This window comes from Streptomyces flavochromogenes, from assembly GCF_000717595.1.
Classification (GTDB): domain Bacteria; phylum Actinomycetota; class Actinomycetes; order Streptomycetales; family Streptomycetaceae; genus Streptomyces; species Streptomyces flavochromogenes.
This window is the reverse complement of the sequence record NZ_JNZO01000003.1, coordinates 57,003-113,090: the sequence shown is the minus strand read 5'-3', so window position 1 is coordinate 113,090 and position 56,088 is coordinate 57,003. Positions and strand designations below refer to the sequence as shown.

The window sequence follows — 56,088 nt, the reverse complement described above, 5'->3', positions numbered from 1 at the left end:
CCGACCCGCTCACGCATGCCGAGCAGGCCGTGGCCGCCGTTGGGCACGGGGTCGGGGGCGGGGACGGACGTGCCGTCGTCGAGGACGGTGATCTCGACCGTACGGCCCACCCGGACGACGCTCACCTCCGCCTTGGCGTCCGGACCCGCGTGCTTGCGCACATTGGTCAGCGCCTCCTGCACGATCCGGTACGCGGCCAGGTCGACGGTCGCGGGGAGCGGCCGCTCCCCGTCGGTGCGGGCCAGGGCGACCGGCAGCCCGGCGTTGCGGAAGCTGTCGAGCAGCCCGTCGAGGACGGCGAGGCCGGGGGCCGGTTCGGTGGGGGCCTCGGGGTCGCCGGACTGCCGCAGCAGTCCGACGGTGGCGCGCAGCTCGTCGAGCGCGGACCGGCTCGCGTCCCGGACGTGCGCGAGGGCCTCCTTGGCCTGGTCGGGGCGCTTGTCCATGACGTGCGCGGCGACACCGGCCTGGACGTTCACCAGGGCGATGTGGTGGGCGACGACGTCGTGGAGGTCGCGGGCGATCCGCAGCCGCTCCTCCGCGACCCGGCGGCCCGCCTCCTCCTCGCGGGTGCGCTCGGCCCGCTCGGCGCGCTCCCGGATGGCGTCGACGAAGGCCCGGCGGCTGCGGACGGCGTCTCCCGCGGCCGCAGCCATGCCGGTCCAGGCGAAGAGGCCGAGGTTCTCCTGGGCGTACCAGGGGGTGGGGCCGAAGGCCATGGCCGCGGCCGTCAGCACCGCCATGGTGACGAGACCGACCCGCCAGGTGGTGGGCCGGTCGGTGCGGGCGGCGACCGTGTAGAGCGCGATGACGGCGCTCATGGAGACGGTCGCGGGCCGGGTGTCGTGGACCAGCTCCAGGAGGCTGACCGCCACCGTGAAGCAGAGCACGTGGAAGGGGCGGCGCCGGCGCAGCACCAGGGCGCCGGCCGCCAGCACCATGAGCAGCACGCTCGCCACGCTGGGCACGCGCTCGCCGAAGGTCGGCCCGGTCGGGCTGCCGTGCGGGTCGGTGAAGGACCCGGCGATCATCGAGACGAGCGCGCCGAACGCGAGTGTCGCGTCGAAGGCGAGGGGATGCGTGCGGAACCAGTCGCGGAGACGGGCGAAGAGCGTGCCGGTGGCGGGTCCGGTGGGGGTCACGGGCAACAACGGTACGGGGCGTGAGGGGGCGGCCGGTCCCGCTCCGGCGCGGCCCCGGCGGGAAACGCGCGGTCCCGCCACCCCTAGGGGTGGCGGGACCGTCGTTCAGGGTCGTCGGCCGGCAGGGTCGTCAGCCGGGGATGAGACCGTCGTCGGAGAGCATCTGCCGGACCTCGTCCAGGCCCGCGTCCGGAGCGGGGAGGATCAGCTCCGAGGGTTCCAGCGCGTCGTCCGGCAGGGGCGTGCCGAGCCGCCGGACCTCGTCCAGGAGGGCGTTCAGCGTGCGCCGAAAACCTTCCTGGTCCCCCGACTCCATCTCGTCGAGCAGCTCGTCGTCGAGCTTGTTCAGCTCGACGAGGTGGCTGTCGGCCAGCGCCAACTGGCCCTCCCCCATGATCCGTACGATCATGACGCGTCCTGTCTGTTCGCGGGCTGTCGCCTACGTGACGTCGGCGACATGTCGTCGCCGACGCGTGCCGTCGCCTACTTCTCGAAGCGCGGGTGGGACTGCGGCTGCTGCGGGGCGTCCTGCGGCGCGGCCGCGCCACCGCCCTCGATCGCCTGCTGCTGCGCCGACGGGCCGCCGGCCAGCTCCGCCTTCATCCGCTGGAGCTCCAGCTCGACGTCCGTACCGCCCGAGAGCCGGTCGAGCTCCGCCTGGATGTCGTCCTTCGCGAGCCCGGACTGGTCGTCCAGGGCGCCCGAGGCGAGCAGCTCGTCGATCGCGCCGGCGCGCGCCTGGAGCTGGGCGGTCTTGTCCTCGGCCCGCTGGATCGCGAGACCGACGTCGCTCATCTCCTCCGAGATGCCGGAGAAGGACTCGGCGATCCGGGGCTGCGCCTGGGCCGCCGTGTAGGTCGCCTTGATGGTCTCCTTCTTGGTGCGGAAGGCGTCCACCTTGGCCTGAAGACGCTGGGCGGCGAGGGTGAGCTTCTCCTCCTCGCCCTGCAGCGTCTGGTGCTGCACCTCCAGGTCGCTGACCTGCTGCTGGAGGGCGGCGCGGCGGGACAGCGCCTCGCGCGCCAGGTCCTCGCGGCCGAGTGCCAGCGCCTTGCGGCCCTGGTCCTCCAGCTTGGCCGACTGGCCCTGCAGCTGGTTCAGCTGCAGTTCGAGCCGCTTGCGGGAGGTGGCGACGTCGGCGACACCCCGTCGCACCTTCTGCAGCAGCTCCAGTTGCTTCTGGTAGGAGTAATCGAGCGTCTCGCGCGGATCCTCGGCCCGGTCAAGGGCCTTGTTCGCCTTCGCGCGGAAGATCATCCCCATACGCTTCATGACACCGCTCATGGGCTTCGCGCGCCCCCTTCTGACGGACTTCGGCTCCAGCTTTTCGACAGGATCCACAGTACGGGCCCTGTCTCCATTACCGCACTGTTCGGAGCCGGATGCGCTCCTCCCCAAGGACGACTACGCCCGGCCTCCCCTCCCGCGCAGGGAGTAGATGGATCTAGGGGAAACCGCGCCTGTCCTGCGTACGTACCGCCGTAGACGCACTCTGTTAGCGGATCGTTCCCGCCCGGCATGGGGTTCATGCCCGCCACCCCGTACCCTTGGGTTTTGTGTTCCGTAGCCGTTCGAAGGACGAGAAGGCCCCCACCGACAAGGTGACGGCGGACCTTTCCAAGCAGCCCCGCGACCCCGAGGCCCCCAAGGGCCGCCCGACCCCGAAGCGGAGTGAGGCGCAGACCCAGCGCCGTCGCGCCGCGACGGTGCCGACCGACCGCAAGGAGGCCGCCAAGCGCCAGCGCGAGGCACGCCGCTCGGACCTCGCCCGTCAGCGCGAGGCGCTGGCCAGTGGCGACGAGCGTTTCCTGCCGGCCCGCGACAAGGGTCCGGTCCGCCGCTTCGTGCGCGACTTCGTCGACTCGCGGTTCGCGATCGCCGAGTTCTTCCTGCCGATGGCCGTGGTGATCCTCGTGCTGTCGCTGTTCGGCAACGCCAACCGGTCGCTGCAGAACATCTCGCTGCTGCTCTGGCTCGGTGTGATCATCCTGATCGTCATCGACTCGGTCGGCATCTGGATCCGGCTCCGGAAGCAGCTCAACGAGCGCTTCCCGAACGAGCCGAAGCGCGGCGCCATCGCCTACGGTCTGATGCGTACGCTCCAGATGCGCCGACTGCGACTGCCGAAGCCGCAGGTCAAGCGCGGAGAGCGGCCCTGAGCGCCGAGAGTTCGGAGCCCGTCGAGCGCGCCTTCGGCGCCGCGACGTCGGAGTCGGGCGGTCCCGTGCTGCCCGTCGTCGTGCACTGGCCCGCCGGTTCCGGCGGGCTGCGCGACACCATCCGTCAGGAGATAGTCGCCCGCCAGCTCGACGAGCAGATATCCGGCCGCTACCCCGTGGGACAGCGACTCCGGATCCTCGACGCCGGCATGGGCCAGGGCACGCAGGCACTGCGCCTCGCCCGCGCGGGCCACACGGTGACCGGCCTCGAAGCCGATCCCGATCTACTGAAGGCCGCCCGCGAGTCGCTGGCGACCGAGCCCGCCGGGATCCGTGAGCGGGTCCGGCTGATCGAGGGCGACGGTCGCGAGACCGGGGTGCACTTCCTTCCCGGCAGCTTCGACGTGGTCCTCTGCCACGGCGTCCTCATGTACGCGGACGAGCCCGACGCGCTGCTCGCGGGCCTGGCCCGGATGCTCGCCCCCGGGGGACTCCTCTCGCTGGTCGTACGGAACGCGGGGGCCCTCTCCATGCGGCCGGGACTCGCCGGGGACTGGTCCGGCGCGCTCACCGGCTTCGACTCGGACGTCTACACCGACGACAACGGCGTGAAGGTGCGGGCCGACCGCCTGGAAGCGCTGACCTCGACGCTCGCCGGGATCGCGGCGCCGCTGCACGCCTGGTACGGGGTACGGGTCTTCACCGACAGCATCCCGGCCGAGGCGGGCCTTCCGGCCGCCGAGGAGCTGGAGCGGCTGCTCGCCGCCGAGGACCGGGCGGGGCGGACGGAGCCGTACCGGCGGGTGGCGGCGCTGCTGCATCTGTGCGGTGTGCGGGGCTGACGGGCTGACGCGGCGTCGCTGTCCACGTCCGCCTCTGGGGGCGCGCGTGTCGGCCTCTGCTTTCGCTTGCGCTCTCGCTTCCGCGCCGGGCGGCGCGCACCCCTGATCGGGTGCGCTCGCCGGGCCCGGGGCGGGGCCGAACCGGATACTCCGGACATGGACGCAGCCCGTGCCCGCACCCTCCGTCTCCTTCTGCCCCTGACCGCCGCCGCGCTCGTCGGCGGCTGCTCCAGCGGCGGAAGCACGCCCGCTCCGGAGCGCTCCACGCAGGCCGCGGCGCCGCTCGCCGCCAACGACCTCGAGGACGACTACAAGGCCGTCATCAAGAACGTCCTGCCCTCCGTCGTGCAGATCGACGCGACCGAAAGCCTCGGATCCGGGGTCGTCTACGGCGACAAGGGCCACATCGTCACCAACGCGCATGTGGTGGGACGGGAGAAGTCCTTCACGGTGACCGCCGCGACGGGTGGGCAGCCGGTCACCGCACAGCTCGTCTCCTCCTACCCCGAGCAGGACCTCGCGGTGATCAAGCTGGAGTCGCTGCCGCAGGGTCTCAAGCCGGCCAGGTTCGGCGATTCGACGTCCGTCGACATGGGGCAGATCGTGCTCGCGATGGGCTCGCCGCTGGGCCTGTCCGGCAGCGTGACCCAGGGCATCGTCTCGGCGACGGGCCGCACGGTCAGCGAGGGAGAGACGGGCGGCGGCACGGGCGCGACCATCGCGAACATGGTCCAGACGTCGGCCGCGATCAACCCCGGCAACAGCGGGGGCGCGCTGGTGAACCTGGACGGCGAGGTGATCGGCATCCCGACGCTCGCGGCGATCGACCCGGAGATGGGCGGCGGTTCGGCGGCCGGCATCGGGTTCGCGATCCCGGCGTCGACGGTGCGGACGATCGCGGACCAGATCGTCGAGGACGGCAAGGTCACCGACTCGGGCCGGGCGGCGCTGAACATCACCGGCCGCACGGTCCTGAACGACGCCTACGAGCCGGCGGGCGTGGCGGTGGTCGAGGCGCCGGCGGACGGGGCGGCGGGCCAGGCGGGGCTGAAGCCGGGGGATGTGATCACGCGGCTTGGCGACACGCACATCACGACGATCACGTCTCTGTCGGAGGCGTTGGCTTCGCTGCGGCCGGGGGACAGGGTGACGGTGAGCTACGTCCGGGGGACGACGACGGAGAAGGCGGAGGTCACGCTGGGCGAGATCTAGGCCCGCGACGACGCCGCCGCGGCCCGCGCACCCCTTTCCGCGCGGGCACGCGCCCGCCCCGTTCCCGTACGGGCGCAGACGCGCGCCACGGAGGGGGTGCGGGGGCCGGGCCCCCGCACCCCCTCGTGCCGGGGTTCTAGCCCTCCGCGTTCAGGGGCATCGGGCCGTAGATCTTCGTCCCGTCCTCCGAGAGGGTCACCTGGTCCGCGCCGCCGCCGAGGAGGTCGCGCCAGTTTTCGCCGATCCAGCTTTCCGCGTCGCCCTGGGTGGTGAACTCCTCAGGCGTCACCACCGGCTCGACCTCCGTGCCGTCGGACTTCTCGAACCGCCACGTCCATGCCATGTCCGCCTCCTGGCGCTCACCGGATGATCGGTTTCCTGCCCGCAGAGTAGCCGGGCGCGCACGGCTCGCGGTGGCGCGGGAGGATCTGAGGGTGGAACTGACTCTGCTCGGCACCGGCGCCCCGCTCGGACTGCCCCGTCCCGACTGCTCCTGCGCCGTGTGCGCGCTCTCCCGTGGGCCACGGGTGCGCGCCGCGACGGCGCTGCTCGTGGACGGGGCCCTGCTGCTCGATCTGACCCCGGGGGCCGCTCTCGCCGCCGCGCGGTCCGGGCATTCGCTGGTGGGCGTGCGGCAGGTGCTGCTGACCCATCCGCACGACGGGCCCGCGGTGGAGGTGCCCGCGGGGCTGCCCACCGCCGGGCGGGTGCCGGACGGACGGGAGTTGACGCTGATCTCCGGGCACCGGGTGCGGGCGGTGCCGATGGACTCCCCCGGTACGGGGTACGAGGTGACCTCGGCCGACGGCGAGACGCTGCTCTACCTGCCGCCGGGCGGGTCCCCGGCCGGACTTCCGGACGATCACCGGGTGCCGTACGACATGCTGGTCGCCGATGTGACGGGCCGGCCGGACGCGCTGGCCCGGCTGCGGTCCACCGGGGCCGTCGGGCCCGCGACCGATGTCGTCGCCGTCCACCTGGACCACGACGCGCCGACCGGCTCCGAGCTGGACCGGCGGCTCGCGGCGGCGGGCGCGCGGGCGGTGCCGGACGGGACGACGCTGTACGTGGGCGAGTACCACGAGGTGCCGGACGTGCCCCGGCGGACCCTGGTGACCGGCGGCGCCCGGTCGGGGAAGTCCGTGGAGGCCGAGCGGCGTCTGGAGACCTTCCCCGAGGTGCTGTACGTGGCGACCGGCGGGATCCGGGAGGGCGATCCGGAGTGGGCGGAGCGGGTGGGCCTGCACCGGGAGCGGCGTCCGGGGTCCTGGCGTACCGCCGAGACCTGTGACCTCGTACCGCTGCTCGAAGAGGACGGTCCCGCGCTCCTCGTCGACTGTCTGTCGTTGTGGCTGACCGATGCCATGGACCGGGTGGGTGCCTGGGACGACAGGACGTGGGCCGCCGGCGGACAGAGCGCGCTGCGCGAGCGGACCGCCGAGCTGGTGGCGGCGGTGCGGGCGACCCGTCGTACGGTCGTCGCCGTGACGAACGAGGTCGGCTCGGGCGTGGTGCCGGCGACGGCGGCGGGGCGCCGCTTCCGTGACGAGCTGGGCCGGCTGAACGCGGCCTTCGCGGACGAGTGCGAGGAGGTCCTCCTCGTGGTCGCCGGTCAGGCGCTCGTGCTGCGCGGGTAGGGTGCGAGCACCGATGGCCCTCGCTGATTCACAAGGCGGAAATCCGTGAACCTGGACGACTTCTCCGATCTGATCGAGCGCCCCGACGGGGGGATCCGGCGTGACGCCGAGGAGCGCCGTGAGCGGCTGGCCGTGCCGCCGGGGGCGCTCGGTCGGCTCGACGAGCTCGGTGAGTGGCTGTCGGCCGCGCAGGCCTCGGTCAAGGTGCGGGCGATCGAGCAGCCGAAGGTGGTGCTCTTCGCGGGCGACCACGGGGTGGCCTCGCTCGACGTGTCGGGGCGCCCGGCGGGCACCGCGCACGAGCTGGTGCGCGCGGTCCTGGACGGGGCGAGCCCGATCGCGGTGCTTGCCCGGTCGACGGATGTGCCGGTCCGGGTCGTGGACGCGGGTCTGGACTGCGACCCGGAGCTGCTGCCCGCCGAGGTGGTACGCCACCGGGTGCGGCGCGGCAGCGGCCGGATCGACGTCGAGAACGCGCTGACGGTCGAGGAGACCGAGGCGGCGGTCCGGCTCGGGATCGCGATCGCCGACGAGGAGGCGGACTCGGGCACGGATCTGGTGGTGCTCGGGGATCTGAGCGTCGGCGGGACGACGCCGGCCGCCACGCTGATCGCGGCGCTCTGCGGGACGGACGCCTCCGTGGTGACGGGCCGGGGCGGCGCCGGGATCGACGATCTGGCATGGATGCGCAAGTGCGCGGCGATCCGGGACTCGCTGCGGCGGGCCCGGCCGGTCCTGGGTGATCAGCTGGAGCTGCTGGCGGCGGTCGGCGGGGCGGATCTCGCGGCGATGACCGGCTTCCTGCTGCAGGCGTCGGTCCGGCGGATGCCGGTGATCCTGGACGGTGTGGTGGGCGCGGCGTGCGCGCTGGTGGCGCAGCGGGCGGCGTTCCGGGCTCCGGACTGGTGGCTCGCGGGTCAGGTGAGCGGGGAGCCGGCGCAGGCGAAGGCGCTGGACAGGATGGCGCTCAACCCTCTGCTCGACCACGGCGTCCATGTGGGTGAGGGAACCGGGGCATTGCTCGCACTCCCCCTCGTCAAGGCCGCGGCGGCCTTCGCCGCGGAGCTGCCCGAGCGTCCGGATCCGACCATTCCGGACGACGAGGGCGCTGCGGAGGCCTGAGGCCGGGGGGTCGGAACGATCGACTCCGAGGCGGTCACGCGCGACGCGCGCGTGGCCGTCTCCGGCGTCTCCGTACAGCAAGCACTGCCCCATATGATCGCTTTTCATGGGAGAAGTCCGCTTGCCTGCCGAAGCAGCACCCCGGGGCACGACCGCCCGTTCACGGCGCAGCGCCGCGTTCGCCGTCTGGTACCTGCGCGTCGTCACGTTCATCAATTTCCTGAGTGCCGTCTGGGTCTCCTTCGGGCAGGACCTGCGCCGCCACAACGAGGACAACTACTTCACCCCGTACATGCTCACGGCGGGCTTCGCCTCGGGGGTCTTCACCCTCTTCCTCGCGATCACCATGCGGCGGCGCAAGCGGGCCGCGTGGATCCTCAACATGGTGCTCGGCGGACTCTTCCTGCTGCTCTTCGCGCTGGTGATGTTCTTCCCGGAGATCCGGCAGCACGCCCAGAACTGGATCTCGCTGGTCCTCACCGCCGCGTTCGTGCTCGCGCTGCTGCTGGGCCGCAAGGAGTTCTACGCGAAGGGCGACCGCTCCAACCCGTGGCTCGCCGCGATCGTCGCGGTCGGCGGACTGCTCGTCACCTCGCTGCTCGCGGCCGTCCTGGTCACCGTCACCAACACCTCCACCACCCACTCCACCTTCCTGGAGCGCTGGCGGTACGGCGTGATGCGGCTGATCACCCTGGCCTCGGACGACTCGCGGTTCGCCGGGATCACCACCCCCGGCTGGGTCGACGTCACCATCAACGTCCTGTCCACGCTGCTGCTGTTCGCGGTGCTCTTCGCCGCCTTCCGCTCCCGCCGGGCCACCGACCCGCTGACCGAGGAGGACGAGGAGCGGCTGCGGGCCCTGCTCGACAAGCAGGGGGACCGCGACTCGCTCGGCTACTTCGCGCTGCGCCGCGAGAAGAGCGTCGTGTGGTCGCCGAGCGAGAAGGCCGCCGTCACCTACCGGGTGGTCGGCGGGGTCTCACTCGCCTCGGGCGACCCGATCGGCGACCCCGAGGCCTGGCCCGGCGCCATCGAACCGTGGCTGGCCGAGGCGCGCGAGCACGGCTGGATCCCGGCGGTGATGGGCGCGAGCGAGGAGGCCGGGGTCATCTACGCCCGGCACGGTCTGGACGCTTTGGAGCTGGGCGACGAGGCGATCGTGGAGACCGACGAGTTCACCCTGGACGGGCGGGCCATGCGGACGGTCCGGCAGGCCTTCAACCGGGTCAAGCGGGCCGGGTACGAGGTCCGGATCCGGCGCCACGAGGACATCCCGGCCGAGGAGATGGCCGAGTTGCTGCGGAAGGCCGACGACTGGCGGGACGGGGCCACCGAGCGCGGCTTCTCGATGGCGCTCGGCCGGCTCGGCGACCCGCGGGACGGGCGGTGCGTGATGCTGGAGTGCACCGATGGGGACGGTGAGCTGCGGGCGGTACTGTCCTTCGTCCCGTGGGGGCCGAAGGGACTTTCGCTGGATCTGATGCGCCGTGACCGCGATTCGGAGAACGGCCTGATGGAGTTCATGGTCATCGAACTCCTCCAGCGCGCGAAGGAGATCGGGATCACTCAGGTCTCGCTGAACTTCGCGATGTTCCGCTCCGTCTTCGAACGTGGCTCGAAGCTCGGGGCGGGACCCGTGCTGCGCATGTGGCGTTCACTGCTCAGCTTCTTCTCCCGCTGGTGGCAGATCGAGTCGTTGTACCGAGCCAACGCCAAGTACCGACCGATCTGGGAGCCCCGATTCATGCTCTTCGAGAAGAGTGCGGACCTGCTGCGCATCGGCCTCGCGGCCGGTCGCGCGGAGGGGTTCCTGGAAGCACCGGGGCTGCCGAAGTGGATGCACCGACGGCATCTGGAGAGCGGCCGTTGAGCCGCGCCCTCCGGGAGTTCGCCCGCCGCGAGTGGGGCCCGCTGTTCCTCACCGTACGGACGGCGCTGCTCACGAAGAAGTGGCGGGCGGTCCCGATGACGCTCGCCGCCGTCTGTCTCACCTCCCTCTTCCAGCTGGTGCAGAACCAGGACTGGGGCTATCAGCCGGTCCAGAACATCGGCTCCGTACGGGCCGAGGACCCGTTCTGGCTGGCGCTGCTCCGGACCCCGCTCTCGCTGTTCGTGCCGGCGCTCGACCTTCCCGTGTGGGGCGCCCTCGCGCAGGTCCTGCTGGTCTTCGGGATCGCCGAGATCTGCCTGGGGCGGTGGCGCACCCTCGCCGTCGCCTATCTGGCGACCCTCTGCGGGACGCTGTACGCGCGCGTGGGCATCGCGCTCGGCCCGGAGAACCCGCTCGGGCTGCCCGCCACCGACGCGCAGGTCGTCGACACCGGGCCGTCGGCGGCCGTGGTCGGCCTGGCCGTCTACGTCTGCTGGCGGTACGGGGCCCGGTGGACGGGCACGCTCGTGGTCGTGGCGATGGTCGTCGAGGTGATCATCAAGCCGAACCTGGCGGGCAGGGAACATCTGGCGGCCATCGCCGGCGTCCTCGTCCTGATGGGGATCCAGGCCTGGCGCGAGCGCGGTCAGGAGGGAGTGGAGCCCCGCCCGGGAACCCGTTCCTGGAAGCCTCCGATCAAGTCCTGAGCCCGGCGCCGGACCCTGGTCCAGCGCTTGTCGTGGCGGTACGTACGGATCCGGGAGCGGGCCCGGGCCCGGTGGCGGCGCCCGTAGAACCGGCGGGCCCACCAGGAGCCGGGGCGGGCGAGCCGGGCGGCGCCCACGATCGCCACGAACGGGATCAGGGTCCCGATCACCGCCATCCTGAACTTCCCCTTCACCAGGGTGATCAGGATGAGGAGGAAGTTCAGCGCGAGGGTCAGGATGAAGGTGAACCGGTCCTGGCGTTCGTCGGCGGTCATGTCGTCGACGCCCAGCGGCGAGAAGCCGCTCAGGGTGAGCCCGACCAGGGCGGCGGTGAGGACGACCACCTCGACGCTCTTGCGGCCCTCGTCGGACCAGTAGACGTCGTCGAGATGGAGGATCAGCGCGAACTCGTCCAGGACGAGCCCCGCGCCGACCCCGAAGACCACGGCGAAGACGGCGGCGCCGATCCCGTGCCGGTCGCTGCCCACCGCGCCGAAACCGCCGATGACGGTGAGGACCACGCCCGGTACGACGTGATGGATGTGGAGCCCGCCGGACGAGACGTTCCCGAAGGGCCCCTTGCCCGCCCGGATGAGACGGACGATGGTCCTCGTGACCAGGAACGTCACGATGAACGAGGTCAGCGCGAGAAGCATCGGGAGCTTGCCCGGCTCGACGATGTTGCGGGAGAACCAGTGACCCATGCCACCCCGTTCCGATTTGCGCGATATGCGCAATCTACCGTCTGGAGGCGGCGATTACCCTGCCCGGATGGACGGCCTGCGTTTCGCCTTCGGCACCCTCACCGTGTTTCCCGCCCGCATCACCCGCTGGGACCGGGACGCGGCGCGCGCCGGCATGCTCTGCGCCCCGCTGGCCGGTCTGGTCGTCGGACTCTTCGCCGCCGGGCTCGGCGGCGCGTTCCTCGCACTCGGCTCGGGCCCGCTGCTCGCCGCCGTCGCCTCCACCGCCGTACCCGCCGTCCTCACCCGCGGCCTCCACCTCGACGGCCTCGCCGACACCGCCGACGGCCTCGGCAGCGCCAAGCCGGCCGAGGACGCGCTGCGCATCATGAAGCAGTCGGACGTCGGCCCGTTCGGCGTCATCGTGCTGCTCCTCGTCCTGCTCGCCCAGGTCGCCGCACTCTTCGAGCTGTACGGGGAGAGCTGGGCGCACGGCGCGGTCGGCGCCGCCCTGGCCGCGACCGTCGCCCGCCTCGCCCTCACCCACGCCTCCCGCCAGGGCGTCCCCGCGGCACGCCCCGAGGGCCTCGGCGCGATCGTCGCCGCGACCGTCCCGGTCCGGTCCGCGACCCTCTCGACCGCGGTCGTCCTCGTCCTCTGTGCCGCCTCCGGCCTGCTGTTCTCCTCGTACGACGCGGTCCACAACGTCCTTGCGGCGGGTGCGGCCCTGGGCGCGGCGGCGGCACTCCTGCGCCGGTGCGTACGACGGTTCGGCGGCGTGACGGGAGACGTCTTCGGGGCGGTGGAGGAGACGGCGGCGACGACGGCACTCGTGGCACTCGCCCTGGGGTGACGGTGCGGCGCCCCCGCGCGCCCGGCAGGCTCAGCGGACGGGCTCCGGGAGGTGCGGGAGGGTGCCCCAGGGGTGCGCGCCCGTGCCGGGGACGGCGCAGTGCACCGGGGTGACCGGGCGGACGCCGTGCGGAGCCGCGTACACGAGGTGGCAGTAGTGGGCGGCGACCGGCAGGTCGAGCGTCCGGTACGTGTCCCAGGGGCCCTCGAAGGTGACGAGGAGGTCGGCGAACTCCTCGTAGCCCGGGTCCGGATGGGCGCCGTGGTTGAGCACCAGGGTCGCCGCCCCGGCGGACCGGGCCGCGACCGCGACCCGGCGGTAGTGGGCGAGGGCGTCGGGCGCGGTGGACACCTGGTCGAGGAAGGCGCCGTCGGTGCCGTACCAGTCGCGGTGGCGGAGCAGGTCGGTGACGACCTCGGCGTGCGGGCGGCGCCCGTAGGCGGTGTCCACGTAGCCGAGGATCCGCACCCCGGCCGCCCGGAGCCGGCCGGCCGCCTCCGCGAACGCCGCGTCGGGGGCCTCTCCCGCGCCGCTCGCCGGGTTGACGACGACGCCGTACAGGGACGGCGCCGCCTCGACGAGGGCCGACCAGGCCTCGGGCCGGTCGGCCGGATGCTCGTAGAACGGCACCAGGAGGAAACGATTCACGGGCCGCGAGCCCGGCCTGATCGGCACGACACCCCCTAGACGCGGTGAGCGGTCGGTCGTGCCAGCAGGACACAGGTGAGGACGGCGAGCACGGCCGCCGCTCCCCCGGCCGCGACCGGGCCGGCCGCGGGTTCCAGCGTCTGCGCCGCCGCAGCGAGCAGACAGACGGCGGCCGCGCTGAGCACCGCCCCGAAGGCCTGGAGCAACAGCCCCAGCCACAGCACGGTCCCGATCAGGAGCAGGGTGACGAGCCGCGGCAGCGTCGGCCAGGGCGCCCCGGGCCAGGCCAGGGTCACGGCGACGGTGAGCGTGACGAGGACGCCGAGGTAACCGCCGAGGCAGAGCACGAGGGTGCCGGTCACCGCGCGGCGGAACTCGCGCGCGGTGGCCAGGGTCCGCAGCCGGGTCAGGCTCTCGCCCCGGAAGCGGTGCAGCAGCCACTCGGCGGGCCCCATGGAGAGGGTGAGCGCGATGACGGCGCCCGCACCGCTCACCAGGGTGTCGCCGATGCCCGCGTGGAGCACGAGCAGACCACTGCCGAGGCCGAAGAGGCCGTACGGGAGCGAGGCCGCGCGCGGGGGTCCGCCGCGTCCCGCCGCGCCCCGCCGGGCGCCCGGCCGGAGGACGAGCCCGGCGAAGGCGACGCTCGCGGTGAGCGCGGCGAGGAGGAGGCCGGCGCGCAGGAGGTCGGGCAGGTCCCAGCGGAAGGCGGGGACGGCTCCGGCGAGCGGTGCCAGGGCGCAGAGCAGGGCCCGTTCGCGGCCGAGGACCAGGAGCACGGTCGCGGCGGCGAGGTAGACCGACTGCCCGGCGGCGAACAGGGCCGCCGGGGTCTCGCCGGGAGCGGCCGCCGCGAGGGCGACGACCGTACCGGCGAGGGCGCCCGCCGGGGCCCCGAGGAGCAGGGCGCGGGCGGCTGCGGGCCGGTCGCCGAGGCCCAGCCAGGTGTACGCGCGGTGGGCGAGGGCCTGGTTCCAGACCCAGCCGGTGACGGCGCCCGCGAGCAGCGGAACCGTTCCTCCCGGGAGCCCGAACCGGCCCTGCTCCCCGGCGAGCAGGGGCGCGGCGAGGACATAGGCGAGGCCGGGCAGGGCGAAGACGAGCCCGCGCAGGAGACAGCCCGCGAGCCCCCGGTGCCAGGAACCTCCGGGCGGTGCCTCCGGGGCGGGGTGGCGTCGCTCCACGCGCGCGTAGAGGTCCTCGGCGAGCGCGAAGGAGTCGGCGCGGCCGTAGGCGAGCCGGATGTGGTCGTCGGTCATGCCGTCGGACTCCAGGACGGCGGCGATCTCGTCGGGGTGCACGGCGACGGCGACGAGCTCCCCGAGCCGTTCGGCGAGTGCGTCGAGCGGATCGTCGGCGAGTTCGCCTCCGGCGGGGTGCGGCGGGGTGCCGGGGGCGGCCGGACCGGGCACGGCCGGGACGCCGGGGACGGCGGCCGGGACGACGGAGCCCGGCCCGGCGGCCGTGGCCCCCGTTCGGGGGCCCTCGTTCGGCGGCCGGCCCGGGGCGTTCTCCCGGCGGGGGCGCGGGATCGCCGGCAGCGGGGTTTCGGTGGTCGGTGGTTTCAGCCACAGGGAGCCGCTCATGCCGGGGTGCCTCCCGCTACCAGGGTCGGGGTGATCCGGCGCGGGGCCGGGAGTCGGGCCGGCCAGGGCTTGGGCCGGACCTGGGGGCGTGGCGCGGGGCGTACCCGGTCGCCCGCCAGTTCGCGGTAGATCTGGCGGAATCCGTCCACCGAGCGGTGCAGGGTGAACCGGTCGATGACCCTCTGCCGGGCTCGTCGGCCGAGTTCGGCGCGGCGCGCCCCGTCGCCGAGGAGGGCGGTGACGGCGGCGGCCATCACGGCCGGTTCGCGGGGCGGGACGACGATGCCGGTGTCGCCGACGGCCTCCCGTACCCCGCCGACGTCGGTGGAGACGGTGGCGCGGCCGCAGGACATGGCCTCGATGAGGGAGAACGGGAAGCCCTCGCTGATGGAGGAGAGCATCACCACGCTCCCGGCCGCGTAGGCGCTGGGCACGTCGGAGATCCGGCCCTCGAAGGTGATCCCGTCGGTGACGCCGAGTTCGGCGGCGAGCTTCTCCAGGCGGGTGAGGTAGTCCTCGTTCCCGGCGGGGACCGGGCCGAACAACCGGAGCCGCAGCGCAGGCAGTTCGGCACGGCAGATGGCGTACGCCCTGATCAGGGTTTCGAGGTCCTTGATGGGGTCGACGCGGCCGCACCAGCTCAGCGTGGGAGTCTCGGGTTCGGGCCCCGCTTCGGGGAAGAGGGCCGGGTCGACACCGTTGTAGACGGTGCGGATGCGGTCGGCGGGGGCGCCGCCGCGCTCCTCCCAGCGCCGGTTGTACTGGTTGCAGGGGGTGATGAGGTCGGCCTTGCGGTAGCCGAGGGTGTTGAGCTCGCGGTAGAAGCCGAGCATGAGGGCCTTGACGGGCCAGCGTTGCGCCTCGGTGCGGTAGCCGAGATAGCGCTCGCGGAGGTAGATGCCGTGTTCGGTGAGCAGGAAGGGCACCCCTTCGAAGTGCTGGGCGGCGAGCGCCGGAAGGGTGGCGAGGCCGCTGGAGACGGCGTGGGCGACGCCGTCGGTGGCTATCCGGGCGGCGAGCGGCCGCAGGGCGTGTTCGAGCAGGTCGGTGGCGGTGAGCGCGTCGTGGACGGTGGGCCGGGCCGCGAGCGTCGGCAGATGCGGCATGGTCCAGATCCACATCAGGGAGCGCAGGGCGGCCTCGGAGCGCAGGGCGTCGGTGAGCCGGCCCCGCCGGGCGAGTTCGGCGAGTTCGTACAGGCTGGTGCCGAAGTCGTAGCCCGCCTCCGGGTCGAGGAGGGCGAGGAGCAGGCGCTCGTACGTGTCGAGGAAGCGGCGGCGCTCACGCCCCCGCAGGGGCCGGCGCGCTCCGGTGAACAGACCGGGCGCGGTCGGCCCCTGCGGGAGTCCCCAGAGGGGGTAGGCGGTGTGCCGGGTGACGTTGGACGGCAGCTCCCAGGTGACGGGTTCGCGGCCGCTGCCGGTGAGGGCGAGGATCTCGAAGTCGACCTCGGGCATGCCGCGGACGAGCTGGTCGCACCAGGTGCTGACGCCGCCGTGGACATGCGGGTAGGTGCCTTCGGTGAGCATGGTGACATGACGGCCACTGCTCGGCATGTGCGGTTCCCCCCAGAACGTGCTGGTCAGGCGGTCGGGAGCGTGAGTGTGACGCTGGTCTGGAGCAGTTCGGGCGTGGTCCAGGCGGAGCGGGTCCCTGCGTACGGCGTGCCGAAGGCGGCGGTGCCGAGGACGAGGCGCTTGCGGGTGCCCTCGGGGGCGGTGACGGGCACGGTGAGGCCGGCGGGGGCCTTGACGGTGACCGCGGTGCCGATGCGGTAGGCGGTGACCTTTCCGGCGGCGAGGGCCTGGTCCCAGGCGGCGCGGCGGGTCAGTTCGGTGCCGACGTCCCGCTGGGCGGGGTTGACCAGGGGCGCGCTGGGGGCGAACAGGCCCCGGTAGTCGGCGAGTACCCGGTCGAGGACGGGGTAGAGCAGGCGCTCCTCGGCGAGGTTCGACTGGTGCACGTAGTGCGGCCGGGGGTCGTTGCCGAGGACGTGGGAGAGGGCGGTACGGGCCTCCTGCGGCACGATGTGGTCGGCGTAGCCGGTGGCCGTGGGGAGCGGGGCGGGCAGGCAGGTGGAGGCCGGGTTGGACTCGCAGATGCCGCTGCCGCCGTCGGCGCGGGAGGTGTAGATCCAGTTGTACTCGTCGGCCATCTCGGCGGCGGTGCCCACGTTGTAGTACACGTTCATGGGGTGGCGGGGCACCGTCTTCGCGGCGCCGGACGCGGTGCCGATCGAGCGCTGCTGCGGCTCGCGGGAGTTGTCGCTGCCGGTCCACTTGACGCCGTTGTCGGCGAGGGCGCCGGCCATGTTCGGGTTGTCGACGGGCTGCTGGGGCAGGGTCCTGAGGCCGGAGTGCTCGCCGGTGACGAGTTCGGAGCGGTCGACGGAGATGCCCTTGCGGACCGCCCAGTTGTGGTTGTCGCGGATCTGGGCGGACAGCTCGGCGCGGCTGACCCAGAGGGTCTTGCCCTGGGTGTCCTTGGCGCACTGCCAGGGGACGACGGCGTTGTCCTGGACGCAGCCGAGGAAGGGATGGGTGTACGTGTGGTTGATCCACCGGTACTGGGCGCGGTCGGCGACGAGCCGGTCGGTGAGCGGGTCGGAGCCGGCGTGCTCGGTCTTCCACTGCTCGCCCTGGCCTCCGTTGTAGACCATGTCGAGGGTGAAGCCGGAGGACTTCTGCCAGGCGGCGGCGTACTGGGCGTCGGCGACCGTCATCCGGATCGGATCGGCGCCCTCGCCGTCGTCGCCGACGCAGTCGAAGTCGCCGGGCGTGCAGTCGAGTCCGGTGTCCCAGCGGGCGTCGGGGGCGAAGACGTCGTCGACGTGCACGGAGAGGTAGTTGCGGCTCTGGCCGAGGTGGACGCCCTGGGTGAGCCACTCGACGATGCCGCGGGCGAGGGCCCGGAACTGCCGCTGGTACTGGTTGTAGGCGAAGGTGACGACCAGTTCGCGGCGTCCGTCGGCGGTGTACTCGCCGACGAGGCTGGCCCGGCCGCCACCGTCGGCGGGGACGTCCACGTAGCTCGTGTAGCCGGCCCGGGGGCGGCCCGCGTAGCCGTAACTCTCGGCGATCGACGGGTCGTTGTCCTCGAAGGTGAGCGCCCCGGCCAGGTACTGGAAGGGGCCCGCCTTCCCGGCGGCGGTGATCCCGGCGGTGGTCCCGTCGAGGACGCCGGACCAGCCGCCCTCGTTGGTGTAGTCGAGGCCGACGCCGGGGTGGGACCAGGTGTAGGCGTCGACCTGCGGGATCCCGAAGGTCCGTTCGTACGTCTGGAGGGCGGTGTGCTCGGCCGAGTCGGGGCCGAAGGCGCTCTCGTGGGGCAGGACGACGCCCTGGTACTTGGCGCGGGGGCGGCCGTCGAGCGTGTCGCTGAGGAAGGCCGTGTCGAGAACCGGCCGGTTCGGGTCGTTCAGGTCGATCCTGCGGTACGGGACGCCGGAGCCCTTCAGCTCGGCGGTGATCGCGCCGACCGCGCTGCCGCCGTCGTCCACGACCAGGACGGTGAGGTCGACCCGGGGCGCGGGGGCCGCGAGGGCCTGCGCGGACGGGACGACGGTGGCGAGCAGCGTGGCGGCGGCGAGGGCCGCGACGCGGGCGGTACGGGGCGCGGTGCGGGCGCCGCCACGGGTGCGGGGCGCGCTTCCGGGCGTACGGATTCGGCCGGAGTCCATCAGGTGGTGTCCCCCCTCGGCAGGTCCCCGCGCACCGGGGACCGGGGCGGCGGACCTGTGGAGATGTTGCAGATGGTGCGAAGACGAGTGGGTCGTCCTTGCGTGACTGAGGCGAGTGTGAACGAGCGCTCCGAGCCTGAACGGTAAACATGAAAGAGACACCACGGATGAGTGAATCAGCGCCGCCGTGAGCGAACCGGGTGAGCGAGCGTAGGCTCGTTCTCGGCGCTCTCCGGGCCGAAATACGATGCGGCGGGCACGGTCGGCCCATCCCTCGACCGCCACAGAACTCAATGGAAGCGAGATTTCACCACCGTGACTGCTCTCACTCTCAGCACTGCCGGCGCGGCGACGCTCCGCGCCGACGCCCTCGTCATCGGCGTCGTGAAGTCCGGGAAGACGCTCGTCGTCGCCCCGGGCGCCGAGGCCGTCGACAAGGCCTTCGACGGTCGGCTCGCCGCCGTCCTGGAGACGCTGGGCGCCTCGGGTGCCGAGGGTGAGGCGACCAAGCTGCCCGCCCCCGCCGGCCTCAAGGCCCCCGTCGTCCTGGCCGTCGGCCTGGGCTCCGCCCCCGAGGACGGCGCGTCCTACGGCGCCGAGACCCTCCGCCGGGCCGCCGGTGTCGCCGCCCGCACCCTGACCGGCTCGAAGAAGGCCGCGTTCGCGCTGCCGATCGACGACGCCGAGGACGCCGCCGCCATCGCGGAGGGCGCCCTGCTCGGTGCGTACGCCTTCACGACGTACCAGGAGAACGGCAAGGACGCGAAGAAGCCGCTGGGCGAGGTCGCCCTGCTCGGCGCCAAGCCGCGCGACAAGGCCCACAAGGCCGCCGCCGAGCGCGCCCAGGCCGTCGCCGAGGAGATCAACCGCGCCCGCGACCTGATCAACATGCCGCCGAACGACCTGACGCCGGCCGCGTTCGCCGCCGCCGCCCAGGCCGCCGGCAAGGAGCACGGCCTCAAGGTCCAGGTCCTCGACGAGAAGGCGCTCGCCAAGGGCGGCTTCGGCGGCATCCTCGGTGTCGGCGTCGGCTCGCAGAACCCGCCGCGTCTGGTCCGCATCGGCTACACCCACCCCAAGGCGGAGAAGACCCTCGCCCTGGTCGGCAAGGGCATCACCTACGACTCGGGCGGCATCTCCCTCAAGCCGGCCGGCCACAACGAGACGATGAAGTGCGACATGAGCGGCGCCGCCGCCGTGTTCTCCACCGTCGTCGCCGCGGCCCGCCTCGGCCTCGAGGTCAACGTCACGGGCTGGCTCGCCCTCGCCGAGAACATGCCGTCCGGCTCCGCCACCCGCCCGGGTGACGTGCTGCGCATGTACAGCGGCAAGACCGTCGAGGTCCTGAACACCGACGCCGAGGGCCGGCTCGTCCTCGCCGACGCGCTGACCCGGGCCTCCGAGGAGCACCCGGACGCGATCGTCGACGTGGCGACCCTGACCGGCGCGATGGTCCTGGCGCTCGGCAACCGCACCTTCGGCATCATGGCCAACGACGACGACTACCGCTCCGCGATCCACGAGATCGCGGAGGAGGTCGGCGAGGCGTCCTGGCCGATGCCGCTCCCCGCGGACCTGCGCAAGGGCATGGACTCCCCCACCGCCGACATCGCCAACATGGGCGAGCGGATGGGCGGCGGCCTGGTCGCCGGTCTCTTCCTCCAGGAGTTCGTGGGCGAGGGCATCACCTGGGCCCACCTGGACATCGCGGGCCCGGCCTTCCACGAGGGCGCCCCGTACGGCTACACCCCCAAGGGCGGTACCGGCTCCTCGGTCCGCACCCTGGTGAGGCTGGCCGAGCTCACGGCGGCCGGCGAGCTCTGAGCAGGCGGGTGACGGCGACGGCCCCGGGCTGCGTGCCCGGGGCCGTCGCTGTTCGCCCGCGACGAAATCCGTAGGTTCGTCCGCTCTGGTCGGCCCGCCGTACGGACGATCGGCCGTCTCAGAGCCCGGCCCCGCGTCCCGCCATCCGTCAACAAGTGCGAAGATGGGTTCTCGGCAGGACAGGGCCCCCACCACAGGGCCGAAAATAAGCGGCCGAACACCAGCCGCCGCCCGGTCACTGAGGACCGGCGACGAGCGCACATGCATGGAGGACGTGACGTGGCGAACGACGCCAGCACCGTTTTCGACCTAGTGATCCTCGGCGGCGGTAGCGGCGGTTACGCCGCGGCGCTGCGCGGAGCGCAGCTGGGCCTGGACGTCGCACTGATCGAGAAGAACAAGCTCGGCGGCACCTGCCTGCACAACGGCTGCATCCCGACGAAGGCCCTGCTCCACGCCGGCGAGGTCGCCGACCAGACCCGCGAGGCGGAGCAGTTCGGTGTCAAGGCCTCCTTCGAGGGCATCGACATCAAGGCCGTGCACAAGTACAAGGACGACGTGATCTCGGGCCTGTACAAGGGTCTGCAGGGTCTCGTCGCCTCCCGCAAGGTGACCTTCATCGAGGGCACCGGCCACCTGTCCTCCCCGACCTCCGTCGATGTCGACGGTCGTCGCGTCGAGGGCCGTCACATCCTCCTGGCCACCGGTTCCGTACCGAAGTCCCTCCCCGGCCTGGAGATCGACGGCAACCGGATCATCACCTCGGACCACGCGCTGACCCTGGACCGGGTCCCGGAGTCCGCGATCATCCTCGGCGGCGGTGTCATCGGCGTCGAGTTCGCCTCCGCGTGGAAGTCCTTCGGTACCGACGTCACGGTGATCGAGGGCATGAAGCACCTCGTCCCCGTCGAGGACGAGAACAGCTCGAAGCTTCTTGAGCGCGCGTTCCGCAAGCGCGGCATCAAGTTCAACCTCGGCACCTTCTTCCAGTCCGCCGAGTACACCGACAACGGCGTCAAGGTGACCCTGGCCGACGGCAAGACCTTCGAGGCCGAGGTGCTGCTGGTCGCCATCGGCCGCGGCCCGGTCTCCGCCGGTCTCGGTTACGAGGAGCAGGGCGTCGCGATGGAACGCGGCTACGTCCTGGTCGACGAGTACATGCGCACCAACGTGCCGACGATCTCGGCCGTGGGCGACCTCGTCCCGACGCTCCAGCTCGCGCACGTCGGCTTCGCCGAGGGCATCCTCGTCGCGGAGCGCCTGGCCGGTCTGAAGGCCGTCCCGATCGACTACGACGGCGTGCCCCGGGTGACGTACTGCCACCCCGAGGTCGCCTCCGTCGGCATCACCGAGGCCAAGGCCAAGGAGATCTACGGCGCGGACAAGGTCGTCGCCCTCAAGTACAACCTGGCGGGCAACGGCAAGAGCAAGATCCTCAAGACCGCGGGCGAGATCAAGCTCGTCCAGGTCAAGGACGGTGCCGTGGTCGGCGTCCACATGGTCGGTGACCGCATGGGCGAGCAGGTCGGCGAAGCGCAGCTGATCTACAACTGGGAGGCGCTGCCGGCCGAGGTCGCGCAGCTCATCCACGCCCACCCGACGCAGAACGAGGCGCTCGGCGAGGCCCACCTGGCCCTGGCCGGCAAGCCTCTGCACTCCCACGACTGACGCTCACGTCATGACAGGGCGCGACGACCACTTCCCGCAATTCGTTAGGAGCAACTGAAACCATGTCGGTTTCCGTAACCCTGCCGGCGCTCGGCGAGAGCGTCACCGAGGGCACCGTCACCCGCTGGCTCAAGGCCGAGGGTGAGCGTGTCGAGGCCGACGAGCCGCTGCTCGAGGTCTCGACCGACAAGGTCGACACCGAGATCCCCGCCCCCGCCTCGGGCATCCTGGCCTCCATCAAGGTCGCCGAGGACGAGACGGTCGAGGTCGGCGCCGAGCTGGCCATCATCGACGACGGCACGGACGCCCCGGCCGCCGCTCCGGCTCCGGCCGCCGAGCCCGTCGCGGCCCCGGCCGCCCCGGCGCCGGTCGCCGAGGCTCCGGCCGCTCCGGCCCCCGCGGCCGAGGCCCCCGCCGCCCCGGCCGGCGGTGCCTCCGGCACCGACGTCGTGCTGCCCGCGCTGGGCGAGTCCGTCACCGAGGGCACCGTGACCCGCTGGCTGAAGTCGGTCGGCGAGACCGTCGAGGCCGACGAGCCGCTGCTCGAGGTCTCCACGGACAAGGTCGACACCGAGATCCCGGCCCCGGTCTCGGGTGTCCTCCTGGAGATCGTCGTCGCCGAGGACGAGTCCGCCGAGGTCGGCGCCAAGCTCGCCGTCATCGGTGCCGCGGGTGCGGCTCCGGCCGCCGCCCCGGCTCCGGCCGCTCCGGCCCCCGCCGCCGCTGCTCCGGCGCCGGCCGCCCCGGCCCCCGCCGCCGCTCCGGCTCCCGCCGCCCCGGCGCCCGCCGCCCCGGCCCCCGCGCCGGTTGCTCCGGCCGCCCCGGTCGCGGCTCCGGCCCCGGTCGCCCAGGCCCCGTCGATCGCCCCGGCGGTCGTCACCCCGGTTCCGGCGACCCCCGCGGCCGCTCCGGCCGCGTCCTCGGAGGATGGCGCGTACGTGACCCCGCTGGTCCGCAAGCTCGCCACCGAGAACGGTGTCGACCTCGCGGCCGTCAAGGGCTCGGGCGTCGGTGGCCGCATCCGCAAGCAGGACGTCCTCGCGGCCGCCGAGGCCAAGAAGGCCGCCGCCGCGGCCCCCGCCGCGGCCGCTCCGGTCGCCGCCAAGGCTCCGGCCCTGGAGGTCTCCCCGCTGCGCGGTCAGACCGTCAAGATGACCCGCATGCGCAAGGTCATCGGCGACAACATGATGAAGGCGCTGCACGGCCAGGCCCAGCTGACCTCGGTCGTCGAGGTCGACATCACCAAGCTGATGAAGCTGCGCGGCCGCGCCAAGGACGCCTTCGCCGCTCGTGAGGGCGTCAAGCTCTCCCCGATGCCGTTCTTCGTGAAGGCGGCGGCCCAGGCGCTGAAGGCCCACCCGGTCATCAACGCCCGGATCAACGAGGACGAGGGCACGATCACCTACTTCGACACCGAGAACATCGGTATCGCGGTGGACTCCGAGAAGGGTCTGATGACCCCGGTCATCAAGGGTGCGGGCGACCTCAACATCGCCGGTATCTCGAAGAAGACCGCGGAGCTGGCCGGCGCCGTGCGCGCCAGCAAGATCACCCCGGACGACCTGGCCGGTGCGACCTTCACCATCTCCAACACCGGTTCGCGCGGCGCGCTCTTCGACACGATCATCGTGCCCCCGAACCAGGTCGCCATCCTGGGCATCGGCGCCACCGTGCGCCGTCCGGTCGTCATCAACCACCCGGACCTGGGTGAGACGATCGCGATCCGCGACATGACGTACGTCGCGCTGTCCTACGACCACCGTCTGGTGGACGGCGCCGACGCCGCCCGCTACCTGACCTCGGTCAAGGCGATCCTCGAGGCCGGCGAGTTCGAGGTCGACCTCGGTCTCTAGGCCGTACGCCGAAAGGCATACGCCGAGGCAACGTAACGAGCCTCACCTGCGGCGCCCCCGTCCGGAAGTGTTTCCGGACGGGGGCGCCGCCGTATTGTCTTTAGAGTCAACACTCCCCGAGGAGCCGCTTCATGACCGTCCCCGTCGTCCACTCGCTGCGCGAGCAGATCCGCGAGCACATCGTGGAGGGGATCGTCAGCGGTCGCTGGAAGCCGGGCGAGCGGATCGTGGAGCGCCGGATCGCGACCGAGCTCGAGGTCAGCCAGACGCCCGTGCGCGAGGCGCTGCGCGAGCTGGAGTCGCTGCGGCTGATCGAGTCGGCGCCGAACAAGGGCGTCCGGGTCCGCAATCTGACCGCGGCCGACCTGGAGGAGAGCTACCCCGTACGGGCCGGTCTCGAGCAGATCGCGGCCGAGCTGGCGGCCGGCCGGCTCGCGGCCGACTGCTCGGCCCTGGAGCCGCACGTGGCGGCCCTGTACGAGGCGGACGCGACCTCCGACGGCACGGCCCAGGTGCGGCACACGGTGGCCTTCCACCGGGAGTTGGTGAAGGCCGCGGGGAACGCCGTCCTGTTGCACACCTGGGAGACCCTCGGCATCGAGGTCTTCACGGCCCTGTCGATCCGCTGGCTGGGCACGGTCCAGAAGTCGTACGCGGAGGAGCACCAGGAGCTGGTGGAGGCCTTCCGGCGGGGCGATCCGAACATCGGTGCGCTCGTGAAGGCGCATGTGCTGGGCTGCGCGCCGCGCGCCTGACCCCCTTTCCGGTCACGGACAGTGAGCGGGCCCACCCTCCGGTGGGCCCGCTCATTCGTGCGCGCATTCCCTCAGAAAGCAGCCCGTCCCCGCTCCCACCTGCGAAAACAAGGCACCGGGTGCCCCATTTCGAGGCACCCTGTGCCGACTTTCTCGATCTGAAGAGGTTTTCCCCTTCAACCCTTTGATCGATCATCGATCGCCGGTTTACAGTCTTCGGCGGGCCGCTACCCGGCCCTTCGCCCTGTCCTGCCAGACAAGGCACCCCTTCTCCACCCCCATCTGTCCGGAAGGCGGCGATCATGACCGATCCCGTAGGCAAGATTCCGAGCGAGCTCGACCAGCTCCCGGACCGTGACACCGAGGAGACCGCCGAGTGGGCGGCCTCCCTGGACGCCGTCACCAAGGCCGCCGGCCCCCACCGGGCCGCCTACCTGATGCGCCGCACGCTCCAGCACGCCGAGGGCGCGGGCCTCGCCCTGCCCAAGCTGCTGGAGACGGACTACGTCAACACCATCCCGACCTCCGCCGAGCCGACGGGCGCCGACTTCGACGGCGACGAGGCCATGGAGCGCCGGATCACCGCCTGGAACCGCTGGAACGCGGCCGCGATGGTCACCCGCGGCTCGAAGTACGGCGTCGGCGGTCACATCGCCACGTTCGCGTCGGCCGCCTGGCTGTACGAGACCGGCTTCAACCACTTCTTCAAGGGCAAGGAAGCCGACGGTTCCGGCGACCAGCTCTACATCCAGGGTCACGCCGCGCCCGGCATCTACGCCCGCGCGTTCCTGGACGGGCGCCTCGACGAGGCCCACCTCGACAACTTCCGGCAGGAGTCCGGCGGCAACGGTCTGCCCTCCTACCCGCACCCGCGCCGCCTGCCCTGGCTGTGGGAGTTCCCGACCGTCTCCATGGGTCTGGGCCCGCTCTCCGCGATCTACCAGGCGCGCTTCAACCGTTACCTGACCAACCGCGCCATCAAGGACGTCTCCGCCTCGCACGTGTGGGCGTTCCTCGGTGACGGCGAGATGGACGAGCCCGAGTCGACCGCGGCCCTCGCCCTGGCCGCCCGCGAGGGTCTGGACAACCTGACCTTCGTCATCAACTGCAACCTGCAGCGCCTCGACGGCCCGGTCCGCGCGAACTTCAAGATCGTGCAGGAGCTGGAGGCACAGTTCCGCGGCGCCGGCTGGAACGTCGTGAAGTCGCTGTGGGGCAACGCCTGGGACGAGCTGTTCGCGCTCGACACCACCGGCGCCCTCGTCCGCCGCCTCCGCGAGGTGCCGGACGCGCAGGTCCAGACGTACCAGACCCGCGACGCCGCCTACATCCGCCAGGACTTCTTCGGCAAGGACCCGGCGCTCGTCGCGATGGCGCAGCTGCTGAGCGACGACAAGATCCTGGAGTGCTTCCACCTCTCGCGCGGTGGCCACGAGCCGCGCAAGGTGTACGCCGCGTACAAGGCCGCCGTGGAGTTCAAGGGCGCGCCGACGGTCATCCTCGCGCAGACCGTCAAGGGCTTCACCCTCGGTGAGGGCTTCGCGTCGAAGAACGCGAACCACCAGATGAAGAAGCTCTCGAACGACGAGTTCAAGAACATGCGTGACCTTCTTGAACTGCCCATCTCGGACGCGCAGTTCGCCGACGGCCAGGTGCCGTACGGTCACCCCGGCGCCGACTCCCCCGAGGTCCGCTACCTGCAGGAGCGCCGCGCGGCGCTCGGCGGTCCGGCCCCGGCCCGTCGTACCCACGCGATCGCCCCGCTGCCGGCCCCGGCGGAGAAGGCCTTCACCGCCTTCGACAAGGGCTCCGGCGCGCAGTCGATGGCGACCACGATGGCCTTCGTCCGTCTGGTCAAGGACCTCATCCGTGACAAGGAGACCGGCAAGCGCTGGGTCCCGATCGTCCCGGACGAGGCCCGTACCTTCGGTATGGAGTCGCTGTTCCCGTCGCTCGGCATCTACTCGCCGAAGGGCCAGACGTACGAGCCGGTCGACCGCGACCAGCTCATGTACTACAAGGAGGCCGTCAACGGCCAGATCCTCAACGAGGGGATCACCGAGGCCGGTTCGATGGCCGATTTCATCGCCGCTTCCACCGCGTACTCCACGCACGGCGAGGCGATGATCCCGTTCTACATCTTCTACTCGATGTTCGGCTGGCAGCGGACCGCCGACCAGATGTGGCAGCTCGGCGACCAGCTCGGCCGGGGCTTCCTCGTCGGCGCCACCGCGGGCCGTACGACCCTGACCGGTGAGGGCCTGCAGCACGCCGACGGCCACTCGCCGGTGATCGCGGCGACCAACCCGGCGGCGCTGACGTACGACCCGGCGTTCGCCTACGAGGTCGCGGCCATCGTCAAGGAGGGTCTGCGCCGGATGTACGGCGAGGCCGCCGAGGGCGAGGACCAGAACGTCTTCTACTACCTCACCGTCTACAACGAGCCGATGCCGCAGCCCGCCAAGCCGGCCGGCATCGACGAGGGCATCGTCAAGGGCCTCTACCGCTTCAACACGGCGGAGTCCGCGGGCCTCGACCTCCCGGCGAACGCCTCGCGCATCCAGCTCCTCTCCTCCGGTACGGCCATCCACTGGGCCCTGGAGGCGCAGAAGCTGCTCGCCGCCGAGTGGGGCGTAGGCGCCGACGTGTGGTCCGCGACCTCCTGGACGGAGCTGCGGCGCGACGCGCTCGAGGCCGACGCGGCGCTGCTGCGCGGCGAGGAGAAGGTGCCGTACATCCGCCGCGCCCTGGAGGGCGTCGAGTCCCCGGTCCTCGCGGTCTCCGACTACATGCGCCAGGTCCCCGACCAGATCGCGCAGTGGGTCGAGCAGGACTGGTCCTCGCTCGGTGCCGACGGCTTCGGCCTCTCGGACACCCGTGACGCGGCCCGCCGCCACTTCGGCGTCGACGCTCAGTCGATCGTCGTCGCGGCCCTCGCGCAGCTCGCCCGCCGCGGCGAGGTCCCGGCCTCGGCCGTGAAGGAGGCGCGCGAGCGCTACGGCCTGTAGGCCCTGCCCGGTCGTCGGTGCGGGCGCGCATGATGGGTTCATGCGCGCCGCCCGGCTGATCAAGATGGTCCTTCTCCTCCAGTCCCGTCCTTCGATGACGGCGGCCGAACTCGCCGCCGAGCTGGAGGTGTCGGAGCGCACCATCACCCGCGATGCCCTCGCCCTCTCGGAGGCGGGGGTTCCGGTGTATGCGGACCGGGGCAGGGCCGGTGGGTACCGGCTCGTCGGCGGCTACCGCACCCGGCTCACGGGCCTGGCGCGCGGCGAGGCCGAGGCGCTGTTCCTGTCCGGACTGCCCGGCGCGCTGCGGGACATGGGCCTGGAGGACGCGGCCTCGGCGGCCCGGCTGAAGGTGTCCGCGGCGCTGCTGCCGTCGCTGCGGGACGCCCCGGACTCGGTGGCGCAGCGATTTCTGCTCGACGCCCCGGGCTGGTACCAGGAGCCGGAGACCCCCGAGCTGCTGCCGCCGATCGCGGAGGCGGTCTGGGACGACCGGATGGTCTCGGCCCGCTACCGGCGCGGAGACCGTGAGGTGGAGCGCGAGCTCGCCCCGTACGGCCTCGTCCTGAAGGCGGGCGTCTGGTACCTGTGCGCGCGGTCCGGCACGGCGTTCCGCACCTACCGGGTGGACCGCTTCGCCTCCGTCGCCCTCGCCGTGGAGCGGTTCGACCGGGACGAGAGCTTCGACCTGTCCGCCTTCTGGGCCGAGCGCGCGGCCGAGTTCGCCCGGTCGATCCTGCGCGCCGAGATCGTCGTACGCCTCACGGAGGCGGGGGCCCGCAGACTGCCGTACGTGACGGATCGCGCGGCGGCCGAGGAGGCGCTGGCGGCGGCGGTCACCGAGGAGGGCGGGCTCCGGGTGGTCCTCCTCGTGGAGAGCGAGGAGGTCGCCTTCTCCCAGCTGCTCACGCTCGGCCCGGAGGCCGAGGTGCTCGCCCCGGCCGCCTTGCGGGAGCGCTTCGGAGCGGCCGCCCGCGCGATGGCCTCGCGGTACGCGTGAGGGTCACCGGTAGTCGTTCACGTCCGGGCTGCCCTTCTCGTCGGCGAGCATGAAGCCCCAGGCGTCCGGCCGTGAGCCGTCCGCGTCGGTGAAGCCGTACTCCCCCGCGAGCTGACCGCTCGACAGCGACCGGCCGTTCCAGCGGTGCCGGTCGGGGTCGGCGGCGAGCGCGGCGACCGCCCTCCCCACGTAGACCGGGGACTCGGCGATCGCGAAGCCGGGGATCTTCTCGACGGCGTCGCGCCAGTTCTCCTCGGTGACTCCGAACGCGGTGAGCATCTGCTCGGACCTGAGCCAGCCGGGGGTGACGGAGACCGCGGTGCCGCCGTACTCCGCGAGTTCCTCGCCGAGGCCGAAGGCCATCCGGATCGGGGCGTTCTTGGCGAGGTCGTAGAAGAGGTTCTCGCGGTAGCGCGTGCCGTTGTACGCGGACGTGCCGTCGGTGACCTCGACGACGAGGCCGCCCCGGTTCCGGATGAGCAGCGGGATCGCCGTGTGGGAGGTGATGGCGTGCGTCCGCACCCCGAGTTCCAGCATCCGCAGGCCGTCGGTGAGGTCGTTCTCCCAGGTCTTCTTGCCGAAGACCAGGAGGTGCTCGCCGCCCCACACGTCGTTCACGAGGACATCGAGCCGCCCGCGCTCCCGGTCGATCCGGTCGACCAGCGCCTTCACCTGCTCGACCTCCAGGTGGTCGGTGGGGACGGCGATGCCCTCGCCGCCGGCGGCCGTCACCAGTTCGGCGGTCTCCTCGATGGTCTCGGTGGCCCGGCCGACCTCGCTGAGCTTCGCGCGGGTGGTCCGCCCGGTGACGTACACCGTGGCCCCGGCCGCGCCGAGCTCGACGGCGATGCCACGTCCGGCGCCCCGGGTCGCCCCGGCGACCAGGCAGATCCGTCCGCGCAGGCTCTTCGTCCGGTTCGTCTCGTCACTCTGGTCCGTCTGGTCCGTCTGGTCCGTCTGGTTCGTCTCCGTCGTCATGCGCACCAGACTCGCAGGAAAGTACGACACCTTCTGTCCGGATTCATTTCGGGCTTTCCGGGTGCGTCGCACCCCCCGAACCAGGATGCTGGTCCCGTGATGGACGAGACGGAGTTCTGGGAGATCATCGACGCCAGCCGCGAGGACGCCGAGGGCGACCCCGAGGAACAGGCCGACCTGCTCGTGGAACGGCTGACCCGGCTGGACCCCGACTCCGTGCTCGACTACGCACGCCATTTCGAGGCTCGCTACAACCGCGCGTATCTCTGGGATCTCTGGGGCGCGGCGGCGGTGCTGTTCGACGGGGCCGGCGACGAGACCTTCGATTCGTTCCGCTGCTGGCTCATCGGTCAGGGCCGGGAGGTGTACGAGGGCGCGGTGCACGATCCCGACGCGCTCGCGGAACTGCTCGGCGACTTCGACGTGGAGATCGACGGGGACGGCGAGGAGATCGGTTTCGCGGCGGACGAGGCGTACGAGCAGCTGACCGGCGCCGAGACCCCGGACCTGGGCATTCCGATGCCGGGCGGGGAGCCGTTGGGAGCCCCGTTCGACCTGGAGGACGACAAGGTCCTCGCGACCCGCTTCCCCCGGCTGTGGGAGCGCTTCGGGACGGTGTAGCGCGGATCCCGGGAGAAGGCCCCCGGGATCCGGTGCCGATCGGCGGTCTGCGGGCCGCGGGCAGCCGCCGATCGGGGACGCCGTCGCCGCTCGGGCGACGTGCTCGGACGTCGTACTCGGAACTCGTCGCTCAGAAGTGTGTGCCGCCGTCGATGCGGACCTCGGTGCCGGTGATGAACTTCCCGTCCTCGGACGCGAGCATCGCGACGACTCCCGCGACGGTCTCGGGGCCGGCGAAGCCCTGGCCCAGGGCGGGGGCGAGCTTCCCGAAGAGGGACCAGTCGGCGTCCTCGGGGATGCCCGGGCCGACGCTCTGACGGCTGGCGCCGGTGCCGTCGGTCATGCCGGAGGAGATGGAGCCGGGCTGGACGGCGGTGAAGCGGATGCCCTGCTTGGCGTACTCGGCGGCGAGCGCGTGGGTCATGGACTGGATGCCGCCCTTGCTGGCCGCGTAGGCCGCCATGTAGGGGTGCGCGAACATCGCGGAGGTGGAGGAGAAGTTCACGACGGCGGAGCCGTCGCCCTCCAGGAGCGCGGGGATCGACTCACGGATCATCAGGAACGTGCCGGTGAGGTTGATCCGTATCACCTGCTCGAAGGAGTCGAGGCTCGTCTCGTGGGTGTGCGAGGAGCGCAGGATGCCGGCCGCGTTGACCAGGACGTCCAGGCCGCCGAGCGCCTCGACGGCGGCGGCCACACCGGCCCGTACGGAGGCCTCGTCGGCGACGTTCAGGACGACGGTGGTGAGGCGGTCGGCGGCGTCGCCTGCCTTGGCGACGGTGTCCTTGAGGCCGTCCTCGCTGATGTCGGCGGCGACGACCCGGCCGCCCTCGGCGAGCACGCGCAGGACGGTGGCCTGGCCGATGCCGGAGCCGCCGCCGGTGATCAGAGCGCGGCGTCCTTCGTAACGGGTCAGCTGGTTCATGGCGGCAACCTCTCGATGTCGAGCTTCCGGGAATCCTGCTTCCGGGACGTCGGAGGTTCCCGGGGGATGCCGCCACCGTACGCCCAAGTGGCACGTTTTGCCATAGCTGCACAATGTGCACCACCGGCAGGCGCGGGCGTACGCTTCGTACGGTGAGCACCAAGCCCGAGGGCGCCACGCCCCCCACCCGGACGCTGACGGAGCGCCGCAAGGCCGCGACCCAGCTGGACATCGCGCGCGCCGCCGCCGAGCTCTTCACCGAGCACGGCCCCGACGGCACCACGGCCGAGGACATCGCCCTGCGGGCCGGGGTCGCGCTGCGCACCTTCTACCGGTACTTCCGCTCCAAGCAGGACGCCGTGGCCCCGCTCCTCGCCGGCGGCGGCGACCGCTGGCGCGAACTCCTCGCCGCGACGGCCGCGCCGGCCGCGGGCCGCGGAGGGGCCGCAGGGGGCGCTTCGGAACCGGGCCCGGGGCTGCCCGAGGCCCTGGAACGCTCGATCGCCGCCTCCCTGACCCCCGCGGACGCGGCGGCCGAGGAAGGGCTGCGCTGGACGCGCGGCCTGCTGCGCGCGGCCGCCGAGGACCTGGCGCTGCGGGCCGTCTGGTACCGGGTCAACCAGGAGTCGGAGGAGAGACTGCGCGAGGTCGTCGCCGGCCTCGCCGGTCCGGGCGCGGACCCGCTGGAGGTACGGCTCGCGGCCGCGGCGGCCACGGACGCGATCCGGATCGCCCTGGAGAGCTGGGCCGAGACGGACGCGCCGGTACGGGGCGAGGGCGCCCCGGCCGAGCTCGCGGTCCGGTGCCTGCGCGAACTGATGGGCGGGATGCGGCTGCTGAACCCGGACGTCAGCGGAGGGTCAGCGACCGGCCCATGAGGACGTCGTCCACATACGCTCCGGCCAGGAACAGCTCCCCCGGCAGCACGCCCTCCACCGCGAAGCCCTCGGAGGCGTAGAGCGCGCGGGCCGGGGCGTTGTGCCCGAGCACCCGCAGCGTCATGCGTACGGCGCCGTCCGCCCGGGCCTTCTCCATGGCGGCCCGCAGCAGCGCCCGCGCCACGCCGTGCCCGCGCGCGGCCTCGGCGACCACGAGACCCTGGATCTGCCGCACATGGGCGGTGGCGGCGAGCGGGGTCGGCGGCACCACCCGGATGTAGCCGGCGATCACGTCTTCGCGCACGGCGAGGAGGTAGTCCCCGGGCAGATGGCGGTCGTCGAAGAACGGCTCGTACGGCGGCACCGGGGCGGGCAGCACCGCGTGCAGGGTCGACCAGGCGGCCCGGTCGAGCGCGGCGAGGGCGGCCTCGTCCGCACGTTCGGCGGTACGTATCAGCGTCTCCGGCACGATCATGACCGCCACTGTGCCACGCGCCCGTCCGGGAGGGCAGGATGGTGCCCATGCAGCGTTCCGCCCCTCGCAAGCGCGTCGCCGTCACCGGTGCCTCGGGCCTCATCGGCTCCGCCCTCGTCCACTCCCTGCGCGCCGACGGCCATGACGTCGTCCGGCTCGTCCGCCGGCCCGCCCGGACCGCCGACGAGGTCGAGTGGGACCCGAAACGGCTGTACGTGGACGCCGCCGGACTCGTCGGCGTGGACTCCGTCGTGCACCTGGCGGGCGCCGGGGTCGGCGAGCGCCGCTGGAACGACGCGTACAAGCAGGAGATCCGCGACAGCCGCGTACTCGGCACGACGGCGATCTCCCAGGCCCTCGCCTCCCTCGCGGAGCCGCCGGAGAGCCTGGTGTGCGGCACCGCGCTCGGCTGGTACGGGGACACCGGCAGCCGCGCGGTCGACGAGAGCGCCCCGGCGGGCACGGGATTCCTGCCCGAGGTCTGCGTGGAGTGGGAGGCCGCCGCGGCACCCGCCGAGGAGGCCGGCATCCGAGTCGCCTACGCCCGTACCGGCCTGGTGGTGGCGCGTGAGGGAGGGGCGTGGGGCCGGCTGTTCCCGCTCTTCCGGGCCGGACTCGGCGGACGGATGGGCGACGGCCGCCAGTACTGGTCGTTCATCTCCCTCCACGACGAGGTGGCCGCCCTGCGCCATCTCGTCGACACCCCGACGCTCTCGGGCCCGGTGAACCTGACCGCCCCCGACCCCGTCACCAACCGCGAGGTGACGGCGGCGATGGGCCGGGTACTGCGCCGGCCGACCGTCTTCACGGTGCCCGCGCCCGCGCTGAAGGTGGTGCTCGGGGACTTCGCACAGGATGTGCTGGGGAGTCAGCGGGTGCTGCCGGGGCGGCTGCTGGAGACCGGATTCGACTTCGCGTTCCCGACGATCGACGACTCGATCAGGGCGGCCGCGCGCTGAACCCCGCACCCCTTCCCCTCCTTCGCTCCCCCTCCGTGCTCCCCCGTGCCGCACGCACCCCGGTGCGCGCGGCTGGCACCCGTGGGAGCGCTGCCTAGGCTCGACGAGAACGGCGAACTCGGGCATTCCGGAGGCTCGTTGGGGGCATAGGCCTCCCACCGGCCGCGCCGACCTGGGGAGGGGCACGTGCTCAACAGCGCAGACAGCGCAAGGACCGCACAGCGTACGAACGTCGACGTCGACCACGGCATCACGCAGACCGTCGACGTCGTCATCGTGGGAGCCGGGGTCGCGGGACTCGCCGCGGCCCGCCGGCTGACCGACGCCGGGCTCTCCGTGAGCGTCCTGGAGGCGGAACCCCGCGTCGGGGGCCGAATGGCGACCGAGGCCGTCGACGGCTTCCTGCTCGACCGGGTGGGACCGCTGCTCACCCTGTCGTACGAGGAACTCCGGGCCGTCCCGGGGCTCGACGGCCTGGTGCTGCGGCCGTTCGCCCCGGGGGTGCTCGTGCACAGCGACGGCCGGTACGCGCGGTGGGGCGCCCCCCACCCGCGCCGGACGGCCGGCGTGCCCCGGAGCGCGGGGCACCGGAGCGTGGGGGGAGCGTTCAGCGTGGCGCGCGCCCTCGCGAGCGCCCCCCGTCATCCGGCCGCCTCGCTCGACCAGGCGCGGCTCGGCGCGTCCCTCGTCCGGCTCGCGGCGACCCCGACGCAGCGCATCCTGGCCCGCCCCGAGCGGACCGCGCGCGAGGCGCTGACCGCGCGGCTGCCCGCCAGGACCGTCCAGGGCGTGCTGCGGCCGCTGCTCGCGGCGCTCCTCGGCGACCCCGACCTCGGCATGTCGAGCCGCCGCGCGGACCTGGCCCTGCGCGCCTTCGCCCGGGGCCGGCTCGCGGTGCCCGAGGGCGGGGCGGCCGCGCTCCCGGAGCTGCTCGCGGCGACGCTGCCGCCGGGCACGGTCCGGACGGGGGTCCGGGTGACGGAGGCGTCGATCTCGCGGGTGACGACGGCGGAGCACGGGGTGTTCCGGTGCCGGTCGGTCGTCCTCGCGACGGGGGCGCGGACGGCCGCCGAGCTGCTGCCCGGCCTGCGCCGGCCGGCCTTCCACTCCGTGACCGTGCTGCACCACACGGCGCCTGTGGCGCCGACGGCGGACCCGACGCTGCTCCTGGAGGCGGACCCGGGCGGGCCGGTGTCCCACACGGCGGTGATGAGCGCGGTGGACCCGGGGCGGGCGCCGGAGGGCCGGACGCTGATCACCTCGACGGTGCTCGGAACGCCGCCGGACGACACGGAACGGCGGGTCCGCAAGCACCTCGCGACGCTGTACGGCACGTCGACGGACGAGTGGGAGCTGCTGGCCCTGCGGCACACGCCGGACGCGGTCCCCTCGATGCCCCCACCGCACGACGCGCACCGCTCGGTCCGCCTGCTCGCGGGCCTGTACGTCTGCGGCGACCACCGTGCGACGAGCACCGCCCAGGGCGCCCTGGCCTCGGGCCGCCGCGCGGCGTCGTCCCTGCTGAGGGACCTGGGGCTGCGACGGGGGGCGGAGGAAGGAGCGGAGGCGGCGTAGGGGTCGCGGGGGGGGGGAGTGCGGGGCGGGGGCGAGCGGGCGGCCGCCGCCCCGTCGCGGTGGGCGACTGCTCCGTTCGTGGTCAGCCGATGGCGGCTACCCGGTCCCGGTACGTGCGGGCCGCCGCCGCGTCCCGGTACGGCTCCAGCCGCCGTTCGAAGTCGCGTACGTACTCCGCCGCCCTCGCCGACCGCATCTCCGAGGCCTGCTGGGCGGCCTCCGCGCCGAGTGCGCACGCCTGGTCCAGTTCGCCCAGGGCCAGTCGCGACGTCGCCAGGACCACACGGCAGAAGAGGCGGCTGCGGGCGAAGCCGGGGGCTCGGAGCTGGAGGGCGCGTTCCGCGTGCTGGGCGGCCGACCGGTACTGCTGGAGGTCGCGGTGGCAGTGCCCCAGCTCGTCGGCGAGCTGGGCCTCGTCGAACATCCGGGCCCAGTACGGCACCTCGTCGCCCGGCCGCGCCGCTTCGAGGGCCCGCTCGGCCCGTACGAGCGAGGCGCTGCACACCCGTGCCTCGCCGAGGACCGCGTGTCCCCGCGCCTCCACCGCGTGCAGCATCGCCTGGACGACCGGCGGCGCGGCCGGCCCGACTCCCTGCTGGGCGACCCGGGCCAGCTGGACGGCCTCCCGCCCGTGGCCGAGGTAGACGGCCTGGCAGCTCATCGTGAGAAGCACGTACGAGCCGTAGGCCCGGTCCCCGGCGGCCTGGGCGAGGCGGAGCGCCTGGACGAAGTAGCGCTGGGCGAGGCCGTGCGCGGCGATGTCGTACGACGTCCAGCCGGCGAGCCGGGTGAGGTCGGCGGCCGCGGCGAAGAGGCGTCGGCCCACGGACTCGCCGTAGGTGCCGCGCAGCATCGGCTCGGCCTCGTGCTCCAGGTAGCGGACGAGGGCCTGCCGGGCGTGCCCGCCGCCGTAGGCGTGGTCGAGCGTGCGGAAGAGCTCGCCGACCGAGCGCAGGGCCGCGATGTCCCCGCTGGAGACCCGCTGGCCGGGCCCCCGGTCCGTACCGCGCTGCCGGGGCACGGAGAAGCGGGCCTGGGCCGGCACCCGGGGGTCGTGCGCGAGCCGGGTGTCGTGGGCCGGACGCGGGTCGTGCGCCAGGCGGCCCTCGGCCGTGACCGCGGCGGTGACCGCGGCCGCGGCGCCCGACGGGGTCCGGGATCCCTGCGGCGCGTCTCCCCGTGCCACCCGGTCGTCCCCGCGTGCCACCCGGTCGTCCGCACGGCCGATCAGCCAGTCGCGGCTGGGCACGACGAGACCCGCCGGCGTGAAGGCGATCTTGCGGAGTTCGGCGTGGCTGCCGGAGTCCTTCCGCCAGAGCCCGCTGACGATGTCGACCGCCTCTTCGGGGGTCGCCGCGAACTCCAGGCCGGCGTAGACGGGCGCGCAGGCGTCGAGGCCGAGGTCCTGGGCGGAGAGCCGGCGGCCGAGGCGACGGGTGAAGACCTCGGCGATCAGCGCGGGCGTGGTGCCGCGCGGCTGCTGGCCGCGGAGCCAGCGGGTGACCGAGGTCTTGTCGTACCGCAGGTCGAGACCGTGTTCCAGACCGAGCTGGTCCACCCGTCTCGCCAGGCCCGCATGGGAGAACCCCGCTTCGGCGATGAGCGCGGCGAGCTGGCGGTTCGGGATGCGCTGCGGTGGTCGTTCCGTCATCAGCTGTGCGGTCTCCTGCCTTCCGGGTCCGGGCGGCAGCCCCGTCGGACCCTCATGGAACGGCGTGAATTTAGCGGTCCTCACGGCCTGTACCGCCACCTTCGCCCCACATTCATCCGATCGTGTGAGGATTGACGGCATCGCTGACGTAGGTGTCCCCGGTCACCTGCCGGAGGGCCGTCCCCGGCACCGCCGTACAGTGGCATGGGCGCGAATGACGCATGGTGCCGCACCGGCCCGGGATGATCCCCGGATTCCGGACCCCGGCACCCAGGAGGAGGCATGGCCGTGAGTGAGCTGCGATTCGTCCGCCTTGGGTTCGGCGAGGAAGCCGTCGACTACCAGGTGGCCTGGGACAAGCAGCGCGAAGTGCACGCCGCGCGGTTCGCCGACGAGATCGACGACACCTGTCTGCTCCTCGAGCATCCGCCGGTCTACACGGCCGGCCGGCGTACGGCGGAGAACGAGCGCCCGCTGGACGGGACGCCCGTGGTGGACGTCGACCGCGGCGGCAAGATCACCTGGCACGGCCCCGGCCAGCTCGTCGGATACCCGATCATGAAACTGCCCCGCCCGGTGGACGTCGTCGCGCACGTCCGCCGTCTGGAGGAGGCCCTGATCCGCGCGGCCGCCGAGTTCGGCGTGGAGACGACGCGGGTCGAGGGGCGCAGCGGGGTCTGGGTCCTGGGCGATCCGGTCGAGCAGCGGCCGTCGCTCGGCGGGCTGTCGCTCGACTTCGACCCGCGGCTGACGGACGAGGAGTTCGACCCGCGCCTGAACGGCCCCGAGTACGCCCCGTCCAACGCCGGCCAGCGCCGCGAGGACCGCAAGCTCGCCGCGATCGGCATCCGGGTCGCCAAGGGCGTCACGATGCACGGCTTCTCGTTCAACGTGAACCCCGACAACGCCTGGTTCGACCGGATCATCCCGTGCGGCATCCGCGACGCGGGCGTCACCTCGCTCGCCAACGAGCTGGGCCGCGACCTGTCGATCGAGGAGGTGCTGCCGGTCGTGGAACGCCATCTGCGGGAGGTCCTGGAGCAGGCGGAGCTGAAGCCGCGCGAGATCGAGCGTCCGGTGGAACCGGCCTCGGCCTGAGGAGCGCCCGGAGGAATGCAGGGCCCTGGCCAGAGGTTGGCCAGACGTAGTAAGGCATGGGAAGCAACGGCGTACCCTGGTGTTCGCCGAAGAATCGAAGCTACAGGAGCCGATGTGTCCGCAGTCGCACCCGACGGACGCAAGATGCTGCGCCTGGAGGTCCGGAACGCCCAGACCCCCATCGAGCGCAAGCCCGAGTGGATCAAGACCCGGGCGAAGATGGGGCCCGAGTACACGAAGATGCAGAGCCTCGTGAAGAGCGAGGGCCTGCACACGGTCTGCCAGGAGGCGGGCTGTCCCAACATCTTCGAGTGCTGGGAGGACCGCGAGGCCACCTTCCTCATCGGCGGTGACCAGTGCACCCGGCGCTGCGACTTCTGCCAGATCGACACGGGCAAGCCCGAGGCGCTGGACCGGGACGAGCCGCGCCGCGTGGGCGAGTCCGTCGTCACGATGGACCTGAACTACGCCACCATCACCGGCGTCGCGCGCGACGACCTGGAGGACGGCGGCGCCTGGCTGTACGCGGAGACCGTGCGCCAGATCCACCAGCAGACCGCGGAGCGCGCCGAGGGCCGCACCAAGGTCGAGCTGCTCGCGCCCGACTTCAACGCGGTGCCGGAGCTCCTGGCGGAGGTCTTCGCCTCCCGCCCCGAGGTCTTCGCGCACAACGTGGAGACGGTGCCGCGGATCTTCAAGCGGATCCGTCCGGGATTCCGTTACGAGCGTTCGCTCGACGTCATCACGCAGGCCCGTGACTACGGTCTGGTCACGAAGTCGAACCTGATCCTCGGCATGGGCGAGACCCGTGAGGAGATCAGCGAGGCGCTGCAGCAGCTGCACGCCGCGGGCTGTGAGCTGATCACGATCACGCAGTACCTGCGTCCCTCCGTCCGGCACCACCCCGTGGAGCGCTGGGTGAAGCCGCAGGAGTTCGTGGAGCTCAAGGAGGAGGCCGACGAGATCGGCTTCTCCGGCGTCATGTCGGGCCCGCTGGTTCGTTCGTCGTACCGCGCGGGGCGTCTGTTCCAGCAGGCGATCGAGAAGCGCGGCGCGGTGGACAACGCCACACAGGCTGTGTGAATCGGAGCACAAGCGGTTACTGGTCGGTAATGGCCGGATCGGACGCGGCCCGTACGGCCCCGCAGCTCAGCGGGGATGTACGGGCCGCGTCCGCGTTTCCCGGGGCCGCCACATGGGCGCATCAACGTTTCATCAGTGTTTGACCACCGGGTCACGCCCTGGTAACACCAGTCTGTGAGCCTGGATTCACTCACCGCCACGACTCGCTCACATCCCCGCTCGCCCCCCGCCTCGTCTCATCCGCAATCGAGGGAGGACCCCGACATGCCGGCCGCATCGACGCACGTCCGCGTCACCGCGATCCCGTCCGTCACCGACGCCCTGAAGGCCGTGGAGGCACTGCTCCTCGGCGCCGGGCAGCGCACCGCCCGGCGCAACGCCTGGAACTCCGTCCTGGAGGACCGCCGCCGCGCCAAGGACCGGGTCGAGGCCCAGCACGTGATGGAGGTCGCGTCGGGCCGGACTTCCCGGGCCACGTAAACTTCAGGACATGGCGAGGAAGGCAAACACGGGCAGCGCTGACGCTGCGAACCAGGGGCGGCTCAAGCAGATCGCCCTCACGTACAAGATGACCCGAAAGGCTGACCCGAAGGTCGGACTTGTCGTCGCAGGCGTGGGCATCGTCGTACTCGGTGTCCTCCTCGCGATCGGCTTCCTGATCGGTCACCCGGTCTACCTGGGCATCCTGGGCTTCGTCCTGGCGCTCCTGGCGGCGGCCATCGTGTTCGGGCGGCGCGCCGAGCGCGCGGCCTTCGGGCAGATGGAGGGCCAGCCGGGCGCTGCCGCGGCGGTGCTCCAGAACGTCGGGCGCGGCTGGACGACGACCCCCGCGGTCGCGATGAACCGCAGCCAGGACGTCGTGCACCGGGCGGTCGGCCGGGCCGGCATCGTGCTCGTGGCGGAGGGCAACCCGAACCGGGTGAAGCCTCTGCTCGCGGCCGAGAAGAAGCGGATGAACCGCGTCGTGGTGGACGTGCCGGTGACCGACATCATCGTCGGCGACGGCGAGGGCCAGGTGCCGCTCAAGAAGGTCCGTACGACCATGCTCAAGCTGCCTCGGGTGCTCACCGGCCCGCAGGTGACGGCGGCCAACGACCGGCTGCGGGCGATGGGTGACCTGATGAGCAACATGCCGCTGCCGAAGGGTCCGATGCCGAAGGGCATGCGGATGCCGCGGGGCGGAAAGATGCGCTGACGCGCCCGACCGGAAGCGATCGCTTCCAGAACCTCATGAGGAAGGCCCCGGACCGTCACACGGTCCGGGGCCTTCCTCATGAGGTTCTGCGGATGTCCGGAGCGCTCGCGGGTTCCGCGGGGCGGCTCCGGGCCGTGCTCCGGGGCCCGCGGCTCCGGGCGTCAGATACGGACCTGTACGGCGCCGGAGAGGCGGTCGTGGAGGCCTCGGCCGTCGCGGTCCCAGATGAGGGCCGGGATCGCCAGGCAGACGAGCAGGGAGCGGAGCGCCACGCGCGGGAGGCCGAGGCGGCCGCCGTTCACGGAGACGACCCCGAGGCCGACGAGGCGCTTGCCGGGGGTCGAGCCGATGGTGCCGACGGTCAGCACGCTCAGGACGAGCAGGATGACCAGGGCCCAGTTTCCGGTGGCCTGGTTGTAGCCGTCGGTGATCAGGCCGTATGCGATCAGCGTGCAGAGGGCCCAGTCGACGGCGAGGGCGCCGAGACGCCGCCCGGGGCGGGCGATCGAACCGGGGCCCTCCTCGGGCAGCCCCAGCTGCTGACCGCGGTAGCCGAAGTCGACGCCTGCGTCCTCGGCCGCCGCGCGGGGGCCGGAGAGCCAAGATCCGAGTGCTTGCCTGTTGTCCACGCGACCACGGTACTGCGCCCGTTTTTGATCACTTCGGCCCGGGTACGCGAAGGGTGTCATCAGGCGCTGTGGCACCCACCTCGGTTAACTTCGACGAAACAATTGGGTCATGCTTGAGAAATCCCGTCTGCCTATGGTCGGGTCCAGCGTGTGCCACCGCACCGGCCGCACGAACCAGCTGCAAACCCCGCCCCTCCCCGGGCCGGGAGTAGGAGGAGTGGGATGTCCGAGACGCACGGGTTCCAGAACGCCGACGAGGTCAAGAAGTACATCAAGGACAACGACGTCAAGATGGTCGACGTCCGTTTCTGCGACCTTCCGGGCGTGATGCAGCACTTCACGATCCCGGCGACGGCGTTCGACCCGTCGGAGGAGCTCGCCTTCGACGGTTCGTCGATCCGCGGCTTCCAGGCGATCCACGAGTCCGACATGGCGCTCCGCGCCGACCTGTCGACGGCCCGCGTGGACCCCTTCCGCCGCGACAAGACCCTGAACATCAACTTCTTCATCCACGACCCGATCACGGGCGAGCAGTACAGCCGTGACCCGCGGAACATCGCGAAGAAGGCCGAGGCGTACCTCGCGTCCACCGGCATCGCCGACACCGCGTACTTCGGCCCCGAGGCCGAGTTCTACGTGTTCGACTCGGTGCGCTTCGAGACCTCGGCGAACCAGGGCTTCTACCACATCGACTCCGAGGCCGGCGCCTGGAACACCGGTGCGGAGGAGAACAACCGCGGCTACAAGGTCCGCTACAAGGGCGGCTACTTCCCGGCCCCGCCGGTCGACCACTTCGCCGACCTGCGCTCGGAGATCTCCCTGGAGCTGGAGAACGTCGGCCTGCAGGTCGAGCGCCAGCACCACGAGGTCGGCACCGCCGGCCAGGCCGAGATCAACTACAAGTTCAACACGCTGCTCGCCGCGGCCGACGACCTGATGCTCTTCAAGTACATCGTGAAGAACGTCGCCTGGCGCAACGGCAAGACCGCGACCTTCATGCCGAAGCCGATCTTCGGCGACAACGGCTCGGGCATGCACGTCCACCAGTCGCTGTGGGCGAACGGCGACCCGCTGTTCTACGACGAGACGGGCTACGCGGGCCTCTCGGACACCGCCCGCTACTACATCGGCGGCATCCTCAAGCACGCGCCGTCGCTGCTCGCCTTCACCAACCCGACGGTGAACTCGTACCACCGCCTGGTCCCGGGCTTCGAGGCCCCGGTCAACATGGTGTACTCGCAGCGCAACCGCTCCGCCGCCATGCGCATCCCGATCACGGGCTCGAACCCGAAGGCCAAGCGCGTCGAGTTCCGCGCGCCGGACCCGTCCTCGAACCCGTACCTCGCCTTCTCGGCGCTGCTCCTCGCGGGCCTCGACGGCATCAAGAACAAGATCGAGCCGGCGGAGCCGATCGACAAGGACCTCTACGAGCTCGCTCCCGAGGAGCACGCGAACGTCCAGCAGGTCCCGACCAACCTGGAGGCCGTGCTCAACGCCCTCGAGGCCGACAACGAGTACCTGCAGGCCGGCGGCGTCTTCACGTCCGACCTGATCGAGACCTGGATCGACTACAAGCGCACCCACGAGATCGCCCCGATCCAGCTGCGCCCGCACCCGCACGAGTTCGAGCTGTACTTCGACCTCTAGGCCGTACCGCGCGCGGTTCTCCCGAGGCCCGTCGTCCCCTTCGAGGGGGCGGCGGGCCTCGCCGTTTCCGGCCAAGATCACGAGATGGCGAACAACTGACGAACTCCCGTATGTACCTACGAGTAGGGTGTTCACGCTCCGCGACTGATCGATAGCGTGTCGTCGTCGCCGCCGCCACACCCGGAGCACTGGGCTCCGCTGGGACTAGCTGGCGCGATGAGGACTGCCGACGTGACTCAGGCGGCTTTCGCCCCTGCAGAGACGCTCCGACTCCAGCCGTACACCGATCACTGCCGCGTCATCGCCGACGAGGGCGCGCACGTGGTCATCGGCGTCTCTCCGGGAAACAGTTATTTCACCGCCCAGCGGCTGCGCGAGCTGACGCGCTGGGGCTTGGACCACTTCGACCAGGTCGATCTCGTCTACACCGATCTGCATGTCTCCGACATGTACGAGGCGCTGGGGTACGGGGTCGACGAGGCGCGACGCAAGGCCGTCAAGAACCTGCGGGGGGTGCGGGCGAAGGTGGGGGCGGCCGTGGCCGAGGCCGACCCCACGGGCGTACGGGTACGGGCCCGCGGGATGTCGGAGTTCCAGGCCCTGCCCGCGTACCAGGAGCTGCACCGCCAGGTCGTGGCGGCCGTCGACGGGGATCCGGTGGTACGGCAGACCTGCGACGCCCTCACCGGGATCTTCCTCGCCGGGAAGCTGACGCCGGGGCAGGAGGCGAGCGGGCTCCAGAAGGAGGTGTGCCGGGCGTACATCTGCGCCGAGGTGCCACTGTTCCTGGACACCCCCGCGATCCTCGGGGTGCCGTCCTCGCTCAACTGCTACCACCAGGCCCTGCCCCTCGCCGACCTGCTCTACGCCCGGGGCACCGGGCTGCGTGCCTCCCGCAACCAGGGGCACGGCATCCTCACGCCCGTCGAAGGAGAATCGCGATGACCGTGGTCATGACGAACCGACTGCCTGCGTTCCCCTTCGACTGGGACGGGACCCGGCTGCCCGCGGAGGTCGAGGCGCTCCGCGCCGAACCCGTACGGCGTGTGCGGACGATCGCCGGGGCCGAGGCCTGGCTGGTGTCCTCGTACGAGCTGTGCAGGAAGGTCCTGGAGGACCCGCGGTTCAGCCTGAAGGACACCTCGGCGCCGGGAGCGCCGCGGCAGTACGCGCTGACGATCCCGCCGCACGTGGTCAACAACATGGGCAACATCACCGGGGCCGGCCTGCGCAAGGCCGTCATGAAGGCGATCAACCCGAAGACGCCCGGCCTGGAGGAGTGGCTGCGGGCGCGGGCCGGGGCCCTGGTGGACGCGCTGATCACCGAGGGGGCGCCCGGGGAGCTGCGGGGCGCCTACGCGGATCCGTACTCGGCGGGGCTGCACTGCCGGATGCTGGGCATCCCGGAGGAGGACGGGCCGCGGCTGCTGCGCAGTCTGGACGTGGCCTTCATGAACGCCCCGCACGAGATCGAGGCGGCCCGGCTCCACTGGGACCGGGACATCGCCTACATGACCGAGCGCCTCGACGATCCGGCGACGGGCGGGCTGATGGCGGAGCTCGCGGCGCTGCGCGAGGATCCCGACTACGCGCATCTGACGGACGAGATGCTGGCGACGGTGGGCGTGACGCTGTTCGGGGCCGGGGTGATCTCCACCGCCGGATTCCTGACGATGGCGCTCGTGTCGGTGCTGACCCGGCCGGACGTGCGGGAGGCACTGACCACCGGCGCGCACGGGGTCGCCGGGGCGATGGACGAACTGCTGCGGGTGAATCTGTCGATCGGCGACGGGCTGCCGCGGCTGGCCCTTGAGGACGTGCGGCTCGGCGAGGTCGAGGTGCGGGCCGGTGAACTGGTCCTGGTGCTGGTGGAGGCCGCGAACCACGATCCGGAGCGCTTCCCGGACCCGCTGGTCTTCCGGCCGGACCGGGAGAACGCCGCCGAGCACCTCTCCTTCGGCGGCGGGCGGCACTACTGCCCGGCGACGGCGCTCGGCAAGCGGCACGCCGAGATCGCCCTGGAGACGCTCCTCGACCGGCTGCCGGGGCTGCGGCTCGCGGTGCCGGTCGAACAGCTGGTGTGGCGCACCAACTTCATGAAGCGGCTCCCCGAGCGGCTGCCGGTGGCCTGGTAGCGGGCGGGATCCGACGACGGCGCTGCCCGGCCGGGGCCGGGCAGCGCCCTCCGCCGTCAGCGGCCGTGGCGGATCATGGCCCGCACCATGCGGCAGGTGGTGTCCGAGGGCGGGTGGATGCCGATGTGGTGGGCCGTGCTGCGTATCGCCGCGTTCGTGGCCTTCGACGGGACGTAGACGCCGGCGTCGAGGAGGGCGATCGCGAGGCGCATGGCCTTCAGTCGGCGGTTGTGCGTCACGTACCACTCGCGGGGGCGGCCCGCGGGGAGCGGCTTCTTCTGGAGCGGCTTCCAGGGTTCGAGGGACGGTGTCCGGATCACGGCGAGAGCCATGGGCTACCTCCTGGCGAACGGCGGGGTGCGGGCCCTCCCCGGGACCCTCACCTTCACCCCCCATTTTAGTGGCCCCCACTGACAATCGCCCCTGGCCAGAGGGGGTTTGGGGGGTGGTGGAGCGGGCTCTGGGGGGTACCGTGGGGGCATGGAGATCTGGATCAATCCCGCCTGTTCCAAGTGCCGCAGCGCCCTCACCCTTCTCGACGCCGAGGGCGCCGACTACACCGTGCGCCGCTATCTGGAGGACGTGCCCTCCCCCGACGAGCTCCGGCAGGTGCTCGACCGGCTCGGCCTCGAGCCGTGGGACATCACGCGGACGCAGGAGGCCGTCGCCAAGGAGCTCGGGGTGAAGGAGTGGGCCCGCGACGCCGAGAGCAGGGAGCGGTGGATCGAGGCCCTCTCCGCGCATCCCAAGCTCATCCAGCGGCCGATCATCACCGCCGGGGACGGCACGGCCGTCGTCGGCCGGTCCGAGGAGGCCGTGCGGGACGCGCTCTCGCGCTAGAGGGCGACAAGGCGCCCCCTAGGGGGTGTCCGCCGGTCGCCGTCGGATCAGCCCCAGGCCGCCCCCCAGGGGGTCAGGAAGTCCGTGACGGCGGTCAGGGTCCGCGGCGGCAGCGTGGCCGGAAGGGTGTGGTGGGTCGCCTCCGGGACGAGCTCCGTTCGCAGGCCCGTGGCCGTCGCCCGCCTCGCCGCCTCGCGCACGTCGTGCGTCCGGCTTCCCTCCGCCAGGAGGACCAGGGTCGGCGGGCGCAGCGCGGCGAGTTCGGTGGCGGTCGGGCGGGGACCCGTGACCGGGCGGAGGCGCGGGAGTTCCGCCGCCAGGGTGTCCAGGCGGCGTACCCGGGGGTCGTGTTCCGCGCCGCCCGTCTCCCACGCCAGGAACGCCGCCGTCCGCGCGGCCGTCGGACGCAGCAGGGTCGGCAGCGCCCGCAGCAGGTAGCCCGGGCGGAAGCCGGCGAAGCAGCCGGTCGGGTCGAGCAGGACGAGGCGGTCGGTCCGGTCCGGGGCCGCCAGCGCGTACCGGAGCGCGATCCACCCTCCGTACGAGTGGCCGCAGAAGGCCGCCGAGGTCAGTCCGAGGCCGTCGAGCACGGCGTCCAGCCATGCCGTCAGGTCGGCGGCCGTGCGGATCGGACGGCCGTCCGTCCGGCTGCGGCCCGGGCCGCCGACGAGGTCGACGGCGTGCACCCGGTGCGTCGTGCCGAGCGCCTCGGCCGTGCTCCGCCAGGCGCCGGCGGTCGACCCGCCGCCCGGCAGGAGGAGGACCGGAGGGGCCTCCTCGGCGCCATGGTGCAGGAGGTGCGTGGTGCCGTAGGGGGTGGGGAGTTCCGAGGCCGTCGTGGGGTGCGGCCAGGTCGCGAGGAGTGCGTCGTACGCGGAGGCGTACGCGGAGTCGAAGGCGGAGGCGGCGGTCGGGGACTTGGGCATCTCCTGGTCCTCTCGTTCGGCGATACTCTCGCTCAGCGAGATGATAGGAGGACACGGTGGCCGAGTCACCCGAGATGCGCATCTTTCACCTGCTCCGCGAGGTCACCGTCGAATACGGCCTCCGGCAGGGCGAGTTCGCCGCCCGCAACGGCATGCACCCCACCGACGTACGCGCCCTGATCTGCCTCCTCGACGCCGAACGCGCCGGCACGGACGCCACCGCCGGGTGGCTCGGCGAGCGGCTCGGCCTCAACTCGGCCGGCACGACCGCCGTCGTCGACCGGCTCGAACGCCTCGGGCATGTGGCCCGCGTCCGCGACACCCGCGACCGGCGGCGTGTGCTCCTCACCGTGGAGGACCGGGCGAAGGAACTGGGACGTGCCCACTTCGGTCCCCTCGTCGAAGGGGCCGTGACCCTGCTCGGCGGCTTCGAGGAGGGCGAGAAGGAGGCCGTGCGGCGGTTCCTGACCGGCGTACGGGATCTCATGAGCGACGGTGACGCGTCGTGACCACACCGGAGAACGACGGGCTCGGGGTCGATCTGCACCTGGAGCTGAGCGCCGCCGGCGGACGGCGGGCCGTGCTCATCGCCGCCCTGCGCGAGGCCGTACGCGGCGGACGGCTGGCCCCGGGAACCCGGCTGCCGCCCTACCGGTCCCTCGCCGCCGACCTCGGCATCGCCCGGAACACCGTCGCCGACGCGTACGCCGAGCTCGTCGCCGAAGGCTGGCTCACCTCCCGCCAGGGCTCCGGGACCCGCGTCGCCGACCGGGTCGCCGCCCCCGCCCCCCGGCCCGTACGGACGACCGCGCCGCCCCCGCTCCCGTACGACCTCGTCCAGGGCAAGCCCGACCCCGGCGCCTTCCCCCGCGCCGCCTGGCTGGCGTCGGCCCGGCGGGCCCTGACGGCCGCGCCGCACGAGGCCTTCGGGATCGGCGACCCGCACGGCCGGACCGAACTGCGCCTGGCGCTCGCCGAGTACCTCGCGCGCGTGCGGGGCGTCCGCACCACCCCGGACCGGATCGTGGTCTGCTCCGGCGCCGCGCACGCGCTGCGGCTCCTCGCGCGCGTGCTCGGCCCCGCCGACCCCTGGGCGGTCGAGGCGTACGGGCTGCCCTTCCACCGCGGGCTCCTCGCCGAGGCCGGAGTCACCACCCTGCCGGTGGCCGTCGACGAGGACGGCGCGCGGGTCGCCGAGATCCCGGACCACGCGCGCGCGGTGCTGCTCACCCCCGCCCACCAGTTCCCCACCGGCGGACCTCTGCACCCCGAGCGCCGGGCCGGCGTCCTGGAATGGGCGCGGGCCTCCGGCGGTCTCGTGATCGAGGACGACTACGACGGGGAGTTCCGCTACGACCGGCGACCCGTGGGCGCCGTCCAGGGCCTCGACCCCGAACGGACCGTCCTCATCGGCTCCGTCAGCAAGAGCCTCTCCCCCACCCTGCGTATCGGCTGGATGTGCCTGCCGTCCGCCCTCGTGGACCCGGTGGTCGCGGCGAAGGGCCAACGCGAGCCGTACGCCTCCGCGACGGACCAGCTCACCCTCGCCGACCTCATCGCCTCCGGCGCCTACGACCGGCACGTCCGCCGGATGCGCCAGCGGCACCGCGGGCGGCGCGACCGGCTGACGGCGCTGCTCGCCGAACGGGTTCCGGCGGTACGGGTGACGGGCATCGCCGCCGGGCTGCACGCCGTCCTGGAACTGCCCGCCGGCACGGAACGGGCAGCCCTCGCCGCGACGGCCCGGCGCGGCGTCGCGGTGGAGGGCCTGGCCCCCTATCGCCATCCCCACGCCGAGGATCCGGACCGTCACGACGGCCCGCCCCGTCCGGACGGCCTGGTCGTCGGTTACGCCACGCCGCCGGAGCGGTTGTACCCGCCTGCGCTGGAGGCGCTGTGCGCGGGGCTGGCCGAGGCGCTGGGGACCTGAAGGGCACCCTCTGTCGCCAGGGCCTCCGCCGCCGTCAGGATCTCCGTGAGACGCAGGCCGAAGCGGGCGTCGCAGGCGTCGGGTTCGCCCGTGCGGGCCGAGCCGATCAGGGCGTCCACCGCGGCACCGAACGCCCCCACCGCCCCGTCCCAGCGGGGAAGTTCGGCCCGGCCCCCGGTGCCGTACAGGGTGAGGGCCGCCTCCGACGCCTCCGGCGGTGCGCTGAGGGTGAGGGTGGCGGTGCTGCTCGCGCCCGAGGCGTGGCGGAGCACCAGGTGGTGGGTGTCCGCCGGGCCGCGCACCGCGGTGATCTCCGTGACGTCTCCGAGGACCGGCAGGTAGACCGACAGGACGTGCGGGCCCACGTCCCACAGGCCGCCCTTCTCACGGCGCCACGGGGAGGCCGCGTACGCACTGCTCGAACCGGCCCCGTAGAGCGAGCCGAGCCAGTGCGCCTCGCCCAGGAACCAGCCGCCGACCGCCGTCTGTTCCTCGATCCAGCGGGCCGTCGGCTCCGCGAAGCGGAGCGTGCAGAACACCACCGAGGCCACTCCCGCGGCCTCCACCGCCTCGGCCACCTCCCGCGCCCCGGCGACCGTCGTCGCGACCGGCTTGTCGAGGAGGACATGGCAGCCGGCCCGCGCGGCCCGGACCGCCAGCGGCGCCTGGACGTCCGGCGGGAGCGCGAGCGCGACGGCGTCGCTGGCCGCGAAGAGCGCTTCCACGTCGTCGTACGCGCGCGTGCCCGAGGCGCCGGCGAGCGCGGCCGCCGCCTCGGGGCGTCTGCCCCACACCCCGCTGAACTCGATCCCCGGATGCCCCGCCAACGCGGGCGCGTGCGTGCGACCGGCCCAGGGGCCGGTGCCGAGGAGTCCGATACGGGGCTTCGCGCCCAGCTGCTTCGCCATGCCCCCAGTCTGCCCGGTGGCTCCGACAGGAGGCCTCCGCGGGTCCGCCCGTGGCCCTCCCCGAAATCCGCTCGCGTCCCTCCCCCCGCCCGGTGCTAGCGTTTCCCGGCCGGCCGCGGGACTCCGGTGCGACTTCCGGAACCTGCCTCTGAAGCAACGTCTTCGCTGTTCGTGCCCTCATTCCCCGGCCGGCACCCACGCGGCACGAGAAGGAGAGACCCTTGTCCGAGCTCGTCGCCGCCGAGGACGTGCTCCTCTTCGTCAATGCCGCCGTGACCGCCACCGGCCAGCGCGAGTTCCGTTCCTCCGCCGCCGAGCAGCGGTTCTCGCTCCGCTTCGTCCACGAGTACGTACGGGTCAACTACCGGCCCGTGTACGCCGCGGCCCTCGCGCTCGACATCAACCACCACAACGCCGCCCTCGTCGTCGAGCAGCTCCTGCGCACCGCCGACGAGGCGGGCGGCCCCGAGGAGAAGCGTGCCGAGGGGCGGCTGATCGGGGCGCGGCTCGCGCTGCTGCCGCCGCAGCGGGTCTACCGGCTGTTCCGTACGCTGCGCGCCGCCGGGGTCAACAACCGGCGTACGCGCGCGATCGTGCGCGCGTGGCTCGCGGCCCGCCCCGATCCCGCCCTGGACGCGGTGAAGTACCGGAGCGGTCTGAAGGCCACCCTCCGGCACGTCCACGGGCGGCTGCCCGACCCCGAGACCGGTGACTTCCTCTTCGCGCCGGGAAGCCGGGTCCGGTACGAGAACCCGACGCTCGACGCGTTCCGCCGCGCCCGCTACGAGCAGGGCGCGCTGTACGAACTGCCGTTCACCGTCGCCGAGGGTTTCGCCGCCAGGCACGGCGTGCCGCGCGCGGTGTTCCTGGAGCGGATCGCACCCCGGATGACCCGGCTCGAACAGCTCAGGACCGAGCGGGCCGCCGATCTGTCCGTGATGCCGCTGACCCGGCTCGCCCTGTACGTCCTCTCGCTGCCGTTCGGGGAACGCGTGGAGCGGCGGGCCGAGCTGACGGGCGCCCTGCGGGCCGCGGCCCGGCGCGCCGCGGGGCCGTACGCGGGGAGCTGGGGGCGGGTGACGGCCGTACTCGACGACAGCTTCTCCTCCTCGGGTTCGGCGGTGAAACGGCGGCGCCCGCTGGCCGTCGCGCTCGGCTGCCACCACCTCCTGGAGGCGCTCGCGGCGCCGGGGGCGTACACCCCGCTCTGGACATCGGGCGGCGACGACCCGCTGCTCGTCCGGCCGTACGGGCCGACTCCGCTGGGCCTGCGGATCCTGGACGGTCTGGAGACCGGACCGGACCGGCTCGTGATCGTCTCGGACGGCTGGGACAACGCACCGCCGGGGCTCGCGGGCGAGGTGCTGCGGGTGTGGCGGTCGCGGCTGGATCCGGAGCGCCGGACGAGCGTGGTGCACCTGAACCCCGTATACGACGCGCAGGGTTTCGACGTACGCAGGCTCGCCCCGAGCGTGCCGGCCGCCGGCATCCGGGACGCGGAGGACCTGGCGGCGCTGGTGGAGATCGCGCAGTTCGCCGAGGGGCGGACGGGGTTCGCGGAGCTGCGGGCCTATCTGGACCGGCGGGTGGAGCTGTTCCTGAAGGCGGCGGAGGAAGGGGGCCGGGCATGACCCTGATCGATCTGACCGGGCTCGACGTCCGCCCCGCCCAGGTATGGGGCGGGGTCCGGCTGGTGCCGCTGGTGCGGGCCGAGCCGGTTCCCGGGCTGCGGCTGCACCGGGAGATGTACGACGGCCTCGGCGCGGTGGACCTGCCCGACCGCGCCACCTACACCTCGTACATCCCGCACGGGTTCGTCGCCGACTGGACGGGGGCGGCGTCCGAGCCGGCCCCGGCGCCGGGGGCGCGCCGGGAGTCCGCCGCGTACGGGACCCGGCTCGGTGGCGGAGGCGGCACGCGCGGCAACGGTGGGCGCGACGAGGCGCCGGACTGCGTGCCCGTCCGCCGGATCCACCGGATGGCCAAGCGACGGCGCGACAAGGACGGGCGCGCCGAGTCACGGCTCCGTTTCCTGCCGCTGCACCTCGCCCTGGAGGGCTATCTCGCGCTGCACTTCGGCGGTCCTTCGATCGTCTGGGACGAGTGGTCCCGCGAGGCGGTCCGGCACGGCCTCTCGCCGCGTGCCGAGGCGGCGTACGCGGGGTGGAGCGTGCCCGGGCTCACGGAGGCGCTGCGGATCTTCGAGGTCCACCCGGGCCAGTGCGGGCTGCTCCTGTACGTGGCCGACGCGCTGGCCGCGGCCTTCGTGGTGCCGCACCCGGACGACTACCGCCTGCTGCACCCGACGCTCGTCGAGGACCTGTACGGGGAGCTGGTCCACCAGTACGCGTACTACGGCGGCCCGGTGCCCGAGTTCACGGCACGGATCCGGGACGGCGCCGGTGGCATCCGTACCCTCGCGGACCTGCGGGCGGCGGCGCGGGAGCAGGAGCGGGCCTGGGCCGTGGCGCACGACGGGATCATGGCGCGGGACCTCCTGGAGACCTCGTACGCCTTCGAGCGGGCCTACCGGGCCGGGCCGTTCGATCTGTACCGGTTCATGCCGCCGTTCGAGCGGGGCGGGCGGGAGCAGCACATCGGGGAGCTGATCACCGACCACAAGGGACGGACGGCCTATCTGAAGACGTTCCGGCTCTCGGAGAACCAGATCCGGAAGGGGTACCTGCTGCGGCGGCTGGCCGACTGCGACTGGCACCTGGGGCGGACCGCGGAGGCTCTGGGGACCTCGTACGCGGAGGTCGTACGGCGTGTCCGGAGCGCGGGTCTCGGCTCGCTCCTGGACACGCACGCCGTCGCACAGCGGCTTCGCGAAAATCAGGAAGGCTGAGTAACACGGGGTTCACATTCGGGCAACCGACGGGAAATCCCGTGTTGCCAAGCTGCGACCGGACACAGACACCGCAGCTTCTCGCAGCGCCGCGAGCCGCAGCGACACCCGCAGCAGCACGCCCAAAGGATGAGGCCCGTGACCTTCAAGGCTGAGTACATCTGGATCGACGGCACCGAGCCGACCGCGAAGCTTCGCTCGAAGACGAAGATCATCGTGGGCGGGGGCGCCACGCTCGGCGAGCTGCCGATCTGGGGCTTCGACGGTTCCAGCACGAACCAGGCCAAGGGCCACGCCTCGGACCGTGTCCTCAAGCCGGTCTTCGTCTGCCCGGACCCGATCCGCGGCGGCGACGACGTCCTGGTGCTGTGCGAGGTCCTCAACACGGACATGACGCCGCACGAGTCCAACACGCGTGCCGCGCTGGCCGAGGTCGCCGCGACGTACGCCGCTCAGGAGCCGATCTTCGGCATCGAGCAGGAGTACACCTTCTTCGAGGGCACCCGCCCGCTCGGCTTCCCGGTCAACGGCTTCCCGGCCGCCCAGGGTGGCTACTACTGCGGCGTCGGCGCGGACGAGATCTTCGGCCGCCCGATCGTCGAGGCGCACCTGGAGAACTGCCTCAAGGCCGGTCTCGGCATCTCCGGCATCAACGCCGAGGTCATGCCGGGCCAGTGGGAGTTCCAGGTCGGCCCCCTGGCGCCGCTCGAGGTCTCCGACCAGCTGTGGATCGCCCGCTGGCTGCTGTACCGCACGGCCGAGGACTTCAACGTCTCCGCGACGCTGGACCCGAAGCCGGTGAAGGGCGACTGGAACGGCGCGGGTGCGCACACCAACTTCTCGACGAAGGCGATGCGCGAGGGCTACGACGCGATCATCACCGCCGCCGAGTCCCTCGGCGAGGGCTCGAAGCCGCTCGACCACGTCAAGAACTACGGCGCCGGCATCGACGACCGCCTGACGGGTCTGCACGAGACCGCCCCGTGGGACCAGTACTCCTACGGCGTCTCGGACCGCGGCGCCTCGGTCCGCATCCCGTGGCAGGTCGAGCAGGACCAGAAGGGCTACATCGAGGACCGCCGCCCGAACGCGAACGTGGACCCGTACACGGTGACCCGCCTCCTGGTGGACACCTGCTGCGAGGCCCTCGCGAAGGCCGGCCAGGTCTGATCCGCACGTCTGCACGTCGAGAGGCGCCCACCCTTCCGGTGGGCGCCTCTCGGCGTTCGTGCCGGGCTCCTCCCGGCCGGATCCGCTGCTCTTCCCGGCGCACGAACCCGGCCCGTTCTCCCGGCATGTGGGAAGGACGACACGGGGTTTGGCCGGTGAAGGGGTCGTCCGCGCCATTCCCTTCTGGTTCAATAGGGATATGGCCATCACACAGAACGACACCGCGACGGGTCGTCACGACCTCGAGCCGTTCTGGCCTTCCCGGCAGCATCACGACTTCGACCGGGTGTGTTGCCGCGCGAGGAACGCGTCGGCCCTCTAAAGCCCCGATCGGTACGGTCCGATCCACGGCCTTCGGCCGACGCGCAACGACGTATGACGAACGACTCCTGTCCGTCCGTTCCTCCGCGCGAAAGAGCTGACTTCCCATGGCCCAGACCGCTCACAGCACCCCCACCGCCGTTCGTCCCGGCCGTCATCGCCTGCGTGCCGTCGATCCCAACGAGGTCGTGGACTTCGCCCAGGTCGCCGACTTCCTGCCGCCGGGCGCCACCCTGCTGCCCGCTCCCCCGCACACCCTGCCGACGCTGCCGGGCCGGCCGCCGATGGTCGGGTACCTCGTGCTCGTACCGGCCGATCAGCAGCCGCGGCTGCCCGTCGCCGCTCCCGCGCCCGTCGCCGCGGTGGAGGACCAGGGGCCCGTGGCCATCGACGGCGTCCGGCGGATCGCCGTCGTCGACGGGCAGGCGCTGGACCTGACATATCTCGAGTTCGAGTTGCTCGCCCATCTGGTGGCGCACCCCCACCGGGTCCACACCCGCGACCAGTTGGTCACCACCGTGTGGGGGTACGGCCACGTCGGTGACGGACGGACCGTCGACGTGCACGTGGCCCGGCTGCGGCGGAAGCTGGGCGCCGAGCACCGCCACACGATCCAGACCGTGCGGCGGGTCGGCTACAAGTACACGCCCTGACCGGGTGGTTCGGTCGTCCCGGTCAGTTCGCCCGTGCCCTGCCCCTCGCCCTGGACACCAGTCCCAGGGCGAGGTCCACGGTCAGGAACAGCAGCAGGCTGATGCCGAGCAGCGGGACGAACCACGCCACGACGGCCGTCACCGCGAGGAGCGGGAGCAGCATCGTCACCGGGACCTTCCGCCAGGCCCCGCGGGCCGCCGGGCGGCCCGGGCGGCGCAGCCACCACATGCGGTAGCCCCACAGGATCAGCAGGATCAGGGCGAGCGCCAGGACCGCCAGGGCCAGCTGGTTGAACAGCCCCAGGAACACCCCCATGTGCGCGTCGATGCCTATCCGGGTGAGCTTCGCGAGGAGCGGGTAGTCGGCGAAGCGGAGCTGGTCGATGACCGCGCCGTCCGCCGGGTTCACCGCCACCGAGTCCAGCTGGAGCGGGAACTGCGCGTCCGTCTCCTTGACCACGTACCCCTTGCCCTCGCTCGGCAGGATCACCGAGATCTTCGGGCTGTCGATGCCGGCCGCGCGGGCCGCCTCCAGGGCCTTGTCGAGGCCGATGTCCGGGCCCTGGGCGGTGGTGCCGCCGGTGTGGCCGCCGCCGTGGCCCTCGTGTTCCGAGGAGCCGCCGGCCGCGCCGCCGACGGTCGCCGTGAGGGTGGGTGTCGCGCCGCCGAGGCCGTCCTGGACGACGCCGATGTTCTCTCCCGCGTACCGCGACCAGGTCAGACCCGTCGCCGACAGCAGGACCAGTCCGGTCACCGCCCACAGGCCGACCGAGCCGTGCCAGGACAGCGTGCGGCGGCGCGAGGCAGGGCCGCCCTCGGGTACGAACAGGGCGCGGCGGTTCTTCCGGCGCCGCCCGAGCCACAGCAGGAGGCCGCCGAGTGCGATGACCCAGAGCCAGCTCGCCGCCAGCTCGCTGTAGTTGCGGCCGGTCTCGCCGAGGTGCAGATCGCGGTGCAGACCGTCGGTCCAGGTGCGCAGCGGGAGGGCGCCGGAGCTTCCGTAGCTGGGCAGCTGTCCGCGCACGTCCCCGGTGTACGGGTCCACGAAGACGGCGAGTGAGGTGTCCTCGGGGACGTCAGGGTCGGCCATCAGGACGCGCGTCGTCGCGCCGGGTTCGGCGCCGGGCCAGACGGCGGTGACGGTGCCGTTCGGGTTGACCTTGCGGGCGATGTTCACCTGCTGGGAGAGCGGCAGGGTCGTCTCGCCGACGGGGACCTCCAGCTCGTGCGCGTACACGACCTTCTCGGCCTGGAAGGAGAGCGCGTAGAGCAGACCGCTCGCGGCGGCCACGAGGAGGAACGGGGCGACGAGCACGCCCGCGTAGAAGTGGAGGCGGAGGACGAGGGGGCGGAGGGCGCTCCAGGTTCCCGCCGTCTGCGGGGTGGAGGAGGTGGTGGGGGCCTCCGTGGTGGCCTGTGAGGTCTTGGTGGCCTGGGTGGTCTCGGTGCGTTCCGACGGTGGCGCCTGGGGCGTGTCCGGGCGTGCGGGATCGTCGATGGTCATCGCTGTGACTGTCCTTGGAGTCGGTGCAGACAGGGGGAAGGGACCCCCGGGTCAGACGTGTGCTCCGAGGGTCGTGGCGCAAAGTACGGACAGCCGGGGCGGGCCGCGCCGGGACAGGGTGTGTGCGAGGACGACGGTGTGCGGGCGGTGGGCGCTCCGCCGGGCCCGCCGGACGGGGCGACGTGGCGTGTCGGGGACCTGCGCGCCCGCGAAGAGCAGCCGCAGGGGGGTGAAGGCGTACGCGAGGGCGGCTCGGGCGAGGGTGAAGAACGCGGCCTCGCCGTGCGCCAGCCAGAGGCCGCAGAGGAGTGCGGCGAGGAGGTGGGCGGCGAGCATGCCGGCGGTCATGTCCATGGACATCGCGGCGGCGGCGCCCATGTCGTGCGCGCCGGCCGTGCCGACGGCGCCGTGGGAGCCCGCCGACCCGTGCATCGCGTGCATGCCGGCCATGTCGTGCGAGGCCGTCGCCGCCGGGTGACCCGTGTCCCCGGCCCGGGCACCGGCCAGTGAGAAGAGCAGGTGCAGTGCGCCCTGGAGGACGAACAGCGTGCCCGCGATCGTCGGGGCGCCCCGGCGCCTGCCCGCGGCGGCCCACGCCGCGGCGGCCGTCACGGCGAAGGCGCCGAGCAGCGCGAGTGCCGGAAGTCGATGCGCAGACATGGACGAATGCCCCACGGCAGCCAACGTCACGCACACCACCGCGAACAGGGCGGCTCTCAACGCGCGCAGGGGCGACCGGGCATCCGTCATCGCCCGTCATGGTGCCACCCCGCACCTCGGCGTACGAGACCCCCCTCCCCAACCGATGACGTTCCTCCCGGACCGATGACCTTCCTCTCGGACCGATGACCTTCCTCCCTCGGCGGAATCCTCCGGCAGCGAAAGCCCTGG

51 protein-coding genes (1 of these 51 cut by a window edge) are annotated in these 56,088 nt (G+C 72.6%); 32 read left to right on the top strand and 19 right to left on the bottom strand.

Annotation, left to right across the window (positions count from 1 at the left end):
- The 3 genes from IF00_RS0104285 to IF00_RS0104275 all read right to left on the bottom strand — a co-directional run.
- Positions 1-1,142, bottom strand: partial view of a sensor histidine kinase gene (locus tag IF00_RS0104285; RefSeq protein ID WP_030314357.1) — the 5' portion only. Its footprint begins 100 nt before the window's first position; the window shows 1,142 of its 1,242 coding nt (coding positions 1-1,142); its start codon is at positions 1,140-1,142; its stop codon lies beyond the left edge, outside the window.
- A gap of 130 nt (positions 1,143-1,272) precedes the next feature.
- Complete coding sequence (gene pspAA / locus IF00_RS0104280; RefSeq protein ID WP_030314356.1) at positions 1,273-1,551, bottom strand: PspA-associated protein PspAA; 279 nt, start codon at positions 1,549-1,551, stop codon at positions 1,273-1,275.
- 74 nt (positions 1,552-1,625) lie between these two features.
- A complete protein-coding gene (locus IF00_RS0104275) occupies positions 1,626-2,426 on the bottom strand; it encodes a PspA/IM30 family protein (RefSeq protein ID WP_063740626.1) in 801 nt (266 codons plus the stop codon).
- A gap of 272 nt (positions 2,427-2,698) precedes the next feature.
- On the opposite strand from IF00_RS0104275, the gene IF00_RS0104270 reads away from it, so the two are divergent.
- From IF00_RS0104270 to IF00_RS0104260, 3 genes are all read left to right on the top strand, one after another.
- Complete coding sequence (locus IF00_RS0104270) at positions 2,699-3,301, top strand: DUF3043 domain-containing protein (protein ID WP_030314352.1); 603 nt, start codon at positions 2,699-2,701, stop codon at positions 3,299-3,301.
- Between the two features lie 65 nt (positions 3,302-3,366).
- Positions 3,367-4,143 carry a class I SAM-dependent methyltransferase gene (locus IF00_RS0104265; protein WP_245234428.1) on the top strand — a complete coding sequence of 259 codons (777 nt, stop codon included), beginning with the start codon at positions 3,367-3,369 and terminating at the stop codon, positions 4,141-4,143.
- A gap of 156 nt (positions 4,144-4,299) precedes the next feature.
- The gene (locus IF00_RS0104260; protein WP_030314350.1) at positions 4,300-5,355 is read left to right on the top strand and encodes a S1C family serine protease; all 1,056 of its coding nucleotides are present in this window, start codon (positions 4,300-4,302) and stop codon (positions 5,353-5,355) included.
- Positions 5,356-5,491: 136 nt separating this feature from the next.
- On the opposite strand, the gene IF00_RS0104255 is transcribed toward IF00_RS0104260, so the two are convergent.
- On the bottom strand, positions 5,492-5,698 hold the full coding sequence (locus IF00_RS0104255; RefSeq protein ID WP_030314349.1) for a hypothetical protein: 207 nt from the start codon (positions 5,696-5,698) through the stop codon (positions 5,492-5,494).
- 91 nt (positions 5,699-5,789) lie between these two features.
- On the opposite strand from IF00_RS0104255, the gene IF00_RS0104250 reads away from it, so the two are divergent.
- The 4 genes from IF00_RS0104250 (at position 5,790) to IF00_RS46375 (ending at position 10,691) form a co-directional block, all read left to right on the top strand.
- On the top strand, positions 5,790-6,992 hold the full coding sequence (locus IF00_RS0104250; RefSeq protein ID WP_030314347.1) for a bifunctional adenosylcobinamide kinase/adenosylcobinamide-phosphate guanylyltransferase: 1,203 nt from the start codon (positions 5,790-5,792) through the stop codon (positions 6,990-6,992).
- 45 nt (positions 6,993-7,037) lie between these two features.
- On the top strand, positions 7,038-8,114 hold the full coding sequence (gene cobT / locus IF00_RS0104245) for a nicotinate-nucleotide--dimethylbenzimidazole phosphoribosyltransferase (protein ID WP_030314345.1): 1,077 nt from the start codon (positions 7,038-7,040) through the stop codon (positions 8,112-8,114).
- A gap of 106 nt (positions 8,115-8,220) precedes the next feature.
- Entirely contained in the window at positions 8,221-9,984 is a 1,764-nt protein-coding gene (locus IF00_RS0104240) for a phosphatidylglycerol lysyltransferase domain-containing protein (protein ID WP_030314343.1), read from the top strand.
- Positions 9,981-10,691 carry a hypothetical protein gene (locus IF00_RS46375; protein WP_030314342.1) on the top strand — a complete coding sequence of 237 codons (711 nt, stop codon included), beginning with the start codon at positions 9,981-9,983 and terminating at the stop codon, positions 10,689-10,691. The genes IF00_RS0104240 and IF00_RS46375 overlap by 4 nt, the downstream gene beginning before the upstream one ends.
- On the opposite strand, the gene IF00_RS0104230 is transcribed toward IF00_RS46375, so the two are convergent.
- A complete protein-coding gene (locus IF00_RS0104230; protein ID WP_030314340.1) occupies positions 10,631-11,395 on the bottom strand; it encodes a hypothetical protein in 765 nt (254 codons plus the stop codon). The genes IF00_RS46375 and IF00_RS0104230 overlap by 61 nt on opposite strands.
- Positions 11,396-11,462: 67 nt before the next feature.
- On the opposite strand from IF00_RS0104230, the gene IF00_RS0104225 reads away from it, so the two are divergent.
- Complete coding sequence (locus tag IF00_RS0104225; protein WP_030314338.1) at positions 11,463-12,227, top strand: adenosylcobinamide-GDP ribazoletransferase; 765 nt, start codon at positions 11,463-11,465, stop codon at positions 12,225-12,227.
- A 30-nt stretch (positions 12,228-12,257) separates the two neighbouring features.
- Here IF00_RS0104225 and IF00_RS0104220 read toward each other — a convergent pair whose 3' ends face one another.
- Genes IF00_RS0104220 through IF00_RS0104205 form a run of 4 tightly spaced genes read right to left on the bottom strand, consistent with a single transcriptional unit; the run spans position 12,258 to position 18,140 of the window.
- The gene (locus tag IF00_RS0104220) at positions 12,258-12,875 is read right to left on the bottom strand and encodes a spherulation-specific family 4 protein (RefSeq protein ID WP_030314336.1); all 618 of its coding nucleotides are present in this window, start codon (positions 12,873-12,875) and stop codon (positions 12,258-12,260) included.
- 35 nt (positions 12,876-12,910) lie between these two features.
- The gene (locus tag IF00_RS0104215; RefSeq protein ID WP_030314334.1) at positions 12,911-14,461 is read right to left on the bottom strand and encodes a hypothetical protein; all 1,551 of its coding nucleotides are present in this window, start codon (positions 14,459-14,461) and stop codon (positions 12,911-12,913) included.
- Positions 14,458-16,017, bottom strand: coding sequence for a GT4 family glycosyltransferase PelF (gene pelF, locus IF00_RS0104210; protein WP_030314332.1), 1,560 nt, complete (start codon positions 16,015-16,017; stop codon positions 14,458-14,460). The genes IF00_RS0104215 and pelF overlap by 4 nt, the downstream gene beginning before the upstream one ends.
- A 26-nt stretch (positions 16,018-16,043) precedes the next feature.
- Positions 16,044-18,140: a hypothetical protein gene (locus IF00_RS0104205; RefSeq protein ID WP_030314330.1), complete on the bottom strand. Its 2,097-nt coding sequence runs from the start codon at positions 18,138-18,140 to the stop codon at positions 16,044-16,046.
- 315 nt (positions 18,141-18,455) lie between these two features.
- On the opposite strand from IF00_RS0104205, the gene IF00_RS0104200 reads away from it, so the two are divergent.
- The 6 genes from IF00_RS0104200 to IF00_RS0104175 all read left to right on the top strand — a co-directional run bounded on the left by IF00_RS0104200 (position 18,456) and on the right by IF00_RS0104175 (position 28,248).
- On the top strand, positions 18,456-19,964 hold the full coding sequence (locus IF00_RS0104200) for a leucyl aminopeptidase (RefSeq protein ID WP_030314328.1): 1,509 nt from the start codon (positions 18,456-18,458) through the stop codon (positions 19,962-19,964).
- A gap of 279 nt (positions 19,965-20,243) precedes the next feature.
- Positions 20,244-21,632: a dihydrolipoyl dehydrogenase gene (gene lpdA, locus IF00_RS0104195; RefSeq protein WP_030314325.1), complete on the top strand. Its 1,389-nt coding sequence runs from the start codon at positions 20,244-20,246 to the stop codon at positions 21,630-21,632.
- Positions 21,633-21,694: 62 nt separating this feature from the next.
- Positions 21,695-23,485, top strand: coding sequence for a 2-oxoglutarate dehydrogenase, E2 component, dihydrolipoamide succinyltransferase (gene sucB, locus IF00_RS0104190; RefSeq protein ID WP_030314323.1), 1,791 nt, complete (start codon positions 21,695-21,697; stop codon positions 23,483-23,485).
- A 131-nt stretch (positions 23,486-23,616) separates the two neighbouring features.
- Positions 23,617-24,240: a GntR family transcriptional regulator gene (locus tag IF00_RS0104185; protein WP_030314321.1), complete on the top strand. Its 624-nt coding sequence runs from the start codon at positions 23,617-23,619 to the stop codon at positions 24,238-24,240.
- A gap of 302 nt (positions 24,241-24,542) precedes the next feature.
- Positions 24,543-27,248: a pyruvate dehydrogenase (acetyl-transferring), homodimeric type gene (aceE, locus tag IF00_RS0104180; RefSeq protein WP_030314318.1), complete on the top strand. Its 2,706-nt coding sequence runs from the start codon at positions 24,543-24,545 to the stop codon at positions 27,246-27,248.
- A 40-nt stretch (positions 27,249-27,288) separates the two neighbouring features.
- Complete coding sequence (locus IF00_RS0104175) at positions 27,289-28,248, top strand: helix-turn-helix transcriptional regulator (protein WP_030314316.1); 960 nt, start codon at positions 27,289-27,291, stop codon at positions 28,246-28,248.
- Positions 28,249-28,251: 3 nt separating this feature from the next.
- On the opposite strand, the gene IF00_RS0104170 is transcribed toward IF00_RS0104175, so the two are convergent.
- Positions 28,252-29,226, bottom strand: a complete 975-nt coding sequence (locus tag IF00_RS0104170) for an SDR family oxidoreductase (RefSeq protein ID WP_078944537.1) — start codon at positions 29,224-29,226, stop codon at positions 28,252-28,254.
- A gap of 99 nt (positions 29,227-29,325) precedes the next feature.
- Between IF00_RS0104170 and IF00_RS0104165 the strand changes: the two genes are divergently transcribed.
- Positions 29,326-29,847: a DUF4240 domain-containing protein gene (locus IF00_RS0104165; RefSeq protein ID WP_030314312.1), complete on the top strand. Its 522-nt coding sequence runs from the start codon at positions 29,326-29,328 to the stop codon at positions 29,845-29,847.
- A gap of 130 nt (positions 29,848-29,977) precedes the next feature.
- Here the strand turns inward: IF00_RS0104165 and IF00_RS0104160 are convergent, their stop codons facing one another.
- Positions 29,978-30,772, bottom strand: coding sequence for an SDR family NAD(P)-dependent oxidoreductase (locus IF00_RS0104160; protein WP_106975762.1), 795 nt, complete (start codon positions 30,770-30,772; stop codon positions 29,978-29,980).
- A 113-nt stretch (positions 30,773-30,885) separates the two neighbouring features.
- Between IF00_RS0104160 and IF00_RS0104155 the strand changes: the two genes are divergently transcribed.
- Positions 30,886-31,650 (top strand): TetR/AcrR family transcriptional regulator, encoded by a 765-nt coding sequence (locus IF00_RS0104155; RefSeq protein WP_051819820.1) that lies wholly within the window; start codon positions 30,886-30,888, stop codon positions 31,648-31,650.
- Here the strand turns inward: IF00_RS0104155 and IF00_RS0104150 are convergent.
- The gene (locus IF00_RS0104150; RefSeq protein WP_030314303.1) at positions 31,622-32,125 is read right to left on the bottom strand and encodes a GNAT family N-acetyltransferase; all 504 of its coding nucleotides are present in this window, start codon (positions 32,123-32,125) and stop codon (positions 31,622-31,624) included. The two genes, IF00_RS0104155 and IF00_RS0104150, sit on opposite strands and share 29 nt — an antisense overlap.
- 38 nt (positions 32,126-32,163) lie before the next feature.
- Here IF00_RS0104150 and IF00_RS0104145 point away from each other — a divergent pair, with 38 nt between their 5' ends.
- Positions 32,164-33,084, top strand: a complete 921-nt coding sequence (locus IF00_RS0104145) for a TIGR01777 family oxidoreductase (protein WP_030314300.1) — start codon at positions 32,164-32,166, stop codon at positions 33,082-33,084.
- 186 nt (positions 33,085-33,270) lie between these two features.
- On the top strand, positions 33,271-34,659 hold the full coding sequence (locus tag IF00_RS0104140) for an NAD(P)/FAD-dependent oxidoreductase (protein WP_078944536.1): 1,389 nt from the start codon (positions 33,271-33,273) through the stop codon (positions 34,657-34,659).
- An 82-nt stretch (positions 34,660-34,741) separates the two neighbouring features.
- Here the strand turns inward: IF00_RS0104140 and IF00_RS0104135 are convergent, their stop codons facing one another.
- The gene (locus tag IF00_RS0104135) at positions 34,742-36,310 is read right to left on the bottom strand and encodes an NsdA family TPR-like regulatory protein (protein ID WP_030314296.1); all 1,569 of its coding nucleotides are present in this window, start codon (positions 36,308-36,310) and stop codon (positions 34,742-34,744) included.
- Between the two features lie 288 nt (positions 36,311-36,598).
- On the opposite strand from IF00_RS0104135, the gene lipB reads away from it, so the two are divergent.
- The 4 genes from lipB to IF00_RS0104115 all read left to right on the top strand — a co-directional run bounded on the left by lipB (position 36,599) and on the right by IF00_RS0104115 (position 39,686).
- Complete coding sequence (lipB, locus tag IF00_RS0104130) at positions 36,599-37,408, top strand: lipoyl(octanoyl) transferase LipB (protein ID WP_030314294.1); 810 nt, start codon at positions 36,599-36,601, stop codon at positions 37,406-37,408.
- A 114-nt stretch (positions 37,409-37,522) separates the two neighbouring features.
- Complete coding sequence (lipA, locus tag IF00_RS0104125; protein WP_030314291.1) at positions 37,523-38,491, top strand: lipoyl synthase; 969 nt, start codon at positions 37,523-37,525, stop codon at positions 38,489-38,491.
- Positions 38,492-38,755: 264 nt separating this feature from the next.
- A complete protein-coding gene (locus IF00_RS0104120; RefSeq protein WP_030208220.1) occupies positions 38,756-38,971 on the top strand; it encodes an SCO2195 family GlnR-regulated protein in 216 nt (71 codons plus the stop codon).
- A 10-nt stretch (positions 38,972-38,981) separates the two neighbouring features.
- Positions 38,982-39,686 (top strand): DUF4191 domain-containing protein, encoded by a 705-nt coding sequence (locus IF00_RS0104115; protein ID WP_030314289.1) that lies wholly within the window; start codon positions 38,982-38,984, stop codon positions 39,684-39,686.
- A gap of 161 nt (positions 39,687-39,847) precedes the next feature.
- On the opposite strand, the gene IF00_RS0104110 is transcribed toward IF00_RS0104115, so the two are convergent.
- A complete protein-coding gene (locus IF00_RS0104110; protein WP_030314287.1) occupies positions 39,848-40,315 on the bottom strand; it encodes an RDD family protein in 468 nt (155 codons plus the stop codon).
- Between the two features lie 222 nt (positions 40,316-40,537).
- On the opposite strand from IF00_RS0104110, the gene glnA reads away from it, so the two are divergent.
- From glnA to IF00_RS0104095, 3 genes are all read left to right on the top strand, one after another.
- A complete protein-coding gene (glnA, locus tag IF00_RS0104105; protein ID WP_030314285.1) occupies positions 40,538-41,962 on the top strand; it encodes a type I glutamate--ammonia ligase in 1,425 nt (474 codons plus the stop codon).
- Between the two features lie 231 nt (positions 41,963-42,193).
- Complete coding sequence (locus IF00_RS0104100; protein ID WP_078944535.1) at positions 42,194-42,907, top strand: cyclodityrosine synthase; 714 nt, start codon at positions 42,194-42,196, stop codon at positions 42,905-42,907.
- Positions 42,904-44,097, top strand: a complete 1,194-nt coding sequence (locus IF00_RS0104095) for a cytochrome P450 (protein ID WP_030314280.1) — start codon at positions 42,904-42,906, stop codon at positions 44,095-44,097. Before IF00_RS0104100 ends, IF00_RS0104095 begins: the two co-directional genes overlap by 4 nt.
- 56 nt (positions 44,098-44,153) lie before the next feature.
- On the opposite strand, the gene IF00_RS0104090 is transcribed toward IF00_RS0104095, so the two are convergent.
- A complete protein-coding gene (locus IF00_RS0104090) occupies positions 44,154-44,429 on the bottom strand; it encodes a hypothetical protein (RefSeq protein ID WP_030314279.1) in 276 nt (91 codons plus the stop codon).
- A gap of 148 nt (positions 44,430-44,577) precedes the next feature.
- Between IF00_RS0104090 and IF00_RS0104085 the strand changes: the two genes are divergently transcribed.
- Positions 44,578-44,937: an arsenate reductase family protein gene (locus IF00_RS0104085; RefSeq protein WP_030314277.1), complete on the top strand. Its 360-nt coding sequence runs from the start codon at positions 44,578-44,580 to the stop codon at positions 44,935-44,937.
- Between the two features lie 47 nt (positions 44,938-44,984).
- Here the strand turns inward: IF00_RS0104085 and IF00_RS0104080 are convergent, their stop codons facing one another.
- Positions 44,985-45,863 (bottom strand): alpha/beta fold hydrolase, encoded by an 879-nt coding sequence (locus IF00_RS0104080; RefSeq protein WP_037637480.1) that lies wholly within the window; start codon positions 45,861-45,863, stop codon positions 44,985-44,987.
- Positions 45,864-45,937: 74 nt separating this feature from the next.
- Here IF00_RS0104080 and IF00_RS0104075 point away from each other — a divergent pair, with 74 nt between their 5' ends.
- Together IF00_RS0104075 and pdxR are read left to right on the top strand one after the other, a co-directional pair.
- Complete coding sequence (locus IF00_RS0104075) at positions 45,938-46,372, top strand: MarR family winged helix-turn-helix transcriptional regulator (RefSeq protein ID WP_051819837.1); 435 nt, start codon at positions 45,938-45,940, stop codon at positions 46,370-46,372.
- Positions 46,369-47,793: a MocR-like pyridoxine biosynthesis transcription factor PdxR gene (gene pdxR, locus IF00_RS0104070; protein WP_030314272.1), complete on the top strand. Its 1,425-nt coding sequence runs from the start codon at positions 46,369-46,371 to the stop codon at positions 47,791-47,793. Before IF00_RS0104075 ends, pdxR begins: the two co-directional genes overlap by 4 nt.
- On the opposite strand, the gene IF00_RS0104065 is transcribed toward pdxR, so the two are convergent.
- Positions 47,712-48,701, bottom strand: coding sequence for a Gfo/Idh/MocA family protein (locus IF00_RS0104065; RefSeq protein WP_245234426.1), 990 nt, complete (start codon positions 48,699-48,701; stop codon positions 47,712-47,714). The two genes, pdxR and IF00_RS0104065, sit on opposite strands and share 82 nt — an antisense overlap.
- A 221-nt stretch (positions 48,702-48,922) precedes the next feature.
- Here IF00_RS0104065 and IF00_RS0104060 point away from each other — a divergent pair, with 221 nt between their 5' ends.
- From IF00_RS0104060 to IF00_RS0104040, 4 genes are all read left to right on the top strand, one after another.
- The gene (locus tag IF00_RS0104060; protein ID WP_030314268.1) at positions 48,923-50,332 is read left to right on the top strand and encodes a hypothetical protein; all 1,410 of its coding nucleotides are present in this window, start codon (positions 48,923-48,925) and stop codon (positions 50,330-50,332) included.
- Positions 50,329-51,549, top strand: coding sequence for an ARPP-2 domain-containing protein (locus tag IF00_RS0104055; RefSeq protein WP_030314267.1), 1,221 nt, complete (start codon positions 50,329-50,331; stop codon positions 51,547-51,549). Before IF00_RS0104060 ends, IF00_RS0104055 begins: the two co-directional genes overlap by 4 nt.
- A 138-nt stretch (positions 51,550-51,687) precedes the next feature.
- Entirely contained in the window at positions 51,688-52,719 is a 1,032-nt protein-coding gene (gene glnII / locus IF00_RS0104050; protein WP_030314265.1) for a glutamine synthetase, read from the top strand.
- A 428-nt stretch (positions 52,720-53,147) separates the two neighbouring features.
- On the top strand, positions 53,148-53,693 hold the full coding sequence (locus IF00_RS0104040; protein WP_030314263.1) for a winged helix-turn-helix domain-containing protein: 546 nt from the start codon (positions 53,148-53,150) through the stop codon (positions 53,691-53,693).
- A gap of 22 nt (positions 53,694-53,715) precedes the next feature.
- Here IF00_RS0104040 and IF00_RS0104035 read toward each other — a convergent pair whose 3' ends face one another.
- Together IF00_RS0104035 and IF00_RS0104030 are read right to left on the bottom strand one after the other, a co-directional pair.
- Positions 53,716-55,197 (bottom strand): PepSY-associated TM helix domain-containing protein, encoded by a 1,482-nt coding sequence (locus tag IF00_RS0104035; protein WP_030314261.1) that lies wholly within the window; start codon positions 55,195-55,197, stop codon positions 53,716-53,718.
- Positions 55,198-55,248: 51 nt separating this feature from the next.
- Complete coding sequence (locus tag IF00_RS0104030; protein WP_245234425.1) at positions 55,249-55,857, bottom strand: hypothetical protein; 609 nt, start codon at positions 55,855-55,857, stop codon at positions 55,249-55,251.
- Between the last annotated feature and the right edge of the window lie 231 nt (positions 55,858-56,088).

Coding starts and splice junctions, on each gene's coding strand:
- pspAA (WP_030314356.1), bottom strand. CDS start 1,551: ATGATCGTACGGATCATGGGGGAGGGCCAGTTGGCGCTGGCCGACAGC.
- IF00_RS0104275 (WP_063740626.1), bottom strand. CDS start 2,426: ATGAGCGGTGTCATGAAGCGTATGGGGATGATCTTCCGCGCGAAGGCG.
- IF00_RS0104260 (WP_030314350.1), top strand. CDS start 4,300: ATGGACGCAGCCCGTGCCCGCACCCTCCGTCTCCTTCTGCCCCTGACC.
- IF00_RS0104255 (WP_030314349.1), bottom strand. CDS start 5,698: ATGGCATGGACGTGGCGGTTCGAGAAGTCCGACGGCACGGAGGTCGAG.
- IF00_RS0104240 (WP_030314343.1), top strand. CDS start 8,221: ATGGGAGAAGTCCGCTTGCCTGCCGAAGCAGCACCCCGGGGCACGACC.
- IF00_RS0104230 (WP_030314340.1), bottom strand. CDS start 11,395: ATGGGTCACTGGTTCTCCCGCAACATCGTCGAGCCGGGCAAGCTCCCG.
- IF00_RS0104225 (WP_030314338.1), top strand. CDS start 11,463: ATGGACGGCCTGCGTTTCGCCTTCGGCACCCTCACCGTGTTTCCCGCC.
- IF00_RS0104215 (WP_030314334.1), bottom strand. CDS start 14,461: ATGAGCGGCTCCCTGTGGCTGAAACCACCGACCACCGAAACCCCGCTG.
- pelF (WP_030314332.1), bottom strand. CDS start 16,017: ATGCCGAGCAGTGGCCGTCATGTCACCATGCTCACCGAAGGCACCTAC.
- IF00_RS0104205 (WP_030314330.1), bottom strand. CDS start 18,140: ATGGACTCCGGCCGAATCCGTACGCCCGGAAGCGCGCCCCGCACCCGT.
- sucB (WP_030314323.1), top strand. CDS start 21,695: ATGTCGGTTTCCGTAACCCTGCCGGCGCTCGGCGAGAGCGTCACCGAG.
- IF00_RS0104185 (WP_030314321.1), top strand. CDS start 23,617: ATGACCGTCCCCGTCGTCCACTCGCTGCGCGAGCAGATCCGCGAGCAC.
- aceE (WP_030314318.1), top strand. CDS start 24,543: ATGACCGATCCCGTAGGCAAGATTCCGAGCGAGCTCGACCAGCTCCCG.
- IF00_RS0104175 (WP_030314316.1), top strand. CDS start 27,289: ATGCGCGCCGCCCGGCTGATCAAGATGGTCCTTCTCCTCCAGTCCCGT.
- IF00_RS0104170 (WP_078944537.1), bottom strand. CDS start 29,226: ATGACGACGGAGACGAACCAGACGGACCAGACGGACCAGACGGACCAG.
- IF00_RS0104165 (WP_030314312.1), top strand. CDS start 29,326: ATGGACGAGACGGAGTTCTGGGAGATCATCGACGCCAGCCGCGAGGAC.
- IF00_RS0104160 (WP_106975762.1), bottom strand. CDS start 30,772: ATGAACCAGCTGACCCGTTACGAAGGACGCCGCGCTCTGATCACCGGC.
- IF00_RS0104155 (WP_051819820.1), top strand. CDS start 30,886: ATGTGCACCACCGGCAGGCGCGGGCGTACGCTTCGTACGGTGAGCACC.
- IF00_RS0104150 (WP_030314303.1), bottom strand. CDS start 32,125: ATGATCGTGCCGGAGACGCTGATACGTACCGCCGAACGTGCGGACGAG.
- IF00_RS0104145 (WP_030314300.1), top strand. CDS start 32,164: ATGGTGCCCATGCAGCGTTCCGCCCCTCGCAAGCGCGTCGCCGTCACC.
- IF00_RS0104135 (WP_030314296.1), bottom strand. CDS start 36,310: ATGACGGAACGACCACCGCAGCGCATCCCGAACCGCCAGCTCGCCGCG.
- IF00_RS0104120 (WP_030208220.1), top strand. CDS start 38,756: ATGCCGGCCGCATCGACGCACGTCCGCGTCACCGCGATCCCGTCCGTC.
- IF00_RS0104115 (WP_030314289.1), top strand. CDS start 38,982: ATGGCGAGGAAGGCAAACACGGGCAGCGCTGACGCTGCGAACCAGGGG.
- glnA (WP_030314285.1), top strand. CDS start 40,538: ATGTCCGAGACGCACGGGTTCCAGAACGCCGACGAGGTCAAGAAGTAC.
- IF00_RS0104095 (WP_030314280.1), top strand. CDS start 42,904: ATGACCGTGGTCATGACGAACCGACTGCCTGCGTTCCCCTTCGACTGG.
- IF00_RS0104090 (WP_030314279.1), bottom strand. CDS start 44,429: ATGGCTCTCGCCGTGATCCGGACACCGTCCCTCGAACCCTGGAAGCCG.
- IF00_RS0104085 (WP_030314277.1), top strand. CDS start 44,578: ATGGAGATCTGGATCAATCCCGCCTGTTCCAAGTGCCGCAGCGCCCTC.
- IF00_RS0104080 (WP_037637480.1), bottom strand. CDS start 45,863: ATGCCCAAGTCCCCGACCGCCGCCTCCGCCTTCGACTCCGCGTACGCC.
- IF00_RS0104075 (WP_051819837.1), top strand. CDS start 45,938: ATGCGCATCTTTCACCTGCTCCGCGAGGTCACCGTCGAATACGGCCTC.
- IF00_RS0104065 (WP_245234426.1), bottom strand. CDS start 48,701: ATGGCGAAGCAGCTGGGCGCGAAGCCCCGTATCGGACTCCTCGGCACC.
- IF00_RS0104055 (WP_030314267.1), top strand. CDS start 50,329: ATGACCCTGATCGATCTGACCGGGCTCGACGTCCGCCCCGCCCAGGTA.
- IF00_RS0104040 (WP_030314263.1), top strand. CDS start 53,148: ATGGCCCAGACCGCTCACAGCACCCCCACCGCCGTTCGTCCCGGCCGT.
- IF00_RS0104035 (WP_030314261.1), bottom strand. CDS start 55,197: ATGACCATCGACGATCCCGCACGCCCGGACACGCCCCAGGCGCCACCG.
- IF00_RS0104030 (WP_245234425.1), bottom strand. CDS start 55,857: ATGTCTGCGCATCGACTTCCGGCACTCGCGCTGCTCGGCGCCTTCGCC.